Here is a 57168-nt window from a genome sequence, read left to right on the forward strand (position 1 = left end):
GCCGCTGCCGGCCGAGCGCGTCGTCACGACGAGCGCCTGCGGCGCGCGTGCGCCGAGGTCGGCCGTGAACGCATCGGTGACCGTGCCATCGCGCGCATGCAGCGCCCCCGTCACGTAGTCGTCCGTATCGAAGCCGGGTGCGGCATGCGCGGTCGAATACACGCGCACCGCATAGCTGCCGGTCGAGCACGGTTCGAGTGCGCCGCTCGACACGACCGCCACCTGCTGCCGCGCCGGCAGCTCGACCTTCTTCACGAAACTGCAATCGTCGGCCGCCTGCGCGTGCGCGGAGACGAACGCAGCGGCCGACAACACCATGCACATTCGGAATTTCATCGGGATATCGTTACAGGAAGGTGATGATGTGGCGGAGCATAACGTGACATCCGCATGACGTCACGCAGGTTGGCACGCTGAGCGGACGCGCGGCAAACAGTTGCAATGCCGTTGCCGCGGCAACATAGCGCGAAGCAGGTCGCGGGAAAGCATCGTGACGGCGACACGAAACGTTCACGTGCCGCCCTGCTCGTCCCGCCAGTCGAATCCGTTGCGCGCGCACCGGACGAAACGCCGGCCCGCGCGCTGCTCACCGCTTGATCGACACCGTCACCTTCGTGCCGTCGCTCATCGTCACGGACTTCGAACCGCCGTTGGTCGGAATCGACACCCACTTCACCTGGCTCACCGACACGACGTCCGGGCACTGCAGCGACTTGCCGCCGGCCGTCACGGTGCGCGTGCCCTTCGGCGCGGCCGCCTGGAAGCTCATCTGCACGTTCGCGGTCCCCTTCGCATCGACCGACGGCGCCAGCCGCACCTGGGTCTGGCGCACCATCGCGCCGTTCGCGTCGCGCGGCAGGTTGTCCGCGTTCGGGCAGCCGTCCGGCAACGCGACCGCGCCGCTCGGCGGCACCGACTTCCAGTTGAAGTCGTCCGTTTCGCCCGAGCGGATCTTGCGGGTCTCCTGCGTATTGCCGAAGGTCTTCGAGTCGACCTTGACGGTGTATTCGAGCTGTCCCGTACCGCCGCCCTTCAGGCTGCCCTTGACCGGCGGCGCCGCGAATACGCTCGCGCTGACGCACGCCGCCGCGAACACGGCCGACCACGATGCGGCGACTGACAAGCTGCGTTGGCTCATGCTGACCTCCTTGTAATGCGGCGGCACGCGCGTGCCGCGCGGTTTTCGATGCATGATGCGTTGCCAGTCTACCGCCAAGCGGCATGCAATGCGCCGCAAACGCATCGGGTGTTACCCCGCTTGCGTTCGCGGCGTTGCAACCTTACGCGCGCTGCCGGCTCTCGAGAAAACGCCGGGCCACCGCAGGCTTTCCGCCCCGAAGGAAGTCACAGTGGGGGATGCCTCCTCGAAGGGCCTCGCACGACGCGACGGGTTTGCAGGCGCTCAGAAGCCGCTCAGCACGAGCTTGCCGATCGTGCGCCCGGCTTCGAGCAACTGGTGCGCGCGCCGCACGTTCGCCGCATTGATCGCGCCGAGCTGTTCGCCGAGCGTCGTGCGCAGCGCGCCGCCGTCGACGAGCCGCGCGACTTCGCCGAGGATCCGGTGCTGCTCGATCATGTCCGGCGTCTCGAACATCGCGCGCGTGAACATGAACTCCCAGTGAAACGCGGCGCTCTTCGCCTTCAGCAGTTCGACCGGCACCGGCTTCCCGTTCTCGACGATCGTGCAAATGCCGCCCTGCGGCCGGATTACTTCCGCCGCGGCGGGGAAATGGCGGTCCGTGTCGTTGAAGATCAGCACGTAGTCGACATTCGGATGCCCGGCTTCGCGCAACTGTGCAGGCAGGTCGCCGAAATGGTCGACCACCGCATCCGCGCCGAGCGAGCGCACCCATTCGGCCGACGCCGGCCGCGACGCGGTCGCGATCACGTGCAGCTTGCCGAGCACCTTCGCGAGCTGGATCGCGATCGAGCCCACGCCGCCCGCGCCGCCGATGATCAGCACCGACTTGCCGGCGTCCGCGCCCTGCGGCGACACGCGCAGCCGGTCGAACAGCGCTTCCCATGCGGTCAGCGCAGTGAGCGGCAGTGCCGCGGCCGCGGCGAAGTCGAGCGTGCGCGGCTTCAACGCGGCGATCCGTTCGTCGACCGCATGGAATTCGCTGTTCGCGCCGGGTCGCGTGATGCTGCCCGCGTAGAACACTTCGTCGCCGGGCCGGAACAGCGTGACGTCCGCGCCGACCGCGACGACCGTACCGGCGGCATCCCAGCCGAGCACGCGCGGCGTGTCCTCGACCTGCGACTTCGGCGCGCGCACCTTGGTGTCCACCGGGTTCACGGAAATCGACTCGACCTTCACGAGCAGGTCGCGCGGGCCCGGCACGGGCTGCGGCAGCTCCACGTCGAGCAAGGCCTGCGGGTCGTCGATCGGCAGATAGCGGGTCAGTCCAACGGCTTTCATCACGAAACTCCTTTCAGGGAAACGGGCGGGCCGCGGCGCAGCCCCATGAACGTCATCGTAGGCAACCCGATCATTCGAGAAAACAGCTATATTTCCTGAAACATTTTCAGGAATTTCAGAATAATGGCGTCCGATCCGATTCCGGCACCCGACAAGCCGCTCGACCTGCTCGACGTCGCGCTGTTCGTGCGCGCGGCGCTGCTCGCGAACGTCACCGCGGCCGGGCGCGAATTCGGCGTGTCGGCCGCGGTCGCGAGTGCGCGCATCGCGCAGCTCGAGCGCCAGCTCGGCGCGCGGCTGCTGCACCGCACCACGCGCCGCATCAGCCTCACGCAGGACGGTGAGGTCTTCATGGCGCGCGCCGACGCGCTGCTGTCGGCCGCCGACGCCGCGCGCGCGTCGGTCGGCCGCGGCCGCAGCGAGCCGTACGGGCGGCTGAAGGTATCGATGTCGTCGTCGTTCGGCCGCCAGCATGTCGCTCCGGTGATTCCCGCGTTCCTGCGCCGCTATCCGTCGGTGTCGCTCGACCTGCGGCTGTCCGACGAGATCGTCGATCTCGTCGACGACGGCTACGACGTCGCGATCCGCCTCGGCGCGCTGAAGGATTCGACGCTCGTCGCGCGCAAGCTCGCGGTGAACCGCCGCGTGCTGTGCTGCTCGCCCGCGTATCTCGCCGAACGCGGCACGCCGCGCCATCCGGCCGACCTCGCGCAGCACGAGTGCGTGATCCTCGGCAACCAGCGCGACTGGTCGTTCGCGACGCCGCAAGGCCCGCTGACCGTGCGGGTCGCCGGCCGGCTCGTCGCCAGCAACGGCGAGGCGATCCGCGAAGCGCTCGTCGACGGCTTCGGGATCGCGATCAAGTCGACCTGGGACGTCGGCCCGCTGCTCGCGAGCGGCGCGCTCGTCACGGTGCTCGACGACTATCCGTTCGCCGACGACGTCGCGATCTGGGCCGTCTATCCGAGCCGCGCACACGTGCCGCTGAAGACGCTCGCGCTCATCTCCTTTCTGGCCGAACATTTCGGCGATCCGCCGTACTGGGATCGCGTGGACGGGCAATAAGCGTTGACGTTCGGCCCGCGCGGCGGGCGTGCCGTTGCGAGTCCGGCCTCAGGATTCGTACCTGCCGCGATCGCCCGGCCCGGCCAACCGGCTACAATGGCGCGTTCGCGACGCCATGGCCCGCAGCCGAACGGGGCCCGCGTCCGCAGGCGGCCGTCCGTTGGCCGCGCATGCATTTCATTCGCCTCGCAACCATCCCGCCATGACCCACAACCTCGTCATCCAGAGTCTTGCGCCGCTGTCGGACGCCCATCACAAACCGCTGCTCGCGCTGTCGCGCGGCACCCGCATCGTGCAGACCGACGATCACGCGCTGCGCATCGAAAACGCGAACCCGGCGCAGCGCCTCGACATCGACGCGTACTGCGGCACGCACGCACTCGACTTCGCGTTCGTCGAGGCAGGCCGCACGCTCGGCGATTTCGGGCTCGTCGTGATGGACATGGATTCGACGCTGATCACGATCGAATGCATCGACGAAATCGCCGATTTCTGCGGGCTCAAGACGCAGGTCGCCGAGATCACCGAAGCGTCGATGCGCGGCGAGATCCGCGACTTCAACGAAAGCCTCACGCGCCGCGTCGCGCTGCTGGCCGGGCTCGATGCGCAGGCGCTCGAGCGCGTATACGAGGAACGGCTGCAACTGTCGCCGGGCGCCGAGACGATGCTTGCCGGCGTGAAAGCCGCCGGCATGAAGACCCTGCTCGTGTCGGGCGGCTTCACGTTCTTCACCGAGCGGCTGAAGGCACGCCTCAGCCTCGACTACGCGCATGCGAACACGCTCGAGATCGTCGACGGCAAGCTGACCGGCAAGGTGCTCGGCGAGATCGTCAACGCCGACGTGAAGGCACGCCTGCTGCGCGACACGTGCGCGTCGCTCGGCCTCGAGCCGAACCGCGCGATCGCGATGGGCGACGGGTCGAACGACCTGAAGATGATGGCCGAAGCCGGCCTGTCGGTCGCGTTCCACGCGAAGCCCGTCGTGCGCGACGCGGCGACGGTCGCGTTCGATCATGTCGGCCTCGACGGGCTGCTGCGGTTGTTCTGATCCCGCGCGACCTCGAATGAAAAACGCCGGCGCGATGTTGCATCGCGCCGGCGTTTCGTTTTTCGCGGGGCGTTATCGGCCTGCGATCAGCCGAGTGCGGCCTGCATCGCGCGCTCGATGTCCGCGCGCAGGTCGGCTTCGTCCTCGAGACCGACATAGAAACGCACCAGCGTGCCGCGATGCGGCCAGTCCGGGCGCATCGACGCGACGTCGTAAGGCATCGCGAGGCTGCACGCGCCGCCCCAGCTCCAGCCGATCGCGAACAGTTCGAGCGACTCGACGAAACGGTCGATCTGCTCCGCGCTGTAGCGATCGTCGAACACCACCGAGAACAGCCCGCCCGCGCCCGTGAAGTCACGCATGAACGACGTATGCCCGGGGCAGTCGGCGATCTGCGGGTGCAGCACCGAAGCAATCTCCGGCCGCGTCTTCAGCCATTGCGCGAGCGCGAGCGCGCTCTTGCTGTGCGCGTCGAAACGCACCTGCATGCTCGGCAGGCTGCGCAGCACGAGCGAACAATCGTCGACGGACACGCCGATCCCGCAGCGCATCCGCGCGAGCTTCAGCTTCGCGTGCAGTTCGGCGTCCGCGGTGATCGTCGCGCCCATCAGCACATCGCTGCCGCCCGACTGATACTTGGTCAGCGCCTGCACCGAGATGTCGACGCCGTGCTCGAACGGCTTGAATGCGAGCCCGGCCGAATAGGTGTTGTCGATCGCGGTGACGATGCCGCGCGCCTTCGCGGCCGCCGCGATCGCCTGCACGTCGGGCACTTCCATCGTCACCGAGCCGGGTGCCTCGATCCAGATCAGCCGCGTGTTCGGCTGGATCAGCTCGGCGATGCCCGCGCCGACGAGCGGATCGTAGAAGCGCACGGCGATGCCGAAATCCTTCGCGAGCCAGTTGCCGAAATCGGCGTTCGGCCCGTACACGTTGTGCGGAATCAGCACGTCGTCGCCGGCTTTCACGATCCCGAAATAGACGTTCATGATCGCCGCGAGGCCCGACGGCTGCAGCAGCGCGTGCGTGCCGCCCTCGATCTCGGCGAGCCGCTGCGCGAGCGCGAGCGACGTCGGCGTCGCATGCAGCCCGTAGCGCCACTGGTTGTCGTTGTGCCAGACGAGCGCGCGCATCGTCGCGAGATCGGGGAACACGACCGTCGATGCGCGCGCGACCGGCGGCACGAACGAACGGAAGCCTTCCGGAATGACGTCGTCGGGTTGAACGATGCGGGTTTGCAGCGCGCGCTTGGGAGTGGATGCAGTCATGACAGGAAGCCGGGCACAAGGCCGTTCGGTTGCGGAATATGTCGCTAGATTAGCCAAAATCGGCGCATTTGGCCCGGTACAATGCGCGCCGCGCACACCGAGCCAGCGCGGGCTCAGTCGTCGGTGCGCAGATTGACGACCGAGCCCACCGTCTCGATTTCCTGCACGCGGCCGTCGCGCACCTGCAGCGCCGCGCGCTTGCCCGGCGCCAGGCGCAGCACGACGGGCTGCGGGTCCGATTCGTCCGAATTCATCCGGTCGGCCTTCAGATCGCCCGTCGCGTCGAAGCGGCCGATCCATACGCCGGAGATGTTCGTGCCGTCGTTCGATTCCTCGATCTCGAGCGTATCGCCATCGCGATCGCCCGCGAGCAGGACCACCTCGCCCGTATCGGCGAACTGGTATTCGCCGTGCACGCCTTCCTCATCCGTCTTCGGGCCGAGATGCACGACGATCGGCCGGTCGCCGAGCGTGCCTTCGTAGCGAGGCAGCCGGGCGAATTCGGGATTCGGCCGCAGCGGCCGCGCGGGTGCCGCCTCATCCTGTTGCGCGCCCGGCGCGACGGCCTGCGCCCCGACCGCGCCCGGCAGCGCGATGCCCGCCGCCAGCGCGCATGCGACGACAAGCGCCCGTTGCCATTCCGAATATCGACCCACCTTGCGTTGCTCCTTGCTTCAGATTCGCTCGAAAATCGCGGCGATGCCCTGCCCGCCGCCGATGCACATCGTCACGAGCGCGTATCGGCCGCCGATGCGCTGCAACTCGTACAGCGCCTTGACGGTGATCAGCGCGCCCGTCGCGCCGATCGGGTGGCCGAGCGAAATGCCGGACCCGTTCGGATTCACCTTTGCCGGGTCGAGACCCAGTTCCTTCGTCACCGCGCATGCCTGCGCGGCGAATGCCTCGTTCGCCTCGATCACGTCGAGATCGGCAACCGTGAGCCCCGCGCGCTCGAGCACCTTTTGCGTGGCCGGCACGGGACCGATCCCCATGTAGGCCGGATCGACGCCCGCATGCGCATACGCGACGAGGCGCGCGAGCGGCTTTGCGCCGCGCTTCTCGGCAACGCTGCGCTCCATCAGCAGCACCGCGGCGGCCGCGTCGTTGATGCCCGACGCGTTGCCGGCCGTCACCGTGCCGTTCTCCTTCACGAACACGGGGCGCAGCTTCGAGAAATCGTCCAGGCTCGCGTCGTGGCGCACGTGCTCGTCGCGATCGAACACGACCGGCGTGCCCTTCCTCGAGCCGATCAGCTCGACCGGTAGGATCTGCTCCCTGAAGTAGCCGGCCTTCGCCGCGTGCGACGCGCGACGGTGCGATTCGAGCGCGAGCGCGTCCTGCGCGTCGCGCGAAATGCCGTACTTCGCGGCGACGTTCTCGGCCGTCACGCCCATGTGGATCGTCTGGAACGGATCGCTCAGCGCGCCGACCATCATGTCGACCGCGCGCATGTCGCCCATGCGCTGCCCGAAGCGCGCGGCCGGGATCGCGTATGGCGCGCGGCTCATGTTCTCCGCGCCGCCCGCGATCGCGATGTCCGCATCGCCGAGCAGCACGCCCTGCGCCGCCGACACGATCGCCTGCAGCCCCGAACCGCACAGCCGGTTGACCGTGAGCGCCGGCGCATGCTGCGCGACGCCGCCATTGATCGCGGCGACGCGTGCGAGGTACATGTCCTTCGGCTCCGTGTGCACCACGTTGCCGAACACCACGTGGCCGACCTCGTCGCCCGACACCTGCGCACGCCGCAACACTTCGCGCACGACCTGTGCGCCGAGCTCGGTCGGCGCGATGTCCTTCAGGCCGCCGCCGAAATCGCCGATCGCGGTACGCACGCCGCTCACCACCACCACTTCACGTTGCATGTTGCCTCCTCATCCTTCTGTTCGAATGAATCGATCGTGCGGGGCCGTGGCCGGCGTGCGCGTGCCGCGTCAGCCTTGCATCAGGCGCTCCACCGCATCGCGGTGCGGAATCGGCGCGACCGCGCCGTAACCGGTCGTCGACAGCGCCGCCGCGGCGTTCGCATAGCGTGCCGCCGCGAACGGATCGTCGCCCGCGACGATCCGCGCGACGAAGGCGCCGCCGAAGCAGTCGCCCGCGCCCGTCGCGTCGACGGCCTCGACCGCGAAGCCCGGCACGACGCGCCGCTCGTTCGGCGTCGCGACATACGCGCCGTCCTTGCCGAGCTTCAACGCGACGACCTGCGGCCCGTGTTCGAGCATCGCATCGACGATCGCGTCGCGATCGTTCGCGCCCGTGAGCGCGGTGACGTCGTCCCAGCTCGGCAGGCAGATGTCCGTCTGGCGAAGCGCCTCGCGCATCACCGCGCGGGCGCGCGGCAGCGGCCAGAGCTTCAGGCGCAGGTTCGTGTCGAAGCTGACCTTCGCGCCGTTGCGGCGCGCATGGTCGATCCCTGCGAACGCGGCGTCGCACGCTGCGGTGCTGATCGCGAGGCTGATGCCCGACAGGTGCACGGCCTTCGCCGCGGCCAGCGCGTCGAGCGGCAGATCGCCCGTCGCATAGCGGCTCGCCGCGGAACCCGCGCGCAGATAGTCGAACTGGTGGCCGTCGGCGCCGTGCGTGACGAAATACACGCCGGTCGGCGCCATGCGATCGATCCGCACGTACGTCGTATCGACGCGCTCGGCGCGCCACATGTCGGCCAGCAGGCGGCCGAACGGATCGTCGCCGATCGCCGACACGAAGCCCGTCGACGCGCCCTGGCGCGCCGCCGCGATGCAGAAGTTCGACGTGTCGCCGCCGAAGCCCTGCAGGAATTCCGGACGGCCCGGCTGCGACTGGTTGAATTCGATCATCGCCTCGCCGAGCGCGAGGATCTCCGGAAATGCGACGCGCATCGCTTAGACCTCGCCCCACAGATCGTGGCCGTCGGCGCCCGTGATCTTCACGGACACGAAATCGCCGACCTTGTAGCGCTTCGACGCCTTCGTCGCCGGCTCGACATAAACGACGCCGTCGATCTCCGGCGCATCGGCTGCCGTGCGGCCGATCCCGCCTTCTTCGCCGACTTCGTCGATCAGCACCTTGAGGGTCTTGCCGACCTTGCGCTGGATGCGGTTCGCCGACACCTCCTCGGCGACTTCCATGAAGCGCGCGCGGCGTTCTTCACGGACATCGTCGGGCAGCGCGCCGTCGAGTTCGTTCGCGGTCGCACCTTCGACCGGCGAGTACGCGAAGCAGCCGACGCGATCGAGTTCCGCCTCGCGGATGAAGTCGAGCAGCGTTTCAAACTGCTCTTCCGTCTCGCCGGGGAAGCCCGCGATGAACGTGCTGCGGATCGTCAGGTCCGGGCAGATCTCGCGCCACTTCTGCACGCGCTCGAGCACCTTCTCGGCGTTCGCCGGACGCTTCATGCGCTTCAGCACTTCGGGGTGCGCGTGCTGGAACGGCACGTCGAGATACGGCAGCACGTGGCCCTTGAACGGACCTTCGGCCATCAGCGGAATCACTTCGTCGACGCTCGGATACGGATACACGTAGTGCAGGCGCACCCATGCGCCGTACTGCGCCGCGAGTTCGCCGAGCGCGGCGACCAGGTCGGTCATGCGTGTCTTGATCGGCTTGCCGTTCCAGAAGCCCGTGCGGTACTTCACGTCGACGCCGTAAGCGCTCGTGTCCTGCGAGATCACGAGCAGTTCCTTCACGCCCGACTTGAACAGGTTCTCGGCCTCGAGCATCACTTCGGCGACCGGACGCGACACGAGATCGCCGCGCATCGACGGGATAATGCAGAACGTGCAGCGGTGGTTGCAGCCTTCGGAAATCTTCAGGTATGCGTAGTGGCGCGGCGTGAGCTTGATGCCGGCCGCGGGCACGAGGTCGACGAACGGGTCGTGCGGCTTCGGCAGGTGCGAATGCACGGCCTGCATCACTTCGCCAACCGCGTGCGGGCCGGTGACGGCGAGCACCTTCGGATGGACTTCCTCGATCAGGTTCGAGCCGCTCGCGCTCGACTTCGCGCCGAGGCAGCCGGTGACGATCACCTTGCCGTTCTCGGTCAGCGCCTCGCCGATCGCATCGAGGCTTTCCTGCACGGCTTCGTCGATGAAGCCGCAGGTGTTGACGACGACGAGGTCGGCGCCGTCGTAGGTGCCGGAGATTTCATAACCTTCGGCGCGCAGCTGCGTGATGATTTGTTCGGAGTCGACCAACGCTTTCGGGCAGCCGAGCGAAACGAAACCTACTTTGGGGGATTGGGACATCTGGAATGTGGGGGCGTGGCAGCAAAAGCGTGAGTTTACAGCGATTTAGGGGCGGCGAGCCAAAATGAACGGCTGGCGACAACATGGACCGCCAGTTCGAATACGCCGCACGACGGACGGCGGGTCATGAATCGGAGTTTGATGCGACCCTTTCACTTCGGGGCGAGCGATTGCCGCAGAGGTACGACGCCTCCCCGATCGCCCCGCGACAGTTCCTGCCCCGGCTGCTGCGACACCTGCCCCTCGCGTCCGTGCTTTCTTCCTTTTTGCCACGAAAATTAGAACCCGTCTCATTCCACGATGAACCCGATGCCACGTAGCATCGAGCGTCGTGCGCAGCACCGAAAAAATACGCCTGGCCCCTCGCTGGCCGCACCGGCCAGCCCCTAACCCTTCACGTTCATCGTGTTCACGAGAAAAAGTCCCATGTCATTGCCGCATTCAATACGGACAGGGCTCTCGCTGTGCCTGCTGATCGCAGGCACAGCGATGGCCCAATCCACCCAGGTACCGGGCTTTACCCATGTGCGCTCCCTGGCCGGTATCGACGAATACCGCCTGGACGCCAACGGCCTCACCGTGCTCGCCCTGCCCGACCCTGCCGCGCCGGTGGTCAGTTTCCAGGTGTTGTACCGGGTAGGCTCGCGCAACGAGGCCACCGGCACCACCGGCGGCACCCACCTGCTGGAACACCTGATGTTCAAGGGCAGCCGGCACTACACGAAGGAACAGGGCAACTCGGTGAACGACTATCTGGAGCGGGCGGGTGCCAGCTTCAACGCCACCACATCGATGGACCGCACCAATTACTTCGGCACGCTGGAGCGCCACGCGCTGGAAGGCTATATCGCCATCGAAGCCGACCGCATGCGCAACCTCCTGCTGCGCCCCGAAGACCTGGCCAGCGAGATGACGGTGGTGCGCAACGAGTACGAGCGGGGCGAGAACCGTCCTTTCCGCGCGTTGTTCCAGCAAGTGCTGGCCACCGCTTACCAGACGCATCCCTACCACCATCCCACCATCGGCTGGCGCAGCGACATCGAGCATGCCAGTGTGGACAAGCTGCGCAGCTTCTACGACACCTTCTACTGGCCGGACAATGCGGTGGTCATTCTGGTCGGCGACTTCCAGCCGGCGCAGGCGCTGGGCTGGATCAGGCAGTACTACGGCGGCATTCCGCGCGCACCCCATGCGATCCCGGCGATGACCACCGAGGAACCCCCGCAACAGGGGCCACGGCGGCTGGTGCTCAAGCGGGCCGGCGAGACCGGCAGCGTCATCATGGCCTTCAAGGCGCCCAACGCCCTGCATCCCGATGCGGCAGCGCTGACCGTGCTGGGCCTGGTATTGAGCCAGGGCAAGGCCAGCCCGCTGTATCGCACGCTGGTGGACACCGAAGTCGCCACGAACGCCAGCGCCAGCTTCCATGCGTTGCGCGATCCCGGGCCGTTCCTGATCACGGTCAACCTGTCGTCCAACGCCAAGCACGACCAGGCCGAGAAAATCGCCTGGGCCGAACTGGAACGCATCAAGAACCACGGCGTGACTCGCGAGGATATCCAGCGGGTGTTGGGCCCTTACCGGGCCGAGCAGATCTACCAGCGCGACGGCGTCAGCAAGACCTCCGCCCTGCTTGGCGAAGCGGTCGCTCAAGGCGATTGGACCCGGTTCGTCACCGAACTGGAACAACTGGAAAAGGTCACGCCCGCCGACGTGCAGCGGGTGGCCCGCAAGTACCTCAATGAAGACCAGAGCACCACCGGCTGGTTCGTCCTGGAGAAGTCGACATGATGCGTGTTCGTTTCAACTGGCTGCACCCATGGGTGCTGGCGTTGGCCATGCTGTGGTTGCCTGTCGCGGCTCAGGCGGGCATCGCCGATCGCGTGGTGCGCGCCCAGGCCGGCAGCATCGATCTGTTGGTCTATCCGATGGCGCCGCAGGAGATGGTGTCCGTTGCCGCAGTGATGCCGCTGGGCGATGCCGACGCGGCCAGCAAGGCGACCAATCCCGCCGTGCCATTGCTGACCGGCATGTTGCTGGAGGCGGGCACCACCCGCCGCGACAAGGTGGCGATCTCCACGCTGCTGGATAGCCTGGGCGCCCAGCTGTCGTTCCAGACCGCGGCGGGCTACGTCGGCATATACGGCAAGAGCCTGACCCGGGATTTGCCTACCCTGATCGACCTGATGGCCGAGCAGTTGCGCTTGCCGGCCTTCAAGGCCGAGGAACTGGCCAGGGCCAAGACCCTGCTGGAGGCCAGGGTTCGTCAAAGCGGGGAAGTACCGGGCATGCGGGCACGCGATGCGTTGTCGATGGCCATCTACCCCGAGGCACACGTCAACGCCCCGGTGCCGCGCGAGCGGATGCTCCAGGCCATTGCCGCCGCCACACTGGAGGACATCAAGGCGTTTCATCGCGCGTACTACGGACCGGCGCATATGACCGTGGTCGTGGTGGGCGGCGCGGACCCTCGCGGCCTGCAGGCCAAGTTGATCGAGGCCTTCGCGGGCTGGAGCGGCGGCAAGGCACTCGTACGGCAGGGGCCGACACGCAAGGCAAGTCGGCCTGACACGCAGCGCATCGCGATGAAGGACAAGGCGTCCATCAGCGTGGCGATGGGGCAAGCCATCGACCTGCGCGCCAGCGACGTCGACTACCTGCCCCTGAGTGCGGGCATTGCCATCCTGGGCAGCGGCTTCACCGGCCGCCTGATGGCGACCGTCCGCGACCAGGAAGGCCTGACCTACGGCATCGGCGCCGGCTTGTCCGGCCTCTCGCTGATGGAGGGCGGCTTTGTCGTCAACACCAACTTCGCCCCGGCCCTGCTGGACAAGGGCATCGCCAGCACCCGCCGGGTGCTGGACGCCTGGTGGAAACAGGGCATCACCCAGGCGGAACTGGATGCGCGCAAGGACGGCATGATCGGTCGCCAGCAGGTCGCGATGGAAACCACCGGGCAGATGGCCGCCATGCTCGCCCAGACGGTGCTTCAGGACCAACCGCTAAGCGACCTGGACACCTACCCCGAGCGCGTCCGCGCGCTGACCCTGGAACAGGTCAATACCGCCATTCGCAAATACCTGAACCCCGGCAAGATGACGTTGGTGCAAGCGGGGACGTTTGCGGAGAGGTAACGGTCGCTCCGCTTCGTCCCGCCCTCCCGACCCGGCTTCGGCCGGGTCGTTGCTATCGCATCTGCGTGGACCAGCGGGCAAGCACGATCGGCAATCGCGGTCGCGCAACAATCGCCGCGGAAGCGCACCGCCGCTATGCGAAAATCGAAGCCTTCGCTCTCTTCCATCCACCCAACGGGGCCCGCATGACCACCCACATCACGATCGAATTCACTCAGCACGCGGCAGAAGCAATCGGTGAGCAAACCAGCATGAGCTTTTCCTACGACCAGGGTGCCCACGTGCCGCAACCCGGCGACTTCGTCGAGATCGAGAATTCGCGGCAGACGTTTCTCGTGATCGGTCGCGTGTTTTCGCTGAAGGCCAACTACAGCGCGGTCAAGCTCGTTCTCGACCTTCCTCCGTCGGACGATCACCAGGATTTCAGTTCGGAGCTGTGAGCGAAGGCGGGCGAACACACCGGGCCGGGTGTCTGTCCGGCAGTCCTGACGGAGCCTTCGGCCTGCACTCAGCCAGCATTTCCGGAAACGGCCTCACCCAACGCCAGACCCGGCATCCCGGGCACGGGCATGCGGTGCCGACGATCATGAACGACCGTCGGCGGCGCCCTTCCGGCAGGCGGCAGCCAGTCCGTCGTGCCCGAGCACACGATCGGCCGCAGCGCACCACGCTTCACGGCGTCGGCCATTCGACGGCTCGCGCCGCCGCGGCCGGCCTGCCGCAAAATCGCTACTTCTTCTCCGGCTCGGTGGACCCCGGCTGCTTGAACGGAAACGTGCTGAACATCGACTTCGCCTGGTTCTGCATCTGTTCCTGCATCTGCACGAACATGTTCTTCGACTGCTCGATGTAGCTCGTCATCATCCCTTGCATCATCGGCGCCTGCATGTTCATGAACTGCGACCAGACTTCCGGATTCATCGCATTGGTGTCGTACATGTTCTTCGACTGATCCGCGAGCTTGTTCTGGATGTCGATGAACGCCTGGATGTTCTTTTCCAGGTACGTGCCCATCATGCCCTGCATCGCGTGACCGTAGAAACGGATGATCTGCGACAGCATCGACGACGAGAACATCGGCACGCCGCCGCTTTCCTCTTCGAGGATGATCTGCAGGAGGATGCTGCGCGTCAGGTCTTCGTTGGATTTCGCATCGACGACCTTGAAGTCCTCCTGCTCCAGTACGAGCTGCTTCACGTCGGTGAGCGTAATGTACGTGCTTGTCTCGGTATCGTAGAGCCGGCGGTTCGGGTACTTCTTGATGAGCCGTTCGGCCGTCTTCTTTGTAGTAGTCATGTAACGCCTTTCAGTGCAGCGTAGCGCAAGTGACGAATCCCCGCCGCCCGAACCCGGGAGGCGGGGGCCTTCGGAACACACCCGGCTGCGCGGCCACCCGGCCCGCGCAGCCCGGGCGTTCAGCCCATGTGCAGGCCGCCGTTCAGCGAGAAGTCGGCGCCCGTCGCGAAGCCGGAATCGTTCGACGCAAGCCACGCGACGATCGAGCCGATTTCCTCCGGCGCACCGAGACGCCGCACCGGGATCGTCGCGACGATCTTCTCCAGCACGTCGGGGCGGATCGCCTTCACCATGTCGGTGCCGATGTAGCCCGGCGACACGGTGTTGACCGTCACGCCCTTCGTCGCGACTTCCTGCGCGAGCGACATCGTGAAGCCGTGGATGCCGGCCTTCGCGGTCGAATAGTTGGTCTGGCCGAATTGCCCCTTCTGGCCGTTCACCGACGAAATGTTGATGATCCGGCCCCAGCCGCGCTCGACCATCCCGTCGATCACCTGCTTCGTCACGTTGAACAGGCTCGTCAGGTTGGTGTCGATCACGGCGGTCCAGTCTTCGTGCGTCATCTTGCGGAACACGACGTCGCGCGTGATGCCCGCGTTGTTGACCAGCACGTCGATCTCGCCGACTTCGGCCTTGACCTTGTCGAACGCTTCCTTGGTCGAGTCCCAGTCGCCGACGTTGCCTTCCGACGCGATGAAATCGTACCCGAGCGCCTTCTGGTCCTCGAGCCATTTCACACGGCGCGGCGAGTTCGGGCCGCAGCCCGCGACGACCTTGAAGCCGTCCTTCAACAGACGCTGGCAAATGCTGGTGCCGATGCCGCCCATCCCGCCCGTTACGTACGCAATTCGCTGAGACATAAATCTCACTCCATTTTTTGGTTTCGAGAGCTGCCGAGGCCCCCTCTGACTTCACGTGGCGCCGGCCGAAGCCGCAATCGGCCGGCGCCCGGATTCGGTTCGCAGGTAACGAACGACCGGTTACGGACGTTCGACCGCGAGCGCGACACCCATCCCGCCGCCGATACACAGCGACGCCAGCCCGCGCTTCGCATCGCGCTTGGCCATCTCGTGCAGCAGCGTCACCAGGATCCGGCAGCCCGACGCGCCGATCGGGTGGCCGATCGCGATCGCCCCGCCGTTCACGTTCACCTTCGACGTGTCCCAGCCCATCTGCTTGTGCACCGCCAGCGCCTGCGCCGCGAACGCCTCGTTGATCTCCATCAGGTCCAGGTCGCCCGGCGTCCAGCCCGCGCGCTCCAGGCACCGGCGCGACGCCGGCACCGGGCCCATCCCCATCACGCTCGGATCCACCCCCGCGTTCGCATACGCCTTGATCCGCGCCAGCGGCGTCAGGCCGAGCGCCGCCGCCTTCTGCGCCGACATCACCAGCACCGCCGCCGCGCCGTCGTTCAGGCCCGACGCGTTTGCCGCCGTTACCGTGCCGTCCTTCGAGAACGCCGGCTTCAGCCCCGCCAGCGATTCCGCCGTCACGCCGTGACGCACGAACTCGTCGGTCGCGAACTGCAGCGGCTCGCCCTTGCGCTGCGGAATCGACACCGGCACGATCTCGTCGTTGAAGCGCCCGGCCTTCTGCGCGGCTTCCGCCTTGTTCTGCGACAGCGCCGCGAACGCGTCCTGCTCTTCGCGCGTGATTCCGTATTCCTTCGCGACGTTCTCCGCCGTGATGCCCATGTGGTACTGGTTGTACACGTCCCACAGCCCGTCGACGATCATCGTGTCGACCAGCTTCGCGTCGCCCATCCGGAACCCGTCGCGCGAGCCCGGCAGCACGTGCGGCGACGCGCTCATGTTCTCCTGCCCGCCCGCGATCACGATCTCCGCGTCGCCCGCGACGATCGCATTCGCCGCCAGCATCACGGCCTTCAGGCCCGAGCCGCACACCTTGTTGATCGTCATCCCCGGCACTGCCGCCGGCAGCCCGGCCTTGATCAGCGACTGCCGCGCCGGATTCTGCCCCGAGCCGGCCGTCAGCACCTGGCCCATGATCACTTCGCTGACCTGCTCGGGCTTCACGCCCGCACGCTCCAGCACCGCGCGGATCACCGTCGCGCCCAGTTCAGGCGCCGCAATCTTCGCAAGCGAGCCGCCGAATTTGCCGACCGCGGTCCGCGCGGCCGATACGATCACTACGTCCGTCATTTCCCTTTCCTCCAGGCCCGCACGACACGGCGCATCGTTACCGGCCCTGTTAAAAAACTGCGGTGCATCGGACAGCGTGCGCCGCTGTCCGGTTTTCGTCAATCGCGCTGCAATACGTAGCGACCCGGCGCCGGCTCGATCACCGGGAACTGGGCGGAACCCGGCTTGGCGGGCGGCGCCACCTTGCGGCCGCCGTACTGGTCGAGCCATTCGACCCAGGTCGTCCACCAGCTCCCCGGCTGCTCGGTCGCACCGGCGAACCAGTCGTCCGCGGCTTCGGGCAGGTCGCTGTCGTTGACCCAGTAGCTGCGCTTCTTCTTCGCCGGCGGATTGATCACGCCCGCGATGTGACCCGACGCGCCGAGCACGAACTTCAGCGGCCCCGACAGGATCGACGTCGACGCGTAGGCCGTCTGCCACGGCACGATGTGATCCTCGCGCGAGCCGTAGATGAAGGTCGGCACGTCGATCAGCGACAGGTCGACGGATTCGCCGCACACGGTCAGCGCGCCCGGCTCGCGCAGCTTGTTCTCGAGATAGGTATTGCGCAGGTACCACGCGTACATCGGGCCCGGCAGGCTCGTCGAATCGCTGTTCCAGTACAGCAGATCGAACGGCGCGGGCGTGCGGCCCTTCAAGTAGTTGTCGACGACGTAGTTCCACACGAGGTCGTTCGGCCGCAGGAACGAGAACGTGTTCGCGAACTCCACGCCGCGCATCAGCCCCGGTTGCGTGCCGTTCTTGCCGCCGATGGTCTGCTCGCGCATCTGCACGTGCGCCTCGTCGACGAACACGTCGAGAATGCCCGTGTCGGTGAAGTCGAGCATCGCGGTGAGCAGCGTCATCGACGCGGCCGGGTGTTCGCCGCGCGCGGCGAGCACCGCCAGCGCGGTCGCGAGCATCGTGCCGCCGACGCAGAAGCCGAGCGTGTTGATCTGTTCGCGGCCGCTGACCTGCTGCACGGCATCGATCGCCGCGAGCAGCCCTTCGTTCATGTAGTCGTCCCACGTCTTGTGCGCGACCGATGCATCCGCATTGCGCCACGACACGAGGAACACCTGATGGCCGTTCGACAGCGCGTGCGCGACGAGCGAATTCTCGGGCTGCAGGTCGAGGATGTAGAACTTGTTGATGCACGGCGGGACGATCAGCAGCGGCCGCTCGAACACCTTGTCCGTCTTCGGCGTGTACTGGATCAACTGGATCAGGTCGTTCTCGTAGACGACCGCGCCTTCAGTACACCCGAGGTTCTTGCCGACCACGAACTGTGATTCATCGGTCTGCGAAATCTTGCCGCGCTGCAGGTCGCCGAGCAGGTTCATCATCCCCTGCCGCAGGCTTTCGCCCTGCGTCTCGAGAATCGATTTCTGCGCGTCGGGATTGAGTGCGAGGAAGTTGCTCGGCGCGGCGGCGGCCGTCCATTGCTGGACCGTGAACCGGATGCGCTCGCGTGTCTTCGGATCGGTCTGAAGCGCGTCGGCCAGTTCCTGCAGATAGCGCGCGTTGAGCAGATACCAGGCAGCCGCGAACGCATGCGCCGGCGACGCCTTCCACGCATCGCCGCTGAAGCGGCGGTCCTTCAGTTCGGGCGATTCGAGCTTCGCGGCGGCTGCCTGCTGCATCAGCGTCATGCAATCGCGCGCGTAGTCGGCCTGCAGCGTCTGCAGCCGTTCGGGCGGAATCGCGGCAACCGGCAGCTTCAACCCCGCGAACGGCGACGCCATGCTGCCCAGATCGGGCATCGACGGCACCTGGAACGGAAATGAAGTCGGGAACTGGAATGTCGCGAACGGATTGACGGTGGCCGACGCAGTCGCGGCGCGCGCCGGATCCGCAAAGCCGCGCCACGCGCTCAACCACGACTCGAACATCTGCTGCATCGGCTGGGCGGCCGGATCGAAACCGGTGCTGCCTGCGGAAGTGCCCGCCTGAGCGGACGTCGACGAATTTTTCGATGCTGTCATTACCTGCCTTACCGGTGATTCGTGAGCGTCTATCGTGAAATCCTGCTCGCGCGCGGCATGCCGGCTGCGAGCCGGGCCGTCATGCTCTGGAGAGGCGTCTCCAGATTCTGCCGCAGTGCGGTATTTTTATCATTATCGTTTTCCCCATGTGAAGCGCCATGTCAAACCGCTGAACATTTCCGCGCGGAGATAATCCGTGCGCAACAGACGGGACAAGGGTTTCGGCGAAACATAAAGCATTTTGGTCGACTTGACTTCGGGATTTTTCATTCGACTGCGCATGCTACGCCGCATTGCCGTCTAAATATCGAGATAACCGATTTCGCGACGCAACAAAACCATGCGCGCATGCGCATGCGTCAATCTGCCAGCCAGATCGCCGCCGCCATGCGGCCCGTCACACGGTCGCGCCGATACGAATAGAAGCGCGCGCGTTCGGTGACCGTACAGGCGGTCCCGCCGCTCACGTGCGCCACGCCGGCACGCGCGAGGCGCAGGCGCGCGAGCGCATGGAGATCGGCGAGAAACTTGCCGGGCACGCCGTCGATGGCGACGAACGCATGACGGGTTTCATCATGCTCCGACTGCGGGGCCGTGTCGAGAAACGCGTCGCGCACGTCGGCGCCGACCTCGAACGCCTGCGGGCCGATCGCCGGCCCAAGGTACGCATGAAGCGTGTCCGTCGCGCCGCCTGCGAGTGCCGCGACGTGCGCCGCGGTCTGCTCGACGATGCCGGCCGCGAGCCCGCGCCAGCCCGCATGCGCGGCGCCGACCGCGCGGCCCTGCGCGTCGCACAGCAGCACGGGCAGGCAGTCGGCCACCATCACGACGCAGACGGCGCCTGTCCGGTCCGTGACGCTCGCGTCGGCCTGCACCGGCACCGCGGCCGCGGGCGCCGCCGCGATCACCTCGTCGGCGCGCACGATCCGCGCGCCGTGAACCTGCTCGAGCCATGCCGCGCTCGACTGGCCCGCCAGCGCGAGCAAGCGCGCGCGATTCGCGGCGACATGGACGGGATCGTCACCGGTATGCAGGCCGAGATTCATCCCGCCCGCCATCGCGGCGCCGTCCTGCCAGCGCCCGTACGGGCCTTCGCTCACGCCGCCGTCGCGCGTCGTGATCAGCGCGCGCACGCGCGGCGACACCTGCCAGTCGGGCTGTACGCAGTCCTGCCACGTCAACGGCGCCAGGTTCGTCATCGGCACTCACTCCTCCTCATCGTCCAGGTACGGCTCATCGTCGTGATACTCGCCGCCGAAATCGTCATCGTCGTAGACACCGTCGTCGTCGTCGAATTCCTCGTCGCCCTGCCCGAAGCCGAGCGCCGCGACGAGTGCGTTCATGTCGTCCGGCAACGGGCAGCGCCACTGCATCGCCTTGCCCGTGACCGGATGCACGAGGCCGAGCCGCCATGCATGCAGCGCCTGTCGCGCGAACCCGTCCGGCAGCGGCGCGACCGAGCGCTTGCCGCGCGCGCGTCCGTAGACGGGGTCGCCGAGCAGCGGGTGCCCGGCATGCGCGCAGTGCACGCGGATCTGATGCGTGCGGCCGGTTTCGAGGTCGCACTGGATCGCCGAAACCGGCTGACGTTGCCACACGCATGTGTCAACCGTGCGGAAATGCGTGCGCGCGGGCTTGCCCGACGCGCCCGTGACGACGGCCATGCGCGTGCGCTCGCGCGGATCCCGGCCGATCGGCGCGTCGATCGTACCTTCCTCGGGCATCGTGCCCCACACGAGCGCGAAATAGCGGCGCTTCACCGTGCGGGCCTGCAGTTGGCGCACGAGGTCCGTCTGCGCGGCCAGCGTGCGTGCCACCACCATCAGGCCGGAGGTCTCCTTGTCGAGCCGGTGGACGATCCCCGCGCGCGGCAGGCCGGCCGCCGCGTCGCCGTAACGATGCAGCAGGCCGTTCAGGATCGTGCCGCTCCAGTTGCCGGCCGCCGGGTGCACGACGAGGCCGGCCGGCTTGTTGATGACGACGAGCGCGTCGTCCTCGTAGACGACGTCGAGCGGCACGGGTTCCGGCGTGAACGCGAGCTGCTCGGGAAGCAGGTCGGGCACGAGCTCGATCTTCGCGCCGAGCGGCACCGGCTGGCGGATCTTCGCCGGCGCGCCGTCGACCAGCACGCGCTGCGCCTCGATCCAGCTCTGCAGGCGGCTGCGGGAGAATTCGGGGAACAGTTGGGCGAGCGCCTTGTCGAGGCGTTCGCCCGCGAGCGACAGCGGCACTTCGACGACGCGCGGCGCGTCATCGCCCGCCGCTGACGGCACTACGGGCGGTTGCAATACGTCGCCGGTCAGATCGTCATCGAGGGAATCCCCCGAGGCAGCGTCGGCGGGCCGACCGCTTGGGCTATAATCTTCGCGATTTGGTGTGCCCGGCTGGGCATTCTGCGAACTTGAACGGGTCATTTAGACTGGGTCACCGAGACTTGAAGCTAGGACATGCGAGCATGATGAATTCGACCAAACGTACGGCCAGAACCGTCGCCGCCCGGGCTGCGGCGGTAGCGGCCGCGGCCCTCATCGCCGGCTGCCACGGCTTGCCGCAGAAGCAGGACGAGACGGCTACCTGGTCGAACAACAAATTATACTCAGAGGCCCAGGACGCACTGTCCGGCGGCGACTGGGGCAAATGCGCGAAATATTTCGAATCGCTGCAAGGTCGCGATCCATTCGGCCATTTCGCGCAACAGGCGCAGATCAACGTCGCATACTGCAACTGGAAGGATAACGAAGCGGCAGCCGCCGACCAGGCCGTCGACCGCTTCATCCAGCTCCACCCCGATCATCCGGATATCCCGTACGCGTACTACCTGAAGGGGATGATCCACTTCAACGACGATCTGGGCCTGTTCGGCCGCTTCTCCGGCCAGGACATGAGCGAACGCGATCCGCAGGCGCTGCGCGAATCGTACGATGCGTTCAAGGTCGTCGTCGACCGCTTCCCGAAGAGCAAGTACGCGCCCGACGCAGCCGCACGGATGCGCTACATCGTCAACGCGCTCGCGTCGCACGAAGTGCACGCGGCCGACTACTACTACCGTCGTGGCGCATATGTCGCGGCCATCAACCGCGCGCAGCTCGCGATCAAGGACTACAAGGGCGCACCGGCGATCGAGGACGCGCTGCACATCATGATCCTGTCGTACGGCAAGCTGAACCAGCCGCAACTCGCCGAGGACACGAAGCGCGTGCTCGCGGGCACGTTCCCCGACAGCCCGTACGTGACGGGCCATTCGCGCCCCGGTGCGAAGAAGTCGTGGTGGCAGTTCTAAAGCGCTGCGCGACGCAACACCAGTTGCACGAACAAAAAACCCGGCCATCGAGCCGGGTTTTTTGTTGGCGCCGCATTCCGGCGGCACAGGTGCGGTCGCGCGGCGGTCGCCGCGCGTGCCGTCACATGCGTTTTTCCGAGCGGTGCTCGTCGAAGAAGTCCTGGACGACCGCGATCTCGCGAGTCCGCTTGAACGGCGGCAGGCTCTGCCAGATCCGGCGCCCGTAAGGCTTGTCGACGAGCCGCGTGTCGCAGATCATCAGCACGCCGCGATCCGTCTCCGCGCGAATCAGCCGGCCCGCGCCCTGCTTCAGCGTAATCACGGCCTGCGGCAACTGGTGCACGGCGAACGGACTCAAGCCCTTCTTCGTCAGCGCGTCGAGCCGCGCGGCCAGCACCGGATCGTCGGGCGGCGCGAACGGCAGCTTGTCGATCACGACGAGTGACAGCGCGTCGCCGCGCACGTCGACACCTTCCCAGAAACTCTGGCTGCCGACCAGGATCGCGTTGCCGTACGCGCGGAAGCGATCGAGCAGCTCGGTGCGGCTCGCATCGCCCTGCACGAGCAGCGGCGTATTCCATCCGCGCGACTCGATCACGTCGCGCAGCTTCGACGCGATCCGGTCGACCGCGCGCAACGTCGTGCACAGCATGAACACGCCGCCGCCGGACGCCTCGATCGCAGGCAGCGCGGCATCGAAGACGGCATCGGTAAACGCGGGCGAAGATGGCTGCGGCAGGTTGCGCGGCACGTACAGCAGCCCTTGCGACTGGTAGTCGAACGGGCTCGCGAGCGTCATCGAACGACGCGAGCTGAGGCCCATCTGCGCCGCGTAGTGCGTGAAATCGCCGCGCACCGACAACGTGGCCGACGTGAACACCCATGCACGCGGCACGCCCGCGCGCTGCTTCGCAAAGATCGGCGCAACCGACAGCGGCGTCTCGTGCAACTGGACGGTATGCGAGAACACCTCGACCCAGCGCACCTTCTCGTTCGGATCGCCGTCGGACGCAGCCTTGTCGCCGGCCGCTGCCTCATCGGCCTTCGCGGCCGCCTCCGCCGCGCCGGGCGCGACCCAGCCGGCCAGCAGGTCCTGCAATTCGCGTGCGCGCCGCAGGCATGCGCCGAGCGACTCCGCCCGCTCGGCCTGGCTCGCGAGCGCCGACGCGAGCGCATCGAGCGCCGCCTCGAGCGCGTCGAGCGCGCCGAACATCGGATGATCGTCGCCGAGCTGCGCGAGCGACATGCGGACGATCTGATCGTTCGCGAACGCGAGGCGCAAGTCGCGCGCCGCACGTTCGAGATCGCCGCCGAGCTTCACCCACTCGACCGCGTCGCGCGCATGGCTCAGGCCTTCGGCCACCGTGTCGCGTGCGAGCTCGAGGATCTGCGTCGTCGACAGCGTCTCGCCGAAGAACAGCGTCGCCGTCTCCGGCAACTGGTGCGCTTCGTCGAAGATGATCGTGTTCGCGTTCGGCAGCAGTTCGGCCATCCCCGTGTCGCGCAGCATGATGTCCGCGAAGAACAGGTGGTGGTTGACGACGACCACGTCGGCCTGCTGCGCCTCGCGCCGCGCCTGCATCACGAAGCATTCCTTGTAGTGCGGGCACTCCTGGCCGAGGCAGTTGTCGCGCGTCGACGTGACCATCGACCACACGGGTGCCGTTTCCGGCACGCTGGCGAGTTCGGCCTTGTCGCCGCTCTTCGTGAGCTTCGCGAAGCGGACGATTTCCTGCAGGTAAGCCGTGTCCTGCCGCGACGGCAGGCGGCCGTTGTCGGCCGTGCGTTGCAGGTAGTAGTGGCACAGGTAGTTTGCGCGGCCCTTGAGCATCGCGACCGTCACCGGCACCGCGAGCGCGTTGCGCACGGTCGGGATGTCGCGCTGGAACAACTGGTCCTGCAGGTGCTTCGTACCGGTCGACACGATCACCTTGCCGCCCCACAGCATCGCGGGCACGAGATACGCATAGGTCTTGCCGGTACCCGTGCCGGCCTCGACGATCAGCGTGTTGTCGCCTGCGTCGTTATCGGACTCGGCGGCCGCGGCATCGTCCGCCGCCGGCCCGGCCGTCTTGTCGCCGTCGCCGAGGCGGCGCGCCGGCCGCTTGCGGGTTTCGAAGATCTCGGGTTCGGGCATCCGGCGCGCGGACGCTTCCATCGCGGACGCAACCGCACGCGCCATCTCGATCTGCGACGTACGCGGCCGATAGCCGTCGAGCGCGCGCGCCAGCAACCCGCCAACGCCAAAGATCGTGTCGAGTTCGTCGACGCGCTTGCGGCTCAGCTCGAAGGTGCCTTCGGGCGCACGAACGCGCCCGGCGGACGACTCGTCTCGCCGGGCATCGGGGGTGGCTTCAAGCGGTGAATTCAAGGCAAGCGTTCCTGTGTCCAGCGCCCGAGCGGCGCCGGCGCTTGCCAGGCCGCGCTCAGGCGCGCTTATCCGGTTCCAGCTGCGATTGCAGCAAAATGATTTTGTCCTTGGCTGCCAGCTTTTCCTTCTTCAGCCGGTGCAGCGTGATGTCGTCGATGTCGGAGTGTCCTTCCTTCAGCTCGATCTCCCGAGCGAGCTGCTGGTGCTGCTCCTGCAATGCAGCCAAACGGTTGTGCAATTCCTGCTGCTGTTCCGTGAGACGGTTTTGCATGTTTGCCTCCTCATCGAAGCAGCGCGCCGGCTGGCGTGCCAACGCGCACGAGACTGATCCCGATCAATCCAACACGTTACTGCCCCTGCTGTTGCTGCTGTTTGGCCTTCTCGGCCGCTTCCTGCTGACGCCGCTCGACATCGGCCTTGTGCTGCGCGGCTTCCTTCTGCTTCTGCTCGTAGCGCACGGCGTTGTCCGCCCGCTCCTGCGCCTTCTGCGCCGCCTGCTGGTGCGCCTGGTCGAGCTTGCGCTGGAAGTCGGCCTGCTTCTGGTCGTATGCCTGCTTGCTCGCCGCGCGCTGCGGCCCTTCCGCGCCGCGCTGTGCCTGCTTCAGCGCATTCTGCTCCTGCTTGTCGCGGAACGCAGCCGCGTTCGCCGCGTCGTTCGCCGCGCGCTGCGGCGCTTCCGCCGCGTTCTGCGCCTGCTTCAGCGCCTGTTGCTGGTCACGCTGCTGCGCGCGCACCGCGCGCTGCTCGTCGTTGAGCGCAAGCTGCTCCTGGCGGATGCTCGCCCGCTCGTCGCGCATCTGGTCGCGTGCCTTGCCGAGACAGTGATTGACGAAGAACTTGCTGTAGCAATCGTGCTCGGCCACCGCATAACGATAATCGTTTTCCGCGGAGCGCTGATTGAGCACTTTTTGACGGGCGTCGAAATCCGGTGCGGCTGTGGCCGTAACGGGCGCGGCTGCGACGGCGGCCGGCGCGGTTGCGCCGGAAGCCTGCGCGAACGCACCGGAAGGCCCGGCAGACAAAGCCGCGGCGAGCGCTGCGCCGAGCGCGGCGAGAGAAATGCGGGAAGTTGGCAACGTCGTAGGAAAGCTGCGGGACATGTGTCAAATTCTATCACCCCCGGCTGGGCGCTCCGCCATTTATGGCAAAATGCCCCGCTTCACCCACCCGCGGCATCTGGCCCGTCGGGCCGCCGTGCAGCCTGCCGCTCCGGGCCTGCCGGCCCGCGCCGCGATTTCAGCAGGCAGATCATCCACGACATGACGGAAACCGTAGCACTCAAGATCGTACAGCGCATCGCCACCGAACTGTCCGTCCAGCCGCGCCAGGTCGCGGCGGCCGTGCAACTCCTCGACGAAGGCTCGACCGTTCCGTTCATTGCCCGGTACCGCAAGGAAGTGACCGGCAACCTGGACGACACGCAGCTGCGCCAGCTCGAGGAACGCCTCCTGTATCTGCGCGAACTCGAGGATCGCCGCGCGGCGATCCTGTCGAGCATCGACGAACAGGGCAAGCTGACCGACGAACTGCGCGCCGCGATCGACGCGGCCGACAGCAAGCAGGTGCTCGAAGACCTTTATCTGCCGTACAAGCCGAAGCGCCGTACGCGCGCGCAGATCGCCCGCGAAGCCGGCCTCGAGCCGCTCGCGCAGGCGCTGCTCGCGAACCCGCTGCTCGACCCGCAGGCCGAGGCGGCCGCGTATGTCGACGCCGACAAGGGCGTCGCCGACGTGAAGGCCGCGCTCGACGGCGCGCGCGACATCCTGTCCGAACAGTTCGGCGAGACGGCCGAGCTGCTCGGCAAGCTGCGCGACTACCTGCACAACCAGGGCGTCGTGTCGTCGGCAGTCGTCGAGGGCAAGGAAAACGAGGAAGGCGAGAAATTCCGCGACTATTACGACTACGCGGAAACGATCAAGACCGTGCCGTCGCACCGCGCACTCGCGCTGTTCCGCGGCCGCAACGCGGGCGTGCTGACGGTCAAGCTCGGCCTCGGCGAAGAGCTCGACGCGCAGGTGCCGCATCCCGGCGAGGCGATGATCGCGCGCCATTTCGGCATCGCGAACCAGAACCGCCCGGCCGACAAATGGCTGTCCGACGTATGCCGCTGGTGCTGGCGCGTGAAGGTGCAGCCGCATATCGAGAACGAACTGCTCACGCAACTGCGAGAAACCGCCGAAACCGAAGCAATCCGTGTGTTCGCGCGCAACCTGAACGACCTGCTGCTCGCGGCGCCGGCCGGCCCGAAGGCCGTGATCGGTCTCGACCCCGGCCTGCGCACCGGCGTGAAGGTCGCAGTCGTCGACCGCACCGGCAAGGTACTCGCGACCGACACGATCTACCCGCACGAGCCGCGCCGCGACTGGGACGGCTCGATCGCGAAACTCGCGCGCATCGCCGCGCAGACTCAGGCCGAACTGATCAGCATCGGCAACGGCACCGCGTCGCGCGAAACCGACAAGCTCGCGAGCGAACTGATCGCGAAACACCCCGAGCTGCGCCTGCAGAAGATCGTCGTGTCGGAAGCCGGCGCGTCGGTCTACTCGGCGTCCGAGCTCGCGGCGAAGGAATTCCCGGAACTCGACGTGTCGCTGCGCGGCGCCGTGTCGATCGCGCGCCGCCTGCAGGATCCGCTCGCCGAGCTCGTGAAGATCGAGCCGAAGGCCATCGGCGTCGGCCAGTACCAGCACGACGTGAACCAGCGCGAACTCGCCCGCGCGCTCGACGCGGTCGTCGAGGATTGCGTGAACGCGGTCGGCGTCGACGCGAACACGGCATCGGCCCCGCTGCTCGCACGCGTGTCGGGCCTGAACGCGACGCTCGCGCGCAACATCGTCGACTACCGCGATGCGAACGGCCCGTTCCCGTCGCGCGAGCACCTGCGCAAGGTGCCGCGCCTCGGCGACAAGACGTTCGAACAGGCCGCCGGCTTCCTGCGCATCAACGGCGGCGAAAATCCGCTCGACCGCTCGTCGGTGCACCCGGAAGCCTATCCGGTCGTCGAGCGGATGCTCGCGAAGATCAGCAAGCGCATCGACGACGTGCTCGGCAACCGCGAAGCGCTGTCGGGCCTGTCCCCTGCGGAATTTGTCGACGAACGTTTCGGCCTGCCGACCGTGCGCGACATCCTGTCCGAACTGGAGAAGCCGGGCCGCGATCCGCGCCCGGAATTCAAGACCGCGACGTTCCGCGAAGGCGTCGAGAAGGTGTCGGATCTCGTGCCGGGCATGACGCTCGAAGGGGTCGTGACGAACGTCGCCGCGTTCGGCGCGTTCGTGGATATCGGCGTCCATCAGGACGGCCTCGTCCACGTGTCCGCGATGTCGACGAAATTCATCAAGGACCCGCACGAAGTCGTGAAGGCCGGCCAGGTCGTCAAGGTGAAGGTGCTCGACGTCGACGTGAAGCGCCAGCGCATTGCGCTGACGATGCGCCTCGACGACGATGCGGCAGCACCCGGCATGTCGTCGCGCGGCAGCCAGGATCGCGGCAACGCGGGACGTGGCGCTGCCCGCCCGCCGCGTTCGCGCGAGCCGGAACCGGCCGGCGCGATGGCCGCGGCATTCGCGAAGCTGAAGCGCTGAGCGCGCGAAAGCCGTCGACGCACGCAAAGCCCGCCGCAAGGCGGGCTTTTTTATGGCTGCCGCGAACGCGCACGCAGTCGGCTATCTGATTGGATGGTTTGGCTTGCGCGGAACACGCGGCGCGATGCGGCTGCGTTGGCTCTCGCGGTGACGGCCGGCGATGCGAACGATCGCGGCCAGTCCGGGCGGTCGGCAGACGCGGCGTGCGGCCGTCAGGCCCGCGCGCCGCACCTGGTCAGATCTCGATCTTCGTGCCGAGCTCGACGACGCGGTTCGCCGGAATCGAGAAGAAGTCGGTCGGCTTCGCGGCGTTCTGATGCATCCACGCGAACACGCGCTCGCGCCAGATCGACATCCCGGGCAGATGCGTCGGCACGACGGTTTCGCGCGCGAGGAAGAACGACGTATCCATCAGCTCGAACGTCATGTCGTGCGCGCGGCCGAATTCCTCGAGCACGGCCTTCACGTCCGGCGTCTCGTTGAAACCGTACTCGGCCTTGACGATGTACAGCCCACCGCCCGCATCGCGCGAGCTCAGGCGCTTGTCGTCGCGCACGTAAGGAAAGTCGCGCGTGACGAACGTCAGGAAAATGGTTCGCTCGTGCAGCACCTTGTTGTGCTTCAGGTTGTGCAGCAGGCTCACGGGCACGAGCTTGTCGTTGCCGGTCAGGTAGATCGCGGTGCCCGACACGCGATGCGGCGGATGCGCGAGCAGCCCTTGCAGGAACGGCTCGAGCGGAATGCCGTCGGCCGCCGTGCGCTCCTTGACGATGTGGCGCCCCTTGTACCAGGTCATCAGCAGGAAGAACAGCAGCGCGCCAATGCCGAGCGGCAGCCAGCCGCCCTGCGCGACCTTCAGCAGGTTCGCGCCGAAAAAGCCGAGGTCGATCGCGAGGAACACCGTGATGATCGCGCCGACCAGCACCCGGTTCCAGTTCCATACCTTCACCATCACGACGGCCGCGAGCACGGTCGTGATCACCATCGTCGCCGTCACCGCGATGCCGTACGCGGCCGCGAGGTTGTCGGAGCTCTTGAAGCCGACCACGATGCAGAGGATCACGAACAGCAGCAGCCAGTTCACGACCGGCACGTAGATCTGGCCGATCGCGAGTTCCGACGTATGCAGCACCTTCATGCGCGGCACGTAGCCGAGCTGGATCGCCTGCGACGTCAGCGAATACGCACCCGAGATCACGGCCTGCGACGCGATCACGGTCGCGACCGTCGACAGCACGACGAGCGGCAGCGTCCCCCATTCGGGCGCCATCAGGAAGAACGGGTTCTCGATCGCCTTCGGGTTCTGGATCAGCAGCGCGCCCTGGCCGAAGTAGTTCAGCACGAGCGACGGCATCACGAGCCCGTATGCAGCGAGGCGAATCGGCTTCGCGCCGAAGTGACCCATGTCCGCGTAGAGCGCTTCCGCGCCGGTCAGCACCAGCACGACCGAGCCGAGCACGACGTAGGCCTGCAGCAGGTGATCGGCCATGAACGACGCTGCGTAGTACGGATTGATTGCCGCGATGATGCCGGGCACGCGCGCGATGTGGTACACGCCGAGCGCCGCGATCACGACGAACCACAGCACCATGATCGGGCCGAACAGCTTGCCGACCAACGCGGTGCCGTGGCGCTGGATCCAGAACAGCGCGATCAGGATCACGATCGTGATCGGCAGCACGAGGTGCGACAGGTGCGGCGTCGCGATTTCGAGACCTTCGACGGCTGACATCACCGAGATCGCCGGCGTGATCACCGCGTCCCCGTAGAACATGCATGCGCCGAATATCCCGAGCGCCATCAGCGCACCCGCGACGCGGGTTTTCGAGTCGAGCGGCCGCAGCGACAGCGCCATCAGCGCGAGCACGCCGCCTTCGCCGTTGTTGTCTGCCCGCATCACGAACAGCAGGTACTTGACGCCGACCACCAGGATGATCGCCCAGAACAGCAGCGAGATCACGCCGAGAATCGAGCTTTCGGTCAGCGGGATGCCGTGCGCGGGGCTGAACGCCTCCTTGAGCGCATACAGCGGGCTGGTGCCGATGTCGCCGAACACGACGCCGATGGCTGCTATCGCTAGCGCCCGCATCGAGTGTTGTTGCGTCGAGTGCGGCGCGTGTGCCGCGTCGGTCGCGTGGATCGTGTCGTTCATATGAAGCGTAATAATCGGGTCCGAGTCGGACAAAACGAGCGCTATTCTACTCGCGCCCCCGTGAAACGCCGCCCTGCTCTGTTGCCGTGAAACCACGTGATCCACGCTGCGCATGCAATCCGGCGCGAGCTGTGGCAGGGCTGCCATCATAGCCGGGGCGGCGGCGTCTGCCTACCGGATACGCAGGGCATGCCGCGCCGCGCAAACGGTGCCGCAACGAAAAACGGCGCCGCAAGCGGCGCCGTGCAAGGCTTTCCTTCGATCGACCGGCCGCTTACGCGCCCGAACCGTCGCGCTGCGCGCGACCGCGCTTGATCCATGCCTCGAGGTTGTGCGGGCGAACCGTGTCCCACTCCTCGAACGGCTGATGAATCCACGGATTCGTCGGCAGATATTGCGTGTGATAGTCGGGCTTGACCTTCGAGCAACCCTTGTACCAGAGCACGGCCGAACGCACGGCCGTCACGGCCGGATAGCGCTCCTTCAGGTGCTCCTGCACGCGCGCGAGCGTAACGCCCGAATCGACGAGATCGTCGACCAGCAGCACGTTGCCTGCGAGGTTGCCGCGCGTCATCGTGATGTACTGCGCGATGTCGAGGTCGCCCTGCTCGGTGCCGGCCGCTTCCCGGTACGAACTCGTCGCGAGGATCGCGAGCGGCACGTCGTAGATGCGCGACAGTTGATCGCCGACGCGCAGGCCGCCGCGCGCGAGACACAGGATCTGGTCGAACTTCCAACCCGATGCATGCACCTCGAGCGCGAGCAGTTCGATCAGACGATGATATTCATCCCAGCCTACCCACAGGTTCTTGTCGTCGTTGCGCGGATCGGTCATCAAGTCTGCCGCCGTCATCGTGATTTGCTGCGTCATCTGGGGTTACACCTTGAACGGATGGCGGAGCAGGATCGTTTCGTCGCGGTCCGGGCCCGTCGACACCATGTCGACCGGCACGCCAGCCACTTCCTGGACGCGGGTCAGGTAGGCCTGCGCGTTCGCCGGCAGTGCTTCCCACGTCTTGATGCCGACCGTGCTTTCCTTCCAGCCGGAGAAGGTTTCGTACACGGGCTCGCAACGGGCCACATCGGCCGCGCCGCGCGGCAGGATGTCCACATCCTTGCCGTCGATCTTGTAGCCGACGCACAGCTTGACTTCGTCGAGGCCGTCGAGCACATCGAGCTTCGTCATGCACAGGCCCGACACGCCGTTGATCTGGATCGAGCGGCGCAGCGCGGCCGCGTCGAGCCAGCCCGTGCGGCGCGGACGGCCGGTGACGGAACCGAATTCCTTACCGACGTTCGCGAGCGTGACGCCGACTTGGTCCTGGCGCTGCGGGTTGTCCGCATCGTACAGTTCGCTCGGGAACGGGCCCGAACCGACGCGCGTGCAATACGCCTTCGTGATGCCGAGGATGTAGTTGAGCTTCTGCGGACCGACGCCCGCGCCAGCCGACGCCGCACCCGCGACGCAGTTGCTCGACGTGACGAACGGATAGGTGCCGTGATCGATGTCGAGCAGCGTGCCTTGCGCGCCTTCGAACAGCAGGTTCTGGCCCGCGTTATTCGCGTCGTACAGGCGGCGCGACACGTCGGCCACCATCGGCTTCAGGCGGTCGGCATAGCCGAGCATCGTGTCGAGCGTGGCCTGGAAGTCGACGGCCGCGCCACCCAGGTACTGGGTCAGCACGAAGTTGTGGAAATCGAGGTTTTCGCGCAGGCGGTCGGCGAAAGTCTTCGCGTCGAACAGGTCCTGCACGCGCAGCGCGCGACGGCCGACCTTGTCTTCGTACGCGGGGCCGATGCCGCGGCCCGTCGTGCCGATCTTGCCCGCGCCCTTGCGCGCTTCGCGCGCCTGGTCGATCGCGATGTGGTACGGCAGGATCAGCGTCGTGGCTTCGGAAATGAACAGACGGTCGCGCACGTTCACGCCGGCTTCTTCGAGCTCGCCGATTTCCTTGAACAGTGCTTCGGGGGACAGGACGACGCCGTTGCCGATGTAGCAGGCGACGCCTTCACGCATGATGCCCGACGGAATGAGGCGCAAGATCGTTTTCTTGCCGCCGATGATGAGGGTGTGGCCGGCGTTGTGGCCGCCCTGGAAACGCACGACGCCCTGAGCGTGGTCCGTCAGCCAGTCGACGATCTTGCCCTTGCCTTCATCACCCCATTGAGTTCCCACAACGACGACATTGCGCCCGGGAGTCACGTTCACTGCGCTGGCAGACATGTTGATTCGTTAGCTGGTTAAAAACGTATTCTACCTATGTTCGCGGGCGTTTCCGAATTTTTCCGTTTCGCTTCAACGATATGCACGCCGAAGCACGGCCCGCGAACGCCTGTTTATCGGGGTTCGACCACCCATGCGCCGTTGCGCTCGACGAGCGAACGGTCGCATGCGAACTCGTCGAGCACGTGGTCGTGGCCCGGCAGTGCCTGGATCACGACCTCGCCCGCATCGCGCAGCGCCGCGACGGCCGCGCCCAGCGCGTCGTCCTGCGCCCACGGCGCGAGAATCGCGGTGCCGCGCGCCTCGACCGGCGAAATCCGCGCGAGCTCGCGCAGGTCGAGCGAGAAGCCCGTGGCCGGACGGGCACGACCATATGCCTGGCCCACGTGGTCGTAGCGGCCGCCGCGCGCGATCGCGTTCGGCACGCCGTCGATGTACGCGCTGAACATCGCGCCGCTGTGGTATGCGTAGCCGCGCAGGTCGGCGAGATCGATCGCCACTTCGGCGCCCTTCGCCTGTGCGGCGAGCTGCGCCAGATCGTCGAGCGCCCGCGTGATTTCGGGCAGCACCGGCAGCCGTGCGCGCGCCTCGGCGAGCACGCTCGCGTCGCCGTAAAGGTTCGGCAGCGCGCGCAGCGCTGCCCGCGTATCGGCACCGAGATCGTCGGTAAGTTCGTTCAGCAGCGGCACGTCCTTGCCCGACAGCGCGTCGTACAGCGACTCGCCGCGCTCGGCGGCCTGCGCATCGCGCGCCAGCAGCGCAGCGAGCACGCCCGCGTGGCCGAGGTCGAGACGGATGCGCGACAGGCCCGCCAGATGCAGTGCGTCGAGCATCAATTGCTGGATCTCGAGATCGGCTTCCAGCCCGGCATGCCCGTAGATTTCGGCGCCGATCTGGATCTGCTCGCGCGTCGCATGCAGGCCGCGCGGACGCGTATGCATCACGTGGCCCGCATAGCAGAGGCGCGTCACGCCCTGACGGTTCAACAGGTGCGCGTCGATCCGCGCGACCTGCGGCGTGATGTCCGCGCGCAGGCCGAGCGTGCGGCCCGACAGCTGGTCGACCAGCTTGAAGGTGCGCAGGCGCAGATCGGCGCCGCCGCTCGTCAGCAGCGACTCGAGATACTCGAGCAGCGGCGGCATCACCATTTCGTAGCCGTACGAACGGAAACGGTCGAGCAGCCTGCGGCGCAGCTCCTCGATCTTGCGCGCTTCCGACGGCAGTACGTCGGCGATATTCTCGGGAAGTAACCAGGTCGACATCGGTACGGTCCTACGACGGGAAACAGCGCGCGACACGCGCGCCGCGATGTAAATCGGAAATTCGAAATCGGGCGGGACGAACGGCGGATGCGCCGTCCGGATCAGGTCTCCGGTCAGGTGGCGAGTAGCAGCAGCACGAGCCCGAGCACCATCACGATCAGCCCGCCGATCCGGATATGATGCGGCGGCCGCTCAGCTATTCTACGAAACGTGTCGCGCCAGGCGACGGGAAACACGAAGGGAAACGCCCCCTCGATGATCAGCATCAGCGCTACTGCGAGCAACAACGAGCCAGCCAGGTCCATGCGAGCGACGGCGCCGCTCGACGCGGCGCCCAAAGGTCAGTGTTTGCGGGGAGCGGGCGCCGACGGTGCGGCACCGCCCGTCGGGCTGCGCATGAAGCGGAAGAACTCGCTGTCGGGATCGACGACGATGATGTCGTTGCGCTTGAACGTCTTCCGGTAGGCCTGCAGGCTCGCGTAGAACTGATAGAACTGCGGATCGCGGCCGAACGCATCGGCGGCAATCGTCGCGGCCTTCGCGTCGCCCTCGCCCTTGATCGTCTGCGCGGATTTGTACGCGTTCGCGAGCACGGCCTGCTGTTCCCGTTCGGCGTCGGCCTTGATCTGCTCGACGTCGGCCGCGCCTTCCGCACGCACCTGTGCCGCCTGATCGCGCAGCGTGCCGATCATCCGCTGATAGACGGCATCCGCCTGCGCGGCCGGCAAGTCGACGCGCGTCAACTGGACGTCGACCACGTCGACGCCGAAACCGGACGCTTTCGCCTTCGCCGCGTCGCGGGCCGCGTCGGCGATCGCGCGCTGGCCGCCGAGGGCGTCGTCGAGCGCACGCTTGCCGAACGCGTCGCCGAGCGCGCTCTTCAGCACACCGGCCAGGCGTTCGGTAGCCGCCGCCGGATCGCCGCCCGTCGCCGTGAAGTATTTCAGCGGATCGCTGATCCGGTACTTCACCGCATACGCAACGAGCAGGTCGTGCTTGTCTTCCGTTGCCAGTTGCAGCGGATCGGACGACTCGAGCGATTGCAGGCGCGTGTCGATCAGCGTCGCCGTCTGCAGTGGCGGCGGCAGCTTGAAATGGATACCGGGGCCGGCGAGTTCGGGCTGTGCGCCGTCGCGGCCCGACAGCACGGCCGTATGGCGCGGATCGACGGTCAGGACCGTCGAGGACGCCGCGAAGGCAACGATCACGATTGCGACGACGAGCGCAATGATTCGGTTCATGTTCTGCGCTCCCGTTACTTCAGATCGTCTTCACGCGACCGGCTGCGGAAACCTTCGCGCGATCGCAGCACGTCGCCGCCCGACGCCGCGGCGGCCGATGCCGCGCTCGCGGGTACGGCTGCCGCCGGCGCGACAGCCGCCGGTGCGGACGCCGCATCGGGCGCGGCTGCGCCGGTGGACGTCGCGGCGTTTTGCCGCCCCTGCTCGACGAGCTTGTCGAGCGGCAGATACACGACGCTGTTGCCGCCCTTGTTGCCGACGAACACCTTCGTCGCGTTCGAATAGATTTCCTGCATCGTCTCGAGGTACATCCGCTCGCGGATCACCGCCGGCGCCTTCGAGTACTGCGCGTAGACCTGCTTGAAGCGATCGGCATCACCTTCGGCTTCCGTGACCACGCGATCGGAATACGCCTTCGCTTCGTCGACGAGCTTCGCGGCATCGCCCTGCGCCTTCGGCAGCAGGTCGTTTGCGTACGCCTGCGCGGCGCGCTTCGCTGCCTCGCGCTCGTCGCGCGCCTTCGCGACTTCGCCGTAGGCGGCTTGCGTCTGCTCGGGCGCGGCGACGCTCTGCATCGTGACGGCCGTCACCTCGAGCCCCGACTGGTAGCGGTCGAGGTCGCGCTGAATCGCGGCGGAAAGCTGCTCGCGCAGCGCGTCGCGGTCCTGGTTCAGCACGTCGGCCGCGCTGCGCGTACCGACGATCGCACGCACCGCGGCCTGCGCGGCCTGCGACACGCTGCGCTCGGGATCGACGCTGCGGAACAGGTAATCGGTTGCCGAACGAATCCGGTACTGGACGATGAAGCGCACGTCGACGATGTCGGCATCGCGCGTCAGCATCGCCGCTTCCTTCACGTTCGCGAGACGCACGACGTTGTTGCGGCCGATCTCGATCGAGCGGACCTGCGACGTATCGACGATCTCGTGCGACGCGAACGGATACGGCGCGCGCCAGTGCACGCCCTGGCCGACCGTGCCCGACAGCTTGCCGAGCTGCAGTACGACGCCCGTCTGGCCGTCCTGCACGACGAACAGCCCGCTGCCCGCGTAGACCGCGACCAGCACGCCGATCACGATGCCGACGCCGACCCGCGCGGCCCGTCCGTTGTCGGGACGGAAGCCGTTGCCGCCCTTGCCGCCGAAAAGGCCGCTCAAGCGGCGGTTGAAGTTGCGCCACATCTCGTCGAGATCGGGCGGACCTTCGCCGTCACCGCCTTGCGGACGCTTCGATTCGTTCGCACGGGGACGGGATCCGTCTTTGCCATTGCCTTCGCCGCGTCCCCAGCGGGGATCGTTGATCGACAGCAAGGCGCGCATCCGCCGCCAGGTACTCCGCTCGTTGTATTCGTTCACCAGAGTTTGTTCACCAGATTAGACGCCGGCGAACCGGCCGGGACCGGTTAGCGCCCGTGTTCGGAAATCGTGCGGTCTTCGTGTGATTCAGCGGACGCGCCGTCGAGTGCGCCGTTGGGTAACATCGCGCTGGGAAGGTGTTCCGCGGAGGCAATCTCGGCGATGGCGGCACGCAACGCGTCAAGCCCCTGACCGGTGCGTGCGCTCAAAAAGACGCGCGAAATATTACCATACTCGTCCCGCTCGACCGCGTCGCCGCGGGCCGCCAGTTCGGGCACCGCGTCGATCTTGTTGAACACCAGCACCTGCCGGATCGTGTCCGCGCCGATCTCGTGCAGCACGCCGTTGACCTGCTCGATCTGCTCGAGCCTGACCGCACTCGATGCATCGACCACGTGCAGCAGCAGATCCGCGTGGATCGTTTCCTCGAGGGTCGCGCGAAACGCCGCGACGAGCTGGTGAGGCAGCTCTCGGATGAACCCGACCGTATCCGACACGACGATCTGGCCGACCTCGTCGCCGAGGTACACGCGCCGCGACGTCGTATCGAGCGTGGCGAACAGCTGGTCGGCCGCGTAGGCCTGCGCTTTCGTCAGCGCATTGAACAGCGTCGACTTGCCCGCGTTCGTATAGCCGACCAGCGACACCGACATCGTGCCGCTGCGCGCGCGCTGCCGGCGTTGCGTGCTGTGTTGCCGGCGCAGCCGGTCGAGCCGCGACTTCAGCATCTTGATGCGCTCGCCGATCAGCCGACGGTCGGTTTCGAGCTGGGTTTCGCCGGGGCCGCGCAGGCCGATACCACCCTTTTGCCGTTCGAGGTGGGTCCATGCGCGAATGAGCCGCGTCGACAGGTATTGAAGCTGCGCGAGCTCGACCTGCAGCTTGCCTTCATGGCTGCGGGCGCGCTGCGCGAAGATATCGAGGATGAGGCTCGTGCGATCGACGACCCGCCTGTTAAGTGCCCGTTCCAGATTGCGTTGCTGGGCCGGCGCCAGTGCGTGGTTGAAGATGACGATCTCGACGTTGTGCGCGTCGCAGGCAAGCCGCAGTTCATCGGCTTTGCCGCTGCCGATGAACATCGCGGCATCGGGACTGGCGCGACGACCTGTGAGGGTGACGGCGGGACGGGCCCCCGCGCTGGAGGCGAGAAGACTGAGTTCTTCGAGACTGGCTTCGAAATCGGTCTTGCCGAAATCGATGCCGACGAGCGCTGCGTTGATCAAATTATCGGGTGTCAAGATAAGGCGGCTGGCATCGGTCGCTCGCGGCGACCGGATGCCGGCCGCTGCGATAGGTTAGGACGAAGCTTCCGCGTCCGGGTGGAAATTCACCGGGCGCGCCGGCACGACCGTCGAGATGGCGTGCTTGTAGACCATCTGGGTCACCGTATTACGGAGCAACACGACGTACTGGTCGAACGATTCAATGTTCCCTTGGAGCTTGATGCCGTTGACGAGGTAGATCGAAACGGGAACGTGCTCTTTGCGCAGTGCGTTCAAAAACGGGTCTTGTAACAATTGCCCTTTGTTGCTCATGGCGTACTCCATCTTTTTTTGCAGGTTGATCTGGATTGGCGAGGAAGAAAAAGAGATCCGGCGCCAATCGCTACACTATAGCCGATTTTGCCTGCCCCGCCCGGGGCATAGGCCTTGCGGCCTATCCCTTGCGGGGCGTGCTTCAGCCCTTGTCCGCGTACGGATTGTTCGACGAACGGAACTCTATGCGCAATGGAGTCCCGGTCAGCGAGAAAGTTTCGCGGAACCGGTTTTCCAGGTAGCGCTTGTACGTTTCCGTCACGGCGTCGAGCGCGTTGCCGTGGATGACGATGATCGGCGGATTCTGGCCGCCCTGGTGCGCGTAGCGCAGCTTCGGACGCACCGGGCCGCGACGGCGCGGCTGCTGGAACTCGACAGCCTCGATCAGCGCGCGCGTGAGCTTCGGCGTCGGCAGCTTCGCCATCGCCGCCGCGTACGCGTCGTCGACCGAGCGCATCAGCGTGCCGATGCCCGTCTTCTTCGCGGCCGAAATGAAGTGCGATTTCGCGAAGTCGAGGAATTTCAGCTTGCGGGTCAAATCCGCTTTCGCGCGGTCTCGCGCGTGGTCGTCGAGCCCGTCCCACTTGTTGACGCCGATCACGAGCGCGCGGCCCTGCTCGACGACGAAGCCGGCGATGTGCGCGTCCTGGTCGGAAATGTCCTGCTGCGCATCCAGCAGAAGAATGACGACATTTGCGTCGGAAATCGACTGCAGCGTCTTCACGACCGAGAACTTTTCGATCGCCTCGAACACCTTGCCGCGGCGCCGCAGGCCGGCCGTGTCGATCAGCGTGTATTTCTTGCCGTTGCGCTCGAAGTCGACGTAGATCGAATCGCGCGTGGTGCCCGGCATGTCGAACGCGATCACGCGGTCCTCGCCGATCAGCGCGTTCACGAGCGTCGACTTGCCGACGTTCGGCCGGCCGACGATCGCGATCTTGATGCCGCGCGACGGGTCGTTCTCGTCTTCCTCTTCGGGCTGGTCCCTGTATGCGACTTCCAGCGCCTCGTTGATCATGTCGGTCACGCCGTCGCCGTGCGCGGCCGAGATCGCGCGCGGGTCGCCGAGCCCGAGCTCGTAGAAGTCGGTCGCGACCGCCGTGTACTTCATCCCCTCGGCCTTGTTGACGACGAGGAAGATCGGCCGGCCGGTCTTGCGCAGGTAGTCGGCGATCGACTTGTCCTGCGGCGCGAGCCCGTTGCGGCCGTCGACGATGAACACGACAACGTCGGCCTCTTCAACCGCCTGCCGCGTCTGGCGCGCCATCTCGTGCAGGATGCCGTCCTTCGCGACGGGTTCGAAGCCGCCCGTATCGACGACCAGGTACGGCCGCTCGCCGACGCGCCCTTCGCCGTAATGGCGATCGCGCGTCAGGCCCGGCAGGTCGGCAACCAGCGCATCGCGCGAGCGCGTGAGCCGGTTGAACAGCGTGGATTTCCCCACATTGGGGCGCCCAACGAGGGCAATGACCGGTTTCATCTGTGTTTTCTACGGTGAAGCGCAGCAGCGGGAGGCCCGCTGCTGCGGGCGGCTGCGCTGAATGAAAATATCACGAATTCGCGCCGCGCCCGATGCGCGCGCCGGGCGCGCGTTGCGCGCCGTCGTCTTTCGTCTCAACTGCCTTTCAAATACCGAGCGGCCGGGAACACCGGCCGCCTTCATGTCGCGCGGCCAAGGCGCGCGGGACAAGCCCGTCGCACCGCGGCCGCGCATGTTTCCTGCGCGTCAGCGCGGACGGAACCCGTACAGGCCGCCGTCCTTCGTCTGCACGACGAGCGTATTGCCCGCGAGGACCGGTGCGGCCGTAATCGCGCTGCCGTCGGTCTTCATCCGCGCGATGAAGCTGCCGTCTTCGCGCGACAGGAAGTGCACGACGCCCTGGTAGTCGCCCATCACGACCGCATGCCCTAGCAGGTACGGCACACCGACGTCGCGACTCTTGAGCTTGTCGTTGCGCCAGAGCTGATTGCCCGACGCCGCATCGTACGCCGTCACGACCGACCAGTCGTCGCCGCCGGCGACCACCGAATCGTCCTGTGCGAGGCCGCTGCGGCTCGAGAACGGCTTTTCCCACAGCGGGCGGCCCGAGTTCGCATCGAAGCAGCCGAGCTGACCCTGGAACGTCACCGCGCAGGCTTCGGCACCCACGAGCGTCGGCGGACCGCTGACGTCGTTGATGCGCTCGACCTCGGTCACGCCCTTCGGGAACGACACGGGCGTCTGCCAGAACGGTTCGCCCGTCTGCAGGTTGATCGCGACGAGACCGCCGCCGGGGAAGCCCGCCAGCACCGCCGCGTCGCCCGCGAACGTCATGCCGGCCGACACGCGCAGGTTCAGCGGTACCGCGCGGTTGCGGTAGTTCCACTTCTGCTCGCCCGTCTGCGCGTTGAAGGCGATCACCTGCCCGTCGATCGTGCGGACGACCACGAGGCCGTTGCCGACGAGCGGCGGCGAGAAGATCTCGCCCTGCACGCTGGTCTTCCACAGTTGCTTGCCGTCCGGGCCCAGCACGAACACGCCGCCCTTCAGCGCGCCGACCGCGGTCAGGTTGCCGTCGCTGCCGACGCCGGCCGACAGGTCCGAATCGACCTTCGAGCGCCATACCGTCTGGCCCGTCTTCGCGTCGATCTTCTCGACCGAACCGTTTTCGCCCGCCGCATAAACGGCGTCGCCAACGGCCACCGGCGAGAACAGGTAGCGTCCGCCCTTGCCGACGCTCGCCTTCCAGACCTGTTGCACGTCCATCACGGGCTTGAACTCGGTGAGCGGCGTCGGCACGCGGCGCGCATCCTTCGACGACGAGCAGGCCGCCAATGCCAGGACAGCCGCCGCGCAGGCAACGGGCACAGCGTAACGTTTCAGCAAATTCATCGGTTAGCGAAGCAGAGTTAAGAGGTTGAGGGGACCGGGGTTCAGCCGCCGAGCGCGTCCAGCTTGAACTGCACGAGCTGGCGCGCAGACTGGTCGTCCTTCGACAGGCCGTCGAGCGCGAGCTTGTAAGCGGCGCGCGCATCGTCGGTCTTGCCTTGCGCGGCAAGCAGATCGCCGCGGCGATCGGCCACGAGGCCCTTGAATGCATCGAGCGGCGTACCCGACAGCAGCGCGAGGCCCGCGTCGTATGCCTTCTCGTCGAGCAGCAGCGATGCGAGACGCAGCTTCGCGATCTGCTTGTACTCGTCGTCCTTGGCGTGATCGACGGCCCATTGCAGCTGCGCCTTCGCGCCTGCGGAGTCGCCGGCCGCGTACAGCACCTTCGCGGCCGCGAGCGCCGTCATCTGCGCATACGGCGTGCTGCCGAACTTGTCTTCCATGTCGGCGGCCGCGCGAGCCATCGTCGCCTTGTCGTTCGCGGCGGCGGCCTTCTGGACCTGCTCGTACAGCCCGGACGCCTCGGCAGCCTGACGGCGCTGCCAGTAGTTCCAGCCGTTGAAACCGGCCGCGACGACGAGCGCCGCGAGCACGATCCACGTGGTGAGGTTGCCCCAGCGGGCCCACCACGCCTTGACACTTTCAATCGATTCTTGTTCGTCGTGATAACTCATCGGCGAGCGATTCCTTCCTGTTCAGGCCTTTCTTGTCGAGCGATTGCCAGCGCGATCAGTCGTCGCCGTCTTCGGCGGATGCAACCATCGCATTGATTAGGAATTCGGTCAAGCTTTCGACCGGTACGGTCTGCTGAACGTTCTTTTCCCCGTCTTCGCCTGCACCGCGCAGCGCTTTCACGCCCACCGTTCCGTTCGCGACCTCTTCTTCGCCGAAGATCACCGCGAATGCCGCGCCGCTTGCATCGGCCCGCTTCATCTGCGACTTGAAGCTCGCCGGCGCGCCGTCGGCGCTGCAGTGGAAGATCACGTCGAGGCCCGTGTCGCGCAGGCGCTCGGCCGCGATGAACGCCTGTTCGCGGGCGGTCTCGCCCTGGTGCACGACGTACACGTCGACGCCTTCCTGCTCGGGTGCCAGATCCTCTTCCTTCAGCAGTTCGAGGATGCGCTCGATGCCCATCGCCCAGCCGCACGCGGCGGTCGGCTTGCCGCCGAGCTGCTCGATCAGCGGATCGTAGCGGCCGCCGGCCGCGACCGTGCCCTGCGCGCCGAGCTTGTCCGTCACCCACTCGAACACGGTCAGGTTGTAGTAGTCGAGGCCGCGCACGAGACGCGGGTTGATCTTGAACGGAATGTTGTTCGCGAGCAGCAGGCGCTGCAGCCCCTCGAAGTGCGCGCGCGATTCGTCGCCGAGGAAGTCGATCAGCTTCGGCGCGTTCTGTGCGATCTCCTGCAGCGCGGGATTCTTCGTGTCGAGCACGCGCAGCGGGTTCGTATACAGGCGGCGCTTCGCGTCCTCGTCGAGCACGTCGGCGAACTGCTCGAGGTACTTGATCAGTTCGACGCGGTGCGCGGCGCGCTCTTCGGCGAGGCCGAGCGAGTTGATCTCGAGCTTGATGCCGGTCAGGCCGAGGTCGTCCCACAGGCGCTGGCACATCATGATGATCTCGGCATCCGCATCGGGACCCGCGAAACCGAGCGCCTCGACGCCGACCTGGTGGAACTGCCGGTAGCGGCCGCGCTGCGGACGCTCGTGACGGAACATCGGGCCGATGTACCACAGGCGCTTCGGGCCGTCGTACAGCATGTTGTGCTCGATCGACGCGCGCACGACGGCCGCAGTGTTTTCCGGGCGCATCGTCAGGTTCTCGCCGTTCAGCGCGTCGGTGAAGCTGTACATCTCCTTCTCGACGATGTCGGTGACTTCGCCGATGCCGCGCGTGAAGAGCTGCGTGTGTTCGACGATCGGCGTGCGGATGTTCTGGTAGCCGTATGCGCGCAGCAGCGATTTCACGGTGGCTTCAAAGAATTCCCACAGGCCGGCATCCTGCGGAAGGATGTCGTTCATGCCCTTGACGCCGGTGAGTTTCTCGATCTTGCGTTTCTGTTCAGTCATCGTGTGTGTTGACGAATTAGTTCACTGCCGCGTCGGCGCGGCCATAGTTGCGTGCGACGTAGTCGCTGACGATCTGCTGGAATTCCTCGGCGATCCGCTCGCCGCGCAGCGTCTTGACCTTCTCGCCGTCGATGAAGACGGGCGCGGCCGGGTTTTCGCCCGAACCCGGCAGGCTGATGCCGATGTTCGCGTGCTTCGATTCGCCCGGGCCGTTGACGATGCAGCCCATCACCGCGACGTTCATCTTCTCGACGCCCGGGTACTCCTTGCGCCAGACCGGCATCTGCTCGCGCAGGTAGGTCTGGATCTGCATCGCGAGTTCCTGGAACAGCGTGCTCGTCGTACGGCCGCAGCCCGGGCACGCGATCACCATCGGCGCGAACGAGCGCAGGCCCATCGTCTGGAGGATTTCCTGGCCGACGATCACCTCGCCCGTGCGCGACGCGCCCGGTTCCGGCGTCAGCGAGATGCGGATCGTGTCGCCGATCCCTTCCTGCAGCAGCACGCCGAGCGCTGCCGTCGATGCGACGATGCCCTTCGAGCCCATGCCGGCCTCGGTCAGCCCGAGATGCAGCGCGAAGCCGCAGCGGCGGCCGAGTTCGCGGTACACGGCAATCAGGTCCTGCACGCCGCTGACCTTGCACGACAGCACGATGCGGTCACGGCCGAGACCCAGCTCGACTGCGCGCTCGGCCGAGCCGATCGCCGACTGGATCAGCGCCTCGTACATCACGCTTTGCGCGTCCCACGGCTGCGAACGCGCGCCGTTCTCGTCCATCATGCGCGCGAGCAGGTCCTGGTCGAGACTGCCCCAGTTCACGCCGATCCGCACCGGCTTGTCGTACTTGGCCGCGGCCTCGATCATCTGCGCGAACTGCGTATCGCGCTTCGCGCCCTGACCGACGTTGCCGGGGTTGATCCGGTACTTCGACAGCGACTCCGCGCAGCCCGGGTAATCGCGCAGCAGCAGGTGGCCGTTGTAGTGGAAATCGCCGACGAGCGGCACGGTCACGCCCATCCGGTCGAGCTGCTCGCGAATCGCCGGCACGGCGGCCGCGGCCTCCGGCGTGTTGACCGTGATGCGCACCAGCTCGGAGCCCGCGTTCGCGAGTTCCTTGATCTGGATCGCGGTGCCGATCGCGTCGGCCGTGTCGGTATTCGTCATCGACTGCACGCGCACCGGCGCGGCGCCGCCGATCGTCACGAGCTGCCCGCCCCAGCGGACATCCACCGCATGCGACACGCGGCGCGGCTGATGCCCGCCGAACACCGGCTCGGTTGAACAAATCTGACTGCTGCGTGGGGATTGAGCTTCGGATTGCATCGATAGATCCATTTACGCGGAATGCGCCGCGACGCGGCGCATGAATTGAAAAAGCGCCGTGTCCTCACGGCCTGCCGATATCGACGACAGGCCTTCGCCACGGCGCTTGACGTCAGGGCAACGTGAACCGCGCCACATTACCCCGCACTGCCGAATATTTTGCCGGATCGACAGGTTTTCCGTCGAACGCGACCGCGTCGAGGCCCGCCTTGTTGCCGATCGTGACCTTGAACGGCCCGTCGCCGGCGACCTGCTTCGTCTCGCCGGCCCGCACCAGTGCCGAGAACAGCTCCTTGCCGTTCTTGTCGCGCACGCTGAACCAGCAATCCTGCTTGACCTTCAGTTCGACCATCGACTGGCCAGCCGCAACCACGACGCTCGCCGGCTCGGCCGGCGTAGCGGCACTCGCGGCCGTCGTTGCCACGACGGGCTGCGATGCAGCCGCCGCGACCGGGGCCACGGGCGCCGGGACAGCAGACGCAATCGCCGGTGCCGGGGCGGCAGATGCAGCGGCCGGGGCCGGAACCTCATTGGCGGCTACGGCCGACGTGCCGCTCGCAGCCGCCTCTTCGACGGAAGACGACGATGCCGCCGGCGCGCTCGCAGCCGACGCATGTTCCGCGTCGCCGCCCTTGAAGCGCGCGAGCAGGCTCGACGAATCGCCGCCAGTGTGCCACATCAGTACGGCAACCACTGCGACGACGACGATCGCCGTTCCCCACAGCCACGGGTGGTGGTGCGACGAGCCGCCCAGCGGAATCGACACGCGGCCGCGCGGCAGATCCGTCCCCGACGATGCGGGCATCGACAGATCGACTTCCGGCACCCCGCGCTCGCGGCGCAGCGCCTGCGCGAACGGTTCCGGGTCCACGCCGAGCATCTTCGCGTAGCTGCGCACGACGCCAAGCGCGAACGTCACGCCAGGCAAATGACTGATGTCGCCGGCCTCGAGCGCCCGAAGCTTCTGCGGTGCGACCTTGAGCCGCGCCGATACGTCGTCGACCGTCCAGCCCTTCGTCTCCCGAAGCTGCGCCAGCCGGCTGCCGACCGCCGCCAGCGATTCCAGTCCCGCCGGTGCCGGTCTTGCGGCATTCGTCTCTGCGCCGTTAGTCGGCTGCGGCTCACTCATCCTTGTCCTCGCGTCGATTCTTCTTCACTGGCGGCCGCCGCCGACTCCCCGCCGGCCGGCACCCGCAACTGTTCATACCATGCGCGGCGCCGTGGCGCCGCGACCGATCGCTATTCGCGTGTTGTACCGCCAAGAGGTTCGGGCATCCTCGGCTAGGCACCCCCAGCTAGGCGCTCCCAGCTGGGCGCCCCCAGCTAGGCGCCCCCGTCAAACCGCCCGAACTTCGATGATTTTTGCTGCTGTGCCCGTTCGTTCCGCGAGGCGCGTGCGGTCCTTCACCGCGCCGGCCAGCTGGCCGCATGCGGCATCGATATCGTCGCCGCGCGTCTTTCGCACGGTCGTGACGACACCCGCGTCGATGAGGACCTGTGCAAAGCGCTTGATCTGCTCCGGCTTCGAGCGGATGAGGCCCGATTCCGGAAACGGATTGAACGGGATCAGATTGAACTTGCACGGCACGTCACGCGTGACGGCCAGCAGTTCGCGCGCATGCGCTTCGGTGTCGTTGACGCCGTCGAGCATGCAGTATTCGAACGTAATGAAATCGCGCGGCGCGACTTTCAGATAGCGCTGGCACGCGGCCATCAGTTCGCGAAGCGGATACTTCTTGTTGAGCGGCACCAGCTCGTCGCGCAGCGCATCGTTCGGCGCGTGCAGCGAAACGGCCAGCGCGACCGGCAACTCGGCGCCGAGGCGGTCCATCATCGGCACCACGCCGGACGTCGACAGCGTGACGCGGCGGCGCGACAGGCCATACGCGTTGTCGTCGAGCATCAGCCGCATTGCGGGCACGACCGCACTGTAATTCAGGAGCGGCTCGCCCATGCCCATCATCACCACGTTGGTGACGACCCGTTCGGCCTTGCCGTTCGGGCCGGGCGCGCGGCCCAGCGACGCTCGCAATGCAAATTCGGCCATCCGCAGCTGGCCAATGATTTCGGCTGTCGACAGGTTGCGGGAAAAGCCCTGCTTGCCCGTCGAACAGAAGCGGCAGTTGACCGCGCACCCGGCCTGCGACGACACGCACAGCGTGCCGCGCGTCTCTTCCGGGATGAACACGGTTTCGACCGCATTGCCGTTTCCGACGTCGATCAGCCACTTGCGCGTGCCGTCGGTGGAAACGTGATCACTGGCGATATCCGGCATCACGATCGACGCGCGGCCCTTGAGTTTCTCCCTCAGGGACTTCGCGAGATCGGTCATGCCGTCGAAATCGCCGGCGTTGTATTGGTGGATCCAGCGCTGCAACTGCTTGGCGCGGAACGGCTTCTCGCCGAGGCTGCCGCAGTACGCGACAAGACCCTCGGCATCGAAGTCGAGAAGATTGACGGAAGTTTCGCTCGTCATGATGTGCTGCCTTGCCGCGTGCGCTGAATCCTGCCTACCTGCTGTCAGCCAGAGCTTAACGCGAGTAAACGTTCATTTCCGGGAAGAAGAACGCGATTTCGACAGCAGCCGTTTCAGCTGCGTCCGAGCCGTGCACGGCGTTCGCGTCGATGCTGTCGGCGAAGTCGGCGCGGATCGTGCCCTTTTCCGCCTTCTTCGGATCCGTTGCGCCCATCAGGTCGCGGTTCTTCAGGATCGCGCCTTCACCTTCCAGAACCTGGATCATCACCGGGCCCGAGATCATGAAATCGACGAGATCCTTGAAGAACGGACGCGCTGCGTGAACCGCGTAGAACTTCTCTGCGTCAGCACGCGACAGATGTGCCATGCGCGATGCGACGATCTTCAGGCCGGCGCCTTCGAAACGGCTGTAGATCTGGCCGATCACGTTCTTTGCCACCGCATCCGGCTTGATGATCGACAGGGTGCGCTCGATTGCCATAAAAACTCCAAGAAATTAAGAAGTTACAGGTTCAAATGAATCCGCTATTGTAGCACGATCCCGTGTATCATTGCGATTGAACCCTTACACGCGTGAAAGGTTCCGAATCCATATGTTTTGCGCCGCGCAGCCATTGAAACCTCGCGGTGCGGAACGTATCTTAGCCATAGCTGCTCCGGTTTGCTGCGCCGCACACCGCGCGCGCCGAACCGGCCCCGGACGCCCACGCGTTCCATGTTAGGAGAAACCATGAACGACTATCCGTACAATTTCGGTCGCGGCGGTTCCGTCAGCACCGCCGAGGTTCGCAACCGCGTGCTGCGGAACACGTACTGGCTGCTCGCGCTATCGATGGTGCCGACCGTGCTGGGCGCCTGGGTCGGCGTCGCGACGGGCTTCTCGCTGTTCGCGGCCACGAGCCCGATGATGAGCCTGCTCGCGTTCTTCGCGATCGCGTTCGGCTTCATGTTCGCGATCGAGCGGACGAAGAACAGCGCGGCCGGCGTGTTCGTGCTGCTCGGCTTCACGTTCTTCATGGGCCTGATGCTGTCGCGGCTGCTGAGCTTCATTCTCGGTTTCTCGAACGGCCCGTCGCTGATCATGCTCGCGTTCGGCGGCACCGGCATCATCTTCGCCGCGATGGCGACGATCGCCACCGTCAGCAAGCGCGATTTCTCGGGGCTCGGCAAGTGGCTGTTCATGGGCGTGATCGTGATCCTGCTCGCATCGGTCGCGAACATCTTCCTGCAGCTGCCGGCACTGATGCTCACCGTGTCGGTGCTCGCGATCGCGATCTTCTCGGCGTACATGCTGTTCGACGTCCAGCGCGTCGTGAACGGCGGCGAGACGAACTACATCTCGGCGACGCTCGCGATTTACCTCGACCTGTACAACGTGTTCACGAACCTGCTCGCGCTGCTCGGCATCTTCGGCGGCAACCGCAACTGACGTTCGCCACGCAACATGAAAAACCGGCCCTCGGGCCGGTTTTTTTACGTCCGCCTCCGGGCTCAGTCGCGCTCGAACAGCGCAATCGATTCGACGTGCGACGTGTTCGGGAACATGTTCACGACACCGGCGCCCTTCAGCCGGTAGCCGGCCTCGTGCACGAGCAGGCCCGCATCGCGCGCAAGCGTCGACGGGTTGCACGACACGTAGACGATCCGCTTCGGCAGCGGGCCTTCGCCGCTTTGCGCAATCTCGGCCAGCGCCTTCGACACCGCAAGCGCGCCTTCGCGCGGCGGATCGATCAGGAACTTGTCGAATGCGCCGAGCGCGCGGATGTCATCGCCCGTCACTTCGAACAGGTTCCGGCACGCGAACGTCGTATGGCCGTCGACACCGTTCTCGCGCGCATTCGCAAGCGCGCGCGTCGTCAGCGTGTCGCTGCCCTCGATGCCCATCACTTCGCGCGACAGCCGCGCGAGCGGCAGCGTGAAGTTGCCGATCCCGCAGAACAGGTCGAGCACGCGGTCGTCGCGCGACGGTGCGAGCAGACGCAGCGCACGGCCCACCAGCACGCGGTTGATCTGATGGTTGACCTGCGTGAAGTCGGTCGGCTTGAACGGCATGCGGATGCCGAACTCCGGCAGCGTGTAGTCGAGCGACACGTCGAGCGGATAGAACGGCGTCACCGTGTCGGGGCCCTTCGGCTGCAGCCAGAACTGCACCTTGTGCTCGTCCGCGAACGCGCGCAGCAAAGCTTCGTCGTCCGCGTTGATCGGCTCCAGCACGCGCAGCACGAGCGCCGTGACCTCCGAGCCGACCGCGAGCTCGATCTGCGGCATCCGATCGCGGATCGACAGCCCCTCGACGAGCCGGCGCAGCGGCACGAGCATCGCCGACACGTGCGGCGGCAGCACCTCGCAGCTCGTCATGTCGGCAACGTAGCTGCTCTTCTTCTCGTGGAACCCTACCAGCACGCCGCCCTTCTTCGCCACGTTGCGCACGGTCAGGCGCGCCCGGTAGCGATAACCCCACGACGGGCCGTGGATCGGCGCGAACATCGTTTCCGCCCGCAGCTTCGCCAGGTGCCACAGGTTGTCTTCGAGCACGCGCTGCTTGACCGCCACCTGCGCGCGCATGTCGAGATGCTGCATCGAGCAGCCGCCGCAGGTGCCGAAGAACTTGCATTTCGGCTGCGTGCGCATCACGCTCGGGCGCAGAATGTCGACTACCGTCGCCTGCTCGTAGCTCGGCTTGCGGCGGTAGCTCGAATAGGTCACGCGCTCGCCGGGCAGCGCCCCCTCGACGAAGATGACCTTGCCCGGCTCGCCGTCCTCGGTCATCGTGCGGCCGACACCGCGCGCTTCCATGTCGAGCGATTCGATCTCGAGAACCGGGGCGATCCCGGGCGCGACGGGCGCATTTTTCGATTTGCGCGCAGAAGTGGGGACGGCTTCGGACACCAGCTTTTCCTGACAAACGTTGAAGAAGGCGAGATTGTAGACGACGAAGGCCCGCATCGGCCGCTTTGCATCGGGCAAGCGCCGACACTTAAGCATAGACGGCCGCGCGAATAGCTCAGGAAGGCCCGCAGCCGGCGGGATGCGAACCAGTCAGGAGAGGCCGGGAACCAGAGATCCGCCCGGCAGGAGATTCGACCATGCAACTGATCGACTGGAACATCCAATGGGGTCGGGACGCCAACGGCGTTGTCGATCTTTCGCGCACCGTCGCGACGATCCGCCGGCTCGGCGATTTCGACGTGCTGTGCCTGCAGGAAGTCACGCGCGGCTTCGGCGCATTGCCCGGCCGGCCCGGCCCCGACCAGTTCGTCGAACTCGCGGCACTGCTGCCCGGCTATACGATCGTCGAAGCCATCGGCGCGGACCTGCCGGCCCTCGAACCGGGCGCACCGCGCCGCCAGTTCGGTAATGCGATCGCGACCCGGCTGCCGGTCGGGCGCGTGCTGCGCCAGTTACTGCCGTGGCCGGCCGACGCCGGCGCGCCGTCGATGCCGCGCATCGCGCTCGACGTCGAGCTGCACGCGCCTTTCGGCCCGCTGCGCGTGGTCACCACGCACCTCGAATACTATTCGGCGCGCCAGCGGCTTGCGCAGGTCGACGCGCTGCGCGCCCGGCATCGCGAGGCCTGCGCGCACGCGGAACGGCCCGCGCCCGCCGAAACTGCCGAGGGACCGTTCAGCGCGACCGGCCAGCCGCGCGATGCGATCGTCTGCGGCGATTTCAACAGCGCGTTCGGCAGCGATGCGTACCGGCGCTTCCTGGAGCCGATCGCCGACGCCCCGCGCTTCGTCGACGCATGGGTCGCGCGGCATCCCGGCAGCACGCCGCCGCCGACAGCCGGCGTCTACGATACGGTGCAATGGTCGGAGGGGCCGCTCGCGTGCGACTTCGTGTTCGTGACGGAAACGCTGCTGCCGCGCGTCATGCGCTGCGAGATCGACGGCGACGTGCGCGCGTCGGATCATCAGCCGGTGCTGCTCGAACTCGCTTGATCGCCCCGGCCGCGCTACGCGGCGAAGCCGGCCAGGTATTCGGCCCAGTGCGACGCCGGTTCCTGCGCGAGCACGTTCTTCACGAGCAGGATCTCGTCCGCATACTCGCTCTGCGTCAGGCCGCCGCGCATCAGCTGGAACCGGCAATACAGCAGGTACGTATTGACGACGTCGGTCTCGCAATAATTGCGGATCTCGTCGATTCGCCCGTCCTGGAACGCCGGCCACACCTGGCTGCCGTCCATCCCGAGCTTGCCCGGAAAGCCGCACATCTTCGCGAGCGCGTCGAGCGGCGCGTTCGCGCGCGCCTGATACATCGCGAGCACATCCATCAGGTCGGTATGCCGCGAGTGATAGCGCGAGATGTAGTTGTTCCACTTGAACTCGCGGTCGTCCTCGCCGAGATCCCAATAGCGGGTCGCGGGGATACCGTGCACCAGCGCGCGGTAATGGAGCACCGGAAGATCGAAGCCGCCGCCGTTCCACGACACGAGCTGCGGCGTGTATTTCTCGATCACGCGGTAAAACGACTGGATCAGCGTCGCTTCGTTGTCCTGCGGCGTGCCGAGCGAGCGGACGCGAAAACCGTTGTTGTCGCGGAACACGCACGAGATCGCCGCGATACGCTGCAGGTGATGCGGCAGGAAATCGCCGCCGGTCTTCTCGCGCCGTGCGGCGAATGCATGTTCGGCCACGGCGGCATCGTCGAGCGTCGCCGGCAGGTCTTCCAGACGGCGAATGCCGTCGACATCGGGAATCGTCTCGATGTCAAAAACAAGAATCGGAGTCATCGGTTACAGAACGGCGTCCTTGCGCACGCCGTTGGAGGCGAAAAACCGCTTGAGGCGCACCAGCGCTTCCTGCTGGATCTGCCGCACGCGCTCGCGCGTGAGCCCCATCTCGTCGGCGAGCTCTTCGAGCGTCGCCGGTTCGATGTGGTTCAGGCCGAAGCGGCGCTCGATCACGTGCCGATGCTTGTCGGACAGCCGCGACAGCCACGCGCGCGTCAGCGTCTCGAGCTCGCGGTGCTGCACCTCGGCGTCGGGCGACTGGCTCTGGTCGTCGGGCAGCAGGTCGAGCAGGCTGCTCGCGGGATCGAGGTCGAGCGGCGCGTCGAGCGACGCCGTGTGCTCGTTGAGCGCGAGGATGTCGGTGACTTCCTCGGCGGTCTTGCCGGTGAGATAGGCGATGTCGTCGATGCTGGCTTCGCGGCGCTCGGCCGCCTCGCCCGTCGACATCGAATTCTTTTCGAGGTGGCGCTTCGCGCGCAGCACCTGGTTCAGTTCGCGGATCACGTGCACGGGCAGGCGCACCGTGCGGGCCTGGTTCATGATCGCCCGCTCGATGCTCTGCCGGATCCACCAGGTCGCGTAGGTCGAGAAACGGAAACCGCGCGTCGGGTCGAATTTCTCGATCGCGTGCATCAGGCCGAGGTTGCCCTCCTCGATCAGGTCGAGCAGCGGCACGCCGCGGTTCAGATACCCCTTGGCGATGCTGACGACGAGACGCAGGTTGCGCTCGATCATCACCTGCCGCGCCTCGAATTCGCCGGCCTTGGCGAGCCGGGAATAGCGCTGCTCTTCCTCGACGGTCAGCAGCGGCTTCACGCTGATGCGGTTCAGGTAATGCTGGATCGTGTCGGCCGTGAGCTCGGCCTGCAGCAGCGTGCGGAAATCGTCGACGTCGGGCGCGGCTTCCGCGCGGCCTTCGCGCTCGTCGTCGCCACCGTCCGCCTCGGCGTCGCGTGCCTCGAGATCTCGTTCGTTTTCCGCGACGTCGTCGTCATCGTCCGTCGAAGCGCCAGCTCGCCCCGCCGATGCTTGCGTGGCACGACTGATCTTCTCAGACTCGGCTTGCGGCTCGTGGCGCTTCGATTTCGGCATGGTCGTCTCGGTTATTGAGGCGGCAAATACTTCAGCGGATCGACAGGCTTACCCTGCCGGCGAACCTCGAAATGCAGCATCACGCGGTCGGCATCGCTGTTACCCATCTCGGCGATCTTCTGCCCCTTCGTTACCGCGTCCCCCTCTTTTACCATCAAAGCGCGATTGTGTGCATACGCCGTGAGGTAAGTTGCATCGTGTTTGATGATAATGAGGTTGCCGTAGCCACGCAGGCCGTTGCCCGAGTAGACGACGCGGCCGTCGGCCGCCGCCTTCACGGTCTCGCCGGCCGTGCCGCCGATGTTGACCCCCTTGTTCTTCGCGTCGTCGAACCCGTTCAGCACCGGGCCGCGCGCGGGCCACGCGAACGTCACGGGGCCGCTCGGGGCCGCCGCCGTGTCGCTCGACCCGGTGGCCGCAGCCGGCGGCGTTGCGAGCGTGGACGACGTGCCGGCGGCCGGCGTCGCGGGACCGCTGCTGAGCGGCGCAGTCGCGACGGCGGCGCCCGCGATCGGAGCAGCAGCCGGTACGCCCGCAGCCGGTACGCCCGCAACCGCAGCGCCGCCCGGCGGCGCAACGCGCAGCAACTGGTCGACTTCGATCTGGTTCGGGTTCGTCAGGTTGTTCCACGACGCGATGTCGCGATAGTTCTGCCCGTTCTCGAGCGCGATCCGGTACAGCGTGTCGCCCGGCTTCACCCGGTAGTAACCCGGCGGCGGCGGCCCGAGCGGCACCGCGGGTTGCGCGGTGGCCGTCGTGCCGAGCGACCCGGAGCGGTCGACGACGGGCGCGTTGTCGAGCCGCGTCGCACAGGCAGCCAGTAGCGTGGAGAACGCAGCCACACAGATCGCGCGCTGGGCGAACGTGAGCGGTTCCCTGGATCGGTTGTTTTGCATCGCGCGCAACATACTCATCGGTTTCAAATCACTCCGGATTTTAAAGGGACAAAGAAAACGCGATCAAGCCGGGACTCTCGCCATTGCGCGTGCGCGACGCGCTCGACGAGCGTGAGCACCTGGTGCTGCCCGCTCTGCGCGCCGACCGGCGCGACGAGCCGCCCGCCGATCGCAAGCTGCTCGAGCAGCGCCTGCGGCACGTCGAGCCCCGCCGCCGCGATCACGATCGCGTCGAACGGGGCCGCGGACGGCAGGCCGACACGCCCGTCGCCGTAGTGCAGGCGGATGTTCGGCACGCGCAGCGGCCGCAGGTTCAGCTTCGCGCGCTCGTAGAGCGGCTTGATGCGTTCAATCGAATACACGTCGCGTGCCACGTGGCTCAGCACGGCGGCCTGATAGCCGCAGCCCGTACCGATCTCGAGGACGCGCTCGAGCGTGCGGCCGGCCATCGCGAGCTCGATCATGCGCGCGACGACCGACGGCTTTGAAATTGTTTGCTGATGACCGATCGGCAACGCCGAATCCTCATAGGCCTGCGTCGCGAGCCCAGGATCCACGAACATGTGGCGCGGCACCGCGGCCATCGCTTCCAGCACACGCGCGTCGGTCACGCCGTTCGCGCGCAGCCGTTCGACCATCCGCTCGCGCACACGTTCCGACGTGAGCGCGAACGCGCCGGCCGGCGCGACGCTCGGCGCGGCCGGCTTCGGCAGCGCAGGCTTCAACGCGGTCGGCTTCGGCGCGGTCGCAGGCTTCGCGGCGGCGGAACCGGACAGCGGCGCCCGCCCGGCAGCCGGCTTTACCGCAACCGGTTTCAGCACGGCTGCGGGCTTGTCGGTGGCCTTCGGCACCGCGACCGCCGCATGGCGTTCGCCGGCCCGACCTTCCGATTTGCGTGGCGCTCGCTTGAGATCTTCGAGCGCGAGCGGGAACCGCTTCGCGCGCTCGCCGCTCATGAAGCCCGCCCTCCGGCGCGCGCCCATTCGCGCGTCGCGGGCAGCATCTGCGTATGCGTGAGGTCGAGCTGCAGCGGCGTGATCGACACGAAACCGTTTGCGACGGCGTGGAAATCGGTGCCCTCGCTCGCGTCCAGCGCCGCGCCCGCCGCCCCGATCCAGTAGACCGGCTCGCCGCGCGGGTCGGTCTGGCGAATCACCGGCTGCGACGGATGACGCTTGCCGAGGCGCGTGACCTTCCAGCCCTTCAGTTCGTCGTAAGGCAGGTTCGGAATATTGACGTTCAGCAGCGGCTGGCCCGGCAGCGGATTCGCGAGGAAGTGCTCGACGATTTCCGCGGCGACACGCGCGGCGTCCGCCAGATGGGTCCAGCCCTTGTCGGCCAGCGAGAATGCGATGGCGGGAACGCCGAACATGATGCCTTCGGTAGCCGCTGCAACTGTCCCCGAATAGAGCGTGTCTTCGCCCATGTTCTGGCCGTTGTTGATCCCCGACACGACGAGGTCCGGCTTCGCGTCGGCCATCCCCGTCAACGCGACGTGCACCGAATCGGTCGGCGTGCCGTTCACGTAGAAGAAACCCGTACCCGTCGCGCGCTGCACCGACAGCGGCCGCCACAACGTGAGGGAATTCGATGCGCCGCTGCAGTTCTGCTCGGGCGCGATCACCGTGAGTTCGGCCAGCGGCTGCAGCGCTTCGCTGAGCGCGGCGAGACCGGGGGCGAGATAGCCGTCGTCGTTGCTGAGTAGGATTCGCATCCGGCGATTGTAACCGAGGAAAGATGGCGCGAGAGCGACAGTCCGGCGGCCGCGGACGAGCGATTGCGCACGGTGCGCCGCCGCATCGAGCGGCGGCGTTCCGCGCTCAGATCGCGCCCGCGTCGCGCAGCGCGGCAATCGCCTGCGCGTCGTAGCCGAGGCCGCGCAGCACCTCATCCGTATGCTCGCCGAGCTCGGGCCCGAGCCAGCGCGTTTCGCCCGGCGTGTCCGACAGCTTCGGCGTGATGTTCGGGAGCGGAATGTCGGTGCCGTCGGCGAGCTTGAAGCGCTGGATCATCTGCCGCGCGACGAACTGCGGATCGGTGAACATGTCCGCGGCGCTGTAGATGCGCCCGGCGGGCACGTCGGCCGCGTTGAGCACGACAAGCGCATCGTCGATCGTGCGCGGCGCGAGCCACTCGGCAATCGCGTCGTCGATTTCCTGCGTGCGCGGCACGCGCCCGTCGTTGCGCGCAAGCGCGGGATCGTCGGCGAGGTCGTCGCGCTCGATCGCCTTCATCAGCCGCTTGAAGATCGGGTCGCTGTTGCCGCCGATCACGATGCTGCCGTCGCGGCACGCATAGGTATTAGACGGAACGATGCCCGGCAGCGACGCGCCGGTGCGCTCGCGCACCATCCCGTACACGCCGTATTCGGGCACCACGCTTTCCATCATGTTGAATACGGCTTCATACAGTGCAACGTCGACCACCTGCCCCGCGCCGCCGTTGACCTTGCGGTGATGGAGCGCCATCAGCGCGCCGATCACGCCGTGCAGCGCGGCGATCGAATCGCCGATCGAGATGCCGATGCGCGGCGGCGGCAGGTCGGGATAGCCGGTGATGTGGCGCAGCCCGCCCATCGATTCGGCGATCGCGCCGAAGCCGGGCCGGTCGCGGTACGGGCCCGTCTGCCCGTAGCCGGACAGGCGCACCATCACGAGGCCCGGGTTGTCGGCCGACAGCACGTCGTAACCGAGCCCGAGCTTTTCGAGCAGGCCCGGACGGAAGTTCTCGATCACGATGTCGGCCTCGCTCGCGAGCTGCCGCGCGATCGCCTTGCCGGCATCGGATTTCAGGTTGAGCGTGACCGATTTCTTGTTGCGCGCCTGGACGGACCACCACAGCGACGTGCCGCCCTGCTCCGGATGAAGCTTGCGCCACTTGCGCAGCGGGTCGCCGCCGTTCGGATCCTCGATCTTGATCACTTCAGCGCCGAATTCGGCGAACAGCCGCGACGCGAACGGCCCCGCGATCAGCGTTCCGAATTCGAGCACTTTGACGCCCGCGAGCGGGCCCTGGCTGGTGCTCATGTGTCTCCCTGGCATGAGGAACGGCGCCGCCGGCAGGCGGCGCCCGGCTTACATCGTGCGGCGGTCGAGCATCGCGCGGGCGATGGTGCCCGCGTCGACGTATTCGAGCTCGCCACCCACCGGCACGCCGCGCGCGAGGCGCGTGACCGCCAAGCCGCGCGCCTTCAGCGTCTGGCCGAGGTAGTGCGCGGTAGCCTCGCCCTCGTTCGTGAAGTTGGTCGCGAGCACGACTTCCTTCACGATTCCGTCGGACGCGCGTCGCACGAGGCGGTCGAAATGGATTTCCTTCGGACCGATCCCGTCGAGCGGGCTCAGTCGCCCCATCAGCACGAAATACAGCCCGCGGTAAGTCATCGTCTGCTCGAGCATGATCTGGTCGGCAGGCGTCTCGACGACGCACAGCAGCGTCGGATCACGCTCTTCGTCGCTGCAGACCTCGCAAATCTGCGCTTCGGTGAACGTGTTGCACTTCTCGCAGTGCTGCAGATGCTCGGTCGCGAACAGCAGCGACCGGCCGAGCCGCTCCGCGCCCTCGCGGTCGTGCTGCATCAGGTGGACCGCCATGCGCTGCGCGGATTTCGGCCCGACGCCGGGCAGCACGCGTAGTGCCTCGACGAGAGCGGACAGGGCGGACGGCTGTTTCATACGGCGGCAAACAGTGGCAAGGACGCCGCGTTCAGAACGGCAGCTTGAAGCCCGGGGGCAGCGGCAGGCCCGACGTCATGCCGCTCATCTTTTCCTGCGACGTCGCTTCGGCCTTGCGCACGGCGTCGTTGAACGCAGCCGCGACGAGATCCTCGAGCATGTCCTTGTCGTCCGCGAGCAGGCTCGGGTCGATCGACACGCGACGCACTTCGTTGCGGCACGTCATCGTCACCTTGACGAGGCCCGCCCCCGACTGCCCTTCGACCTCGATCAGCGCAAGCTGCTCCTGCATCTTCTTCATGTTTTCCTGCATTTGCTGCGCTTGCTTCATCAGTCCGGCGAGGTTGCCTTTCAACATGGGAATACTCCTTCTTTCTTGATCGTGTGAAAACCGGCACGCCGAGCGTGCCGGCCAGTGTGTGCGGGCGTGATTGTGCCTGTCGCGGTGCGGT

Annotated in this window: 52 protein-coding genes (1 of these 52 cut by a window edge); 9 read left to right on the forward strand and 43 right to left on the reverse strand. The window is 66.6% G+C overall.

Annotation, left to right across the window (positions count from 1 at the left end; all coding sequences use genetic code 11):
• The 3 genes from FPJ27_RS28210 to FPJ27_RS28220 all read right to left on the reverse strand — a co-directional run.
• A protein-coding gene (locus tag FPJ27_RS28210) for a PliI family lysozyme inhibitor of I-type lysozyme (RefSeq protein ID WP_204423468.1) crosses the window boundary here: on the reverse strand, positions 1-336 show its 5' portion. Its footprint begins 138 nt before the window's first position; the window shows 336 of its 474 coding nt (coding positions 1-336); its start codon is at positions 334-336; its stop codon lies beyond the left edge, outside the window.
• Positions 337-586: 250 nt separating this feature from the next.
• Positions 587-1138 carry a DUF6013 family protein gene (locus tag FPJ27_RS28215; protein WP_204423469.1) on the reverse strand — a complete coding sequence of 184 codons (552 nt, stop codon included), beginning with the start codon at positions 1136-1138 and terminating at the stop codon, positions 587-589.
• A gap of 264 nt (positions 1139-1402) precedes the next feature.
• Positions 1403-2419 carry a zinc-binding alcohol dehydrogenase family protein gene (locus FPJ27_RS28220; RefSeq protein WP_072441331.1) on the reverse strand — a complete coding sequence of 339 codons (1017 nt, stop codon included), beginning with the start codon at positions 2417-2419 and terminating at the stop codon, positions 1403-1405.
• A 123-nt stretch (positions 2420-2542) separates the two neighbouring features.
• Here FPJ27_RS28220 and FPJ27_RS28225 point away from each other — a divergent pair, with 123 nt between their 5' ends.
• Positions 2543-3484: a LysR family transcriptional regulator gene (locus tag FPJ27_RS28225; RefSeq protein ID WP_072441333.1), complete on the forward strand. Its 942-nt coding sequence runs from the start codon at positions 2543-2545 to the stop codon at positions 3482-3484.
• Positions 3485-3686: 202 nt separating this feature from the next.
• Positions 3687-4532 (forward strand): phosphoserine phosphatase SerB, encoded by an 846-nt coding sequence (serB, locus tag FPJ27_RS28230; RefSeq protein ID WP_204423470.1) that lies wholly within the window; start codon positions 3687-3689, stop codon positions 4530-4532.
• A gap of 86 nt (positions 4533-4618) precedes the next feature.
• On the opposite strand, the gene FPJ27_RS28235 is transcribed toward serB, so the two are convergent.
• The 5 genes from FPJ27_RS28235 to rimO all read right to left on the reverse strand — a co-directional run bounded on the left by FPJ27_RS28235 (position 4619) and on the right by rimO (position 10026).
• Positions 4619-5800: a cystathionine beta-lyase gene (locus FPJ27_RS28235; RefSeq protein WP_204423471.1), complete on the reverse strand. Its 1182-nt coding sequence runs from the start codon at positions 5798-5800 to the stop codon at positions 4619-4621.
• A gap of 113 nt (positions 5801-5913) precedes the next feature.
• A complete protein-coding gene (locus FPJ27_RS28240; RefSeq protein WP_204423472.1) occupies positions 5914-6456 on the reverse strand; it encodes a hypothetical protein in 543 nt (180 codons plus the stop codon).
• A gap of 18 nt (positions 6457-6474) precedes the next feature.
• A complete protein-coding gene (bktB, locus tag FPJ27_RS28245) occupies positions 6475-7665 on the reverse strand; it encodes a beta-ketothiolase BktB (RefSeq protein WP_204423474.1) in 1191 nt (396 codons plus the stop codon).
• A 69-nt stretch (positions 7666-7734) separates the two neighbouring features.
• A complete protein-coding gene (locus FPJ27_RS28250) occupies positions 7735-8661 on the reverse strand; it encodes a sugar kinase (protein ID WP_204423477.1) in 927 nt (308 codons plus the stop codon).
• A 3-nt stretch (positions 8662-8664) separates the two neighbouring features.
• Positions 8665-10026 carry a 30S ribosomal protein S12 methylthiotransferase RimO gene (gene rimO / locus FPJ27_RS28255; RefSeq protein WP_034181306.1) on the reverse strand — a complete coding sequence of 454 codons (1362 nt, stop codon included), beginning with the start codon at positions 10024-10026 and terminating at the stop codon, positions 8665-8667.
• Positions 10027-10515: 489 nt separating this feature from the next.
• On the opposite strand from rimO, the gene FPJ27_RS28260 reads away from it, so the two are divergent.
• From FPJ27_RS28260 to FPJ27_RS28270, 3 genes are all read left to right on the forward strand, one after another.
• Positions 10516-11817: a pitrilysin family protein gene (locus FPJ27_RS28260; protein ID WP_239483328.1), complete on the forward strand. Its 1302-nt coding sequence runs from the start codon at positions 10516-10518 to the stop codon at positions 11815-11817.
• Positions 11814-13160 (forward strand): pitrilysin family protein, encoded by a 1347-nt coding sequence (locus tag FPJ27_RS28265; RefSeq protein ID WP_204423479.1) that lies wholly within the window; start codon positions 11814-11816, stop codon positions 13158-13160. The genes FPJ27_RS28260 and FPJ27_RS28265 overlap by 4 nt, the downstream gene beginning before the upstream one ends.
• Before the next feature lie 185 nt (positions 13161-13345).
• Positions 13346-13600: a hypothetical protein gene (locus FPJ27_RS28270; protein ID WP_204426371.1), complete on the forward strand. Its 255-nt coding sequence runs from the start codon at positions 13346-13348 to the stop codon at positions 13598-13600.
• A gap of 289 nt (positions 13601-13889) precedes the next feature.
• Here the strand turns inward: FPJ27_RS28270 and phaR are convergent, their stop codons facing one another.
• The 6 genes from phaR to FPJ27_RS28300 form a co-directional block, all read right to left on the reverse strand.
• The gene (phaR, locus tag FPJ27_RS28275; protein WP_034181302.1) at positions 13890-14456 is read right to left on the reverse strand and encodes a polyhydroxyalkanoate synthesis repressor PhaR; all 567 of its coding nucleotides are present in this window, start codon (positions 14454-14456) and stop codon (positions 13890-13892) included.
• Between the two features lie 119 nt (positions 14457-14575).
• Positions 14576-15316, reverse strand: a complete 741-nt coding sequence (locus FPJ27_RS28280) for a 3-ketoacyl-ACP reductase (protein ID WP_072441360.1) — start codon at positions 15314-15316, stop codon at positions 14576-14578.
• Between the two features lie 120 nt (positions 15317-15436).
• Positions 15437-16618, reverse strand: coding sequence for an acetyl-CoA C-acetyltransferase (locus tag FPJ27_RS28285; RefSeq protein ID WP_204423480.1), 1182 nt, complete (start codon positions 16616-16618; stop codon positions 15437-15439).
• A 98-nt stretch (positions 16619-16716) separates the two neighbouring features.
• On the reverse strand, positions 16717-18582 hold the full coding sequence (phaC, locus tag FPJ27_RS28290) for a class I poly(R)-hydroxyalkanoic acid synthase (protein ID WP_204423481.1): 1866 nt from the start codon (positions 18580-18582) through the stop codon (positions 16717-16719).
• A 359-nt stretch (positions 18583-18941) separates the two neighbouring features.
• Positions 18942-19781 carry a peptidoglycan editing factor PgeF gene (gene pgeF, locus FPJ27_RS28295; protein ID WP_204423483.1) on the reverse strand — a complete coding sequence of 280 codons (840 nt, stop codon included), beginning with the start codon at positions 19779-19781 and terminating at the stop codon, positions 18942-18944.
• A 6-nt stretch (positions 19782-19787) separates the two neighbouring features.
• On the reverse strand, positions 19788-20996 hold the full coding sequence (locus FPJ27_RS28300; protein ID WP_204423484.1) for an RluA family pseudouridine synthase: 1209 nt from the start codon (positions 20994-20996) through the stop codon (positions 19788-19790).
• Positions 20997-21037: 41 nt separating this feature from the next.
• Between FPJ27_RS28300 and FPJ27_RS28305 the strand changes: the two genes are divergently transcribed.
• Positions 21038-21862, forward strand: coding sequence for an outer membrane protein assembly factor BamD (locus FPJ27_RS28305; RefSeq protein ID WP_021163132.1), 825 nt, complete (start codon positions 21038-21040; stop codon positions 21860-21862).
• Positions 21863-21983: 121 nt separating this feature from the next.
• On the opposite strand, the gene FPJ27_RS28310 is transcribed toward FPJ27_RS28305, so the two are convergent.
• The 3 genes from FPJ27_RS28310 to FPJ27_RS28320 form a co-directional block, all read right to left on the reverse strand.
• Positions 21984-24233, reverse strand: a complete 2250-nt coding sequence (locus tag FPJ27_RS28310; RefSeq protein WP_204423485.1) for an ATP-dependent DNA helicase — start codon at positions 24231-24233, stop codon at positions 21984-21986.
• Positions 24234-24288: 55 nt separating this feature from the next.
• Complete coding sequence (locus FPJ27_RS28315; protein WP_034181296.1) at positions 24289-24504, reverse strand: YdcH family protein; 216 nt, start codon at positions 24502-24504, stop codon at positions 24289-24291.
• Between the two features lie 76 nt (positions 24505-24580).
• Positions 24581-25333 carry a hypothetical protein gene (locus FPJ27_RS28320; protein WP_204423486.1) on the reverse strand — a complete coding sequence of 251 codons (753 nt, stop codon included), beginning with the start codon at positions 25331-25333 and terminating at the stop codon, positions 24581-24583.
• 159 nt (positions 25334-25492) lie between these two features.
• Here FPJ27_RS28320 and FPJ27_RS28325 point away from each other — a divergent pair, with 159 nt between their 5' ends.
• Entirely contained in the window at positions 25493-27817 is a 2325-nt protein-coding gene (locus FPJ27_RS28325) for a Tex family protein (RefSeq protein WP_204423487.1), read from the forward strand.
• Positions 27818-28052: 235 nt separating this feature from the next.
• Here FPJ27_RS28325 and FPJ27_RS28330 read toward each other — a convergent pair whose 3' ends face one another.
• From FPJ27_RS28330 to ndk, 17 genes are all read right to left on the reverse strand, one after another.
• Positions 28053-29969 (reverse strand): potassium transporter Kup, encoded by a 1917-nt coding sequence (locus FPJ27_RS28330; protein ID WP_204423488.1) that lies wholly within the window; start codon positions 29967-29969, stop codon positions 28053-28055.
• Positions 29970-30243: 274 nt separating this feature from the next.
• Complete coding sequence (locus FPJ27_RS28335) at positions 30244-30840, reverse strand: phosphoribosyltransferase (protein WP_034181292.1); 597 nt, start codon at positions 30838-30840, stop codon at positions 30244-30246.
• Positions 30841-30846: 6 nt separating this feature from the next.
• Entirely contained in the window at positions 30847-32193 is a 1347-nt protein-coding gene (locus FPJ27_RS28340; RefSeq protein WP_072437237.1) for an adenylosuccinate synthase, read from the reverse strand.
• A 113-nt stretch (positions 32194-32306) separates the two neighbouring features.
• Complete coding sequence (locus tag FPJ27_RS28345) at positions 32307-33455, reverse strand: ATP phosphoribosyltransferase regulatory subunit (protein ID WP_047900832.1); 1149 nt, start codon at positions 33453-33455, stop codon at positions 32307-32309.
• A 113-nt stretch (positions 33456-33568) separates the two neighbouring features.
• A complete protein-coding gene (locus FPJ27_RS28350; protein ID WP_006478685.1) occupies positions 33569-33760 on the reverse strand; it encodes a DUF2065 domain-containing protein in 192 nt (63 codons plus the stop codon).
• Between the two features lie 36 nt (positions 33761-33796).
• Positions 33797-34696 carry a protease modulator HflC gene (locus tag FPJ27_RS28355; RefSeq protein WP_204423489.1) on the reverse strand — a complete coding sequence of 300 codons (900 nt, stop codon included), beginning with the start codon at positions 34694-34696 and terminating at the stop codon, positions 33797-33799.
• A gap of 14 nt (positions 34697-34710) precedes the next feature.
• Complete coding sequence (gene hflK / locus FPJ27_RS28360) at positions 34711-36051, reverse strand: FtsH protease activity modulator HflK (RefSeq protein WP_204423492.1); 1341 nt, start codon at positions 36049-36051, stop codon at positions 34711-34713.
• Between the two features lie 47 nt (positions 36052-36098).
• Positions 36099-37274: a GTPase HflX gene (hflX, locus tag FPJ27_RS28365; protein WP_204426372.1), complete on the reverse strand. Its 1176-nt coding sequence runs from the start codon at positions 37272-37274 to the stop codon at positions 36099-36101.
• Between the two features lie 72 nt (positions 37275-37346).
• Entirely contained in the window at positions 37347-37586 is a 240-nt protein-coding gene (gene hfq, locus FPJ27_RS28370) for an RNA chaperone Hfq (protein WP_006399927.1), read from the reverse strand.
• 142 nt (positions 37587-37728) lie between these two features.
• Complete coding sequence (gene der, locus FPJ27_RS28375) at positions 37729-39066, reverse strand: ribosome biogenesis GTPase Der (protein ID WP_072437233.1); 1338 nt, start codon at positions 39064-39066, stop codon at positions 37729-37731.
• A gap of 246 nt (positions 39067-39312) precedes the next feature.
• Positions 39313-40458 (reverse strand): outer membrane protein assembly factor BamB, encoded by a 1146-nt coding sequence (gene bamB / locus FPJ27_RS28380; RefSeq protein ID WP_204423495.1) that lies wholly within the window; start codon positions 40456-40458, stop codon positions 39313-39315.
• A 41-nt stretch (positions 40459-40499) separates the two neighbouring features.
• Positions 40500-41129, reverse strand: coding sequence for a tetratricopeptide repeat protein (locus tag FPJ27_RS28385; protein WP_034181284.1), 630 nt, complete (start codon positions 41127-41129; stop codon positions 40500-40502).
• A 55-nt stretch (positions 41130-41184) separates the two neighbouring features.
• Positions 41185-42525: a histidine--tRNA ligase gene (gene hisS, locus FPJ27_RS28390; protein WP_152857462.1), complete on the reverse strand. Its 1341-nt coding sequence runs from the start codon at positions 42523-42525 to the stop codon at positions 41185-41187.
• Between the two features lie 16 nt (positions 42526-42541).
• Positions 42542-43849: a flavodoxin-dependent (E)-4-hydroxy-3-methylbut-2-enyl-diphosphate synthase gene (ispG, locus tag FPJ27_RS28395; protein WP_072437264.1), complete on the reverse strand. Its 1308-nt coding sequence runs from the start codon at positions 43847-43849 to the stop codon at positions 42542-42544.
• Between the two features lie 112 nt (positions 43850-43961).
• The gene (locus tag FPJ27_RS28400) at positions 43962-44978 is read right to left on the reverse strand and encodes a helix-turn-helix domain-containing protein (protein ID WP_204423496.1); all 1017 of its coding nucleotides are present in this window, start codon (positions 44976-44978) and stop codon (positions 43962-43964) included.
• A 207-nt stretch (positions 44979-45185) separates the two neighbouring features.
• The gene (gene rlmN / locus FPJ27_RS28405; protein ID WP_204423497.1) at positions 45186-46325 is read right to left on the reverse strand and encodes a 23S rRNA (adenine(2503)-C(2))-methyltransferase RlmN; all 1140 of its coding nucleotides are present in this window, start codon (positions 46323-46325) and stop codon (positions 45186-45188) included.
• Between the two features lie 55 nt (positions 46326-46380).
• Positions 46381-46806: a nucleoside-diphosphate kinase gene (gene ndk, locus FPJ27_RS28410; protein WP_006478674.1), complete on the reverse strand. Its 426-nt coding sequence runs from the start codon at positions 46804-46806 to the stop codon at positions 46381-46383.
• A gap of 249 nt (positions 46807-47055) precedes the next feature.
• Here ndk and FPJ27_RS28415 point away from each other — a divergent pair, with 249 nt between their 5' ends.
• Positions 47056-47754 (forward strand): Bax inhibitor-1/YccA family protein, encoded by a 699-nt coding sequence (locus tag FPJ27_RS28415; protein WP_006761414.1) that lies wholly within the window; start codon positions 47056-47058, stop codon positions 47752-47754.
• A gap of 62 nt (positions 47755-47816) precedes the next feature.
• Here the strand turns inward: FPJ27_RS28415 and rlmD are convergent, their stop codons facing one another.
• Positions 47817-49214, reverse strand: coding sequence for a 23S rRNA (uracil(1939)-C(5))-methyltransferase RlmD (gene rlmD / locus FPJ27_RS28420; protein ID WP_204423501.1), 1398 nt, complete (start codon positions 49212-49214; stop codon positions 47817-47819).
• 197 nt (positions 49215-49411) lie between these two features.
• On the opposite strand from rlmD, the gene FPJ27_RS28425 reads away from it, so the two are divergent.
• Positions 49412-50266 (forward strand): endonuclease/exonuclease/phosphatase family protein, encoded by an 855-nt coding sequence (locus FPJ27_RS28425; RefSeq protein ID WP_204423505.1) that lies wholly within the window; start codon positions 49412-49414, stop codon positions 50264-50266.
• Between the two features lie 14 nt (positions 50267-50280).
• Here the strand turns inward: FPJ27_RS28425 and FPJ27_RS28430 are convergent, their stop codons facing one another.
• From FPJ27_RS28430 to FPJ27_RS28465, 8 genes are all read right to left on the reverse strand, one after another.
• Positions 50281-51057 carry a 3'-5' exonuclease gene (locus FPJ27_RS28430; protein WP_204423508.1) on the reverse strand — a complete coding sequence of 259 codons (777 nt, stop codon included), beginning with the start codon at positions 51055-51057 and terminating at the stop codon, positions 50281-50283.
• Between the two features lie 3 nt (positions 51058-51060).
• The gene (gene rpoS, locus FPJ27_RS28435; RefSeq protein WP_034181276.1) at positions 51061-52149 is read right to left on the reverse strand and encodes an RNA polymerase sigma factor RpoS; all 1089 of its coding nucleotides are present in this window, start codon (positions 52147-52149) and stop codon (positions 51061-51063) included.
• A gap of 11 nt (positions 52150-52160) precedes the next feature.
• Positions 52161-53063, reverse strand: coding sequence for a peptidoglycan DD-metalloendopeptidase family protein (locus FPJ27_RS28440; RefSeq protein ID WP_072437227.1), 903 nt, complete (start codon positions 53061-53063; stop codon positions 52161-52163).
• 5 nt (positions 53064-53068) lie between these two features.
• Positions 53069-54001 (reverse strand): protein-L-isoaspartate(D-aspartate) O-methyltransferase, encoded by a 933-nt coding sequence (locus FPJ27_RS28445; protein ID WP_072437262.1) that lies wholly within the window; start codon positions 53999-54001, stop codon positions 53069-53071.
• A complete protein-coding gene (gene surE / locus FPJ27_RS28450; RefSeq protein ID WP_072437226.1) occupies positions 53998-54759 on the reverse strand; it encodes a 5'/3'-nucleotidase SurE in 762 nt (253 codons plus the stop codon). Before surE ends, FPJ27_RS28445 begins: the two co-directional genes overlap by 4 nt.
• A gap of 106 nt (positions 54760-54865) precedes the next feature.
• Positions 54866-56071 carry a CaiB/BaiF CoA-transferase family protein gene (locus FPJ27_RS28455; protein WP_072437225.1) on the reverse strand — a complete coding sequence of 402 codons (1206 nt, stop codon included), beginning with the start codon at positions 56069-56071 and terminating at the stop codon, positions 54866-54868.
• A 48-nt stretch (positions 56072-56119) separates the two neighbouring features.
• Entirely contained in the window at positions 56120-56716 is a 597-nt protein-coding gene (gene recR / locus FPJ27_RS28460) for a recombination mediator RecR (protein WP_034181272.1), read from the reverse strand.
• Between the two features lie 31 nt (positions 56717-56747).
• Positions 56748-57074: a YbaB/EbfC family nucleoid-associated protein gene (locus tag FPJ27_RS28465; protein WP_006482124.1), complete on the reverse strand. Its 327-nt coding sequence runs from the start codon at positions 57072-57074 to the stop codon at positions 56748-56750.
• Between the last annotated feature and the right edge of the window lie 94 nt (positions 57075-57168).

Source organism: Burkholderia sp. MS455 (assembly GCF_016899445.1).
Lineage (GTDB): Bacteria > Pseudomonadota > Gammaproteobacteria > Burkholderiales > Burkholderiaceae > Burkholderia > Burkholderia pyrrocinia_C.

Bases quoted from the DNA above. Each gene is read 5' to 3' on its own strand.
- FPJ27_RS28215 (WP_204423469.1), bottom strand. From the start codon at position 1,138: ATGAGCCAACGCAGCTTGTCAGTCGCCGCATCGTGGTCGGCCGTGTTC.
- FPJ27_RS28220 (WP_072441331.1), bottom strand. From the start codon at position 2,419: ATGAAAGCCGTTGGACTGACCCGCTATCTGCCGATCGACGACCCGCAG.
- FPJ27_RS28225 (WP_072441333.1), top strand. From the start codon at position 2,543: ATGGCGTCCGATCCGATTCCGGCACCCGACAAGCCGCTCGACCTGCTC.
- serB (WP_204423470.1), top strand. From the start codon at position 3,687: ATGACCCACAACCTCGTCATCCAGAGTCTTGCGCCGCTGTCGGACGCC.
- FPJ27_RS28235 (WP_204423471.1), bottom strand. From the start codon at position 5,800: ATGACTGCATCCACTCCCAAGCGCGCGCTGCAAACCCGCATCGTTCAA.
- bktB (WP_204423474.1), bottom strand. From the start codon at position 7,665: ATGCAACGTGAAGTGGTGGTGGTGAGCGGCGTGCGTACCGCGATCGGC.
- FPJ27_RS28250 (WP_204423477.1), bottom strand. From the start codon at position 8,661: ATGCGCGTCGCATTTCCGGAGATCCTCGCGCTCGGCGAGGCGATGATC.
- rimO (WP_034181306.1), bottom strand. From the start codon at position 10,026: ATGTCCCAATCCCCCAAAGTAGGTTTCGTTTCGCTCGGCTGCCCGAAA.
- FPJ27_RS28260 (WP_239483328.1), top strand. From the start codon at position 10,516: ATGGCCCAATCCACCCAGGTACCGGGCTTTACCCATGTGCGCTCCCTG.
- FPJ27_RS28265 (WP_204423479.1), top strand. From the start codon at position 11,814: ATGATGCGTGTTCGTTTCAACTGGCTGCACCCATGGGTGCTGGCGTTG.
- FPJ27_RS28270 (WP_204426371.1), top strand. From the start codon at position 13,346: ATGACCACCCACATCACGATCGAATTCACTCAGCACGCGGCAGAAGCA.
- phaR (WP_034181302.1), bottom strand. From the start codon at position 14,456: ATGACTACTACAAAGAAGACGGCCGAACGGCTCATCAAGAAGTACCCG.
- FPJ27_RS28280 (WP_072441360.1), bottom strand. From the start codon at position 15,316: ATGTCTCAGCGAATTGCGTACGTAACGGGCGGGATGGGCGGCATCGGC.
- FPJ27_RS28285 (WP_204423480.1), bottom strand. From the start codon at position 16,618: ATGACGGACGTAGTGATCGTATCGGCCGCGCGGACCGCGGTCGGCAAA.
- phaC (WP_204423481.1), bottom strand. From the start codon at position 18,582: ATGACAGCATCGAAAAATTCGTCGACGTCCGCTCAGGCGGGCACTTCC.
- pgeF (WP_204423483.1), bottom strand. From the start codon at position 19,781: ATGACGAACCTGGCGCCGTTGACGTGGCAGGACTGCGTACAGCCCGAC.
- FPJ27_RS28300 (WP_204423484.1), bottom strand. From the start codon at position 20,996: ATGACCCGTTCAAGTTCGCAGAATGCCCAGCCGGGCACACCAAATCGC.
- FPJ27_RS28305 (WP_021163132.1), top strand. From the start codon at position 21,038: ATGATGAATTCGACCAAACGTACGGCCAGAACCGTCGCCGCCCGGGCT.
- FPJ27_RS28315 (WP_034181296.1), bottom strand. From the start codon at position 24,504: ATGCAAAACCGTCTCACGGAACAGCAGCAGGAATTGCACAACCGTTTG.
- FPJ27_RS28320 (WP_204423486.1), bottom strand. From the start codon at position 25,333: ATGTCCCGCAGCTTTCCTACGACGTTGCCAACTTCCCGCATTTCTCTC.
- FPJ27_RS28325 (WP_204423487.1), top strand. From the start codon at position 25,493: ATGACGGAAACCGTAGCACTCAAGATCGTACAGCGCATCGCCACCGAA.
- FPJ27_RS28330 (WP_204423488.1), bottom strand. From the start codon at position 29,969: ATGAACGACACGATCCACGCGACCGACGCGGCACACGCGCCGCACTCG.
- FPJ27_RS28335 (WP_034181292.1), bottom strand. From the start codon at position 30,840: ATGACGCAGCAAATCACGATGACGGCGGCAGACTTGATGACCGATCCG.
- FPJ27_RS28340 (WP_072437237.1), bottom strand. From the start codon at position 32,193: ATGTCTGCCAGCGCAGTGAACGTGACTCCCGGGCGCAATGTCGTCGTT.
- FPJ27_RS28345 (WP_047900832.1), bottom strand. From the start codon at position 33,455: ATGTCGACCTGGTTACTTCCCGAGAATATCGCCGACGTACTGCCGTCG.
- FPJ27_RS28350 (WP_006478685.1), bottom strand. From the start codon at position 33,760: ATGGACCTGGCTGGCTCGTTGTTGCTCGCAGTAGCGCTGATGCTGATC.
- FPJ27_RS28355 (WP_204423489.1), bottom strand. From the start codon at position 34,696: ATGAACCGAATCATTGCGCTCGTCGTCGCAATCGTGATCGTTGCCTTC.
- hfq (WP_006399927.1), bottom strand. From the start codon at position 37,586: ATGAGCAACAAAGGGCAATTGTTACAAGACCCGTTTTTGAACGCACTG.
- der (WP_072437233.1), bottom strand. From the start codon at position 39,066: ATGAAACCGGTCATTGCCCTCGTTGGGCGCCCCAATGTGGGGAAATCC.
- bamB (WP_204423495.1), bottom strand. From the start codon at position 40,458: ATGAATTTGCTGAAACGTTACGCTGTGCCCGTTGCCTGCGCGGCGGCT.
- FPJ27_RS28385 (WP_034181284.1), bottom strand. From the start codon at position 41,129: ATGAGTTATCACGACGAACAAGAATCGATTGAAAGTGTCAAGGCGTGG.
- hisS (WP_152857462.1), bottom strand. From the start codon at position 42,525: ATGACTGAACAGAAACGCAAGATCGAGAAACTCACCGGCGTCAAGGGC.
- ispG (WP_072437264.1), bottom strand. From the start codon at position 43,849: ATGCAATCCGAAGCTCAATCCCCACGCAGCAGTCAGATTTGTTCAACC.
- FPJ27_RS28400 (WP_204423496.1), bottom strand. From the start codon at position 44,978: ATGAGTGAGCCGCAGCCGACTAACGGCGCAGAGACGAATGCCGCAAGA.
- rlmN (WP_204423497.1), bottom strand. From the start codon at position 46,325: ATGACGAGCGAAACTTCCGTCAATCTTCTCGACTTCGATGCCGAGGGT.
- ndk (WP_006478674.1), bottom strand. From the start codon at position 46,806: ATGGCAATCGAGCGCACCCTGTCGATCATCAAGCCGGATGCGGTGGCA.
- FPJ27_RS28415 (WP_006761414.1), top strand. From the start codon at position 47,056: ATGAACGACTATCCGTACAATTTCGGTCGCGGCGGTTCCGTCAGCACC.
- FPJ27_RS28425 (WP_204423505.1), top strand. From the start codon at position 49,412: ATGCAACTGATCGACTGGAACATCCAATGGGGTCGGGACGCCAACGGC.
- FPJ27_RS28430 (WP_204423508.1), bottom strand. From the start codon at position 51,057: ATGACTCCGATTCTTGTTTTTGACATCGAGACGATTCCCGATGTCGAC.
- rpoS (WP_034181276.1), bottom strand. From the start codon at position 52,149: ATGCCGAAATCGAAGCGCCACGAGCCGCAAGCCGAGTCTGAGAAGATC.
- FPJ27_RS28440 (WP_072437227.1), bottom strand. From the start codon at position 53,063: ATGAGTATGTTGCGCGCGATGCAAAACAACCGATCCAGGGAACCGCTC.
- FPJ27_RS28445 (WP_072437262.1), bottom strand. From the start codon at position 54,001: ATGAGCGGCGAGCGCGCGAAGCGGTTCCCGCTCGCGCTCGAAGATCTC.
- surE (WP_072437226.1), bottom strand. From the start codon at position 54,759: ATGCGAATCCTACTCAGCAACGACGACGGCTATCTCGCCCCCGGTCTC.
- FPJ27_RS28455 (WP_072437225.1), bottom strand. From the start codon at position 56,071: ATGAGCACCAGCCAGGGCCCGCTCGCGGGCGTCAAAGTGCTCGAATTC.
- recR (WP_034181272.1), bottom strand. From the start codon at position 56,716: ATGAAACAGCCGTCCGCCCTGTCCGCTCTCGTCGAGGCACTACGCGTG.
- FPJ27_RS28465 (WP_006482124.1), bottom strand. From the start codon at position 57,074: ATGTTGAAAGGCAACCTCGCCGGACTGATGAAGCAAGCGCAGCAAATG.